Genomic DNA, 57671 nt, shown 5'->3' with positions numbered 1-57671 from the left:
CGCGCACCATGTTGTGCACGGCGATGGCGATGCCGGAATTGGGGATGTCGACGACGGCGTCGACCTTGCCGTTGTCGAACCAGCCGCGGACGATCTGAACGCCGACATCGGTCTTCATCTGGTGGTCGGCGCTGATGATCTCGATCGGCTTGCCGAGCACGGTCGGCCCGAATTCCTCCACGGCCATCTTGGCAGCCTCGACCGAGCCCGGCCCAGAGTTGTCGCGGCCCCAGCTCGACAAATCCGTCAGCACGCCGATCCGCACCGCGTCGTCGGACACTTGCGCGCTGGCACCTGTGGTCATGGCAGCCGAAGTCATGGCCGCGAGCACGGCGCAGGCCAGAAGCCCTCTCATTATCGTTTCCTCTCTTTTTGGCCGCTTGGTGCGGCAGGGTCGTTGTGGAGGGAAATTAGATAATGGCGAATTAGTTTGTCAATGGCGAATAACGGCTGTCGGGCCGGTTCCACGATGGCCGGATGATGCCCCTTAAGGAGCGCTCCTGCCTCAACACCCGTCATTGCGAGCCACCGGGTCCGCGCGAAGCGCGGCCCGATGACAGGCTCCGCGAAGCAATCCAGAGTCTTTCCGCGGAGGCGGTCTGGATTGCTTCGTCGCAAGGGCTCCTCGCAATGACGGGTGGTGCGCGACCTGCGCACAAATCCCGCGCCGTAATCCTGTGGGAGGCAACACCTCCACAGATTGCAGCCGTCACAAGGCTTGGCCATGATGCCGTCCGGAATCCTTTGGGGCAGGGCATGACGACAGCAACGGGGGTCTCCGCTTCCGCGGAAAGATCGACGACGGCGCATGTGGTGTGGGCGAGTGCGCTCGGCACCGCGATCGAGTGGTACGATTTCCTGATCTACGGCACGGCGGCGGCGCTGGTCTTCAACAAGCTGTTCTTCCCGAGCTTCGATCCCTTTGTCGGCACGCTGGCGGCATTCTCGACCTATGCGGTCGGCTTCGTCGCGCGGCCGATCGGCGGTGCCATCATCGGCCATTACGGCGACCGGCTCGGCCGCAAGACCATGCTGGTTGCGACCATGATCGCGATGGGGTTCGGCACCTTCCTGATCGGCTGCCTGCCGACCTACGATCAGATCGGCGTCTGGGCCCCGATCCTGCTCGTGATCCTCCGTTTCGTTCAGGGCATCGGGCTCGGGGGCGAGTGGAGCGGCGCGGTCGTGATGGTGATCGAGCACGCCGGCAATCGCCGCGGCTTCTACGGCAGCCTGGTGCAGGTCGGCTTCCCCGTCGGCGTCGCCGCCTCCACCGGCATCTTCGCCCTGATGACGAAGCTGCCCGAGGCGGACTTCCTCAGCTGGGGCTGGCGCGTGCCGTTCCTGATCAGCATTCTGCTGGTCGGCGTCGGCTTCATCGTGCGGCTCAAGCTCGCCGAGACGCCTCACTTCAAGGAGATCGTCGAGCGCAAGGAGGTGCTGGCGCAGCCGGCCCTCGAAGTGCTGCGCCGCGACTGGCGCAGCTTTCTGCTCGCGATCGGCATCACGGTATCGGAGGTCGGGCTCGCTTATCTCCTCACCGTGTTCACGGTGGTTTACGCGACGACCAGGCTCGGCCTGCCCCGGCAGGTGATCCTGGATGCCGTGGTCTATGCCGCGATCGTCGAGTTCGCGACGCTGCCGCTGGCCGGCTGGCTGTCCGACATCTTCGGACGCAAGGCGCTGTATCTGGCCGGCGGCGTCTTCTCGGTGGGCCTGGCGTTTCCGCTGTTCTGGTTCCTCGACACCAGGGAGCCGGCGCTGATCACGCTTGCGCTCGTCGTCACGATGACGCTCACCCATGCGCTGCTGTTCGGGCCGAAGGCCGCGTTCATGCCGGAGCTGTTCCGCACCCAGGTGCGCTACAGCGGCGCCTCGCTCGGCGCCAACGTCGCGGCGGCGCTCAGCGGCGGCTTCTCGCCGCTGATCGCGGCGGCGCTGCTGGCCTGGGCCGGATCGTACTGGGCGGTGTCGGTCTACATCGTCGCGCTGTCGGTCATCACGATCGTCGCGACGCTGCTGGCGCCGGAGACGGCGCGGGGCCCGCTAAGATCCTGAGCGTCGGGACAAGCAAGCCGGACTTGCAGCGTTCGGAAACACCAGGAAGGTGATGGTCGTCGGCGCAAGCCTGACTGCTCCCGGCGGTGCTGCGCGTGCCTCGAGCCGGGGCAGCTGGCCCTCAGGGGTCAGCGTGAGCCTCTTGCCGTTCAACTGCACAATCGTACCCTGCAACTGCGCTGCGTGCAGCGTGTACCGCTTGGCGGAATCCGGCAGCGATAGCGTGCGCGATGTGCCGCGCGAGGTGTTGATTGCGAGCAGCGACACCGCGCCTGTCGTGGCTGGGTGGCAATGCGCGTAAAGATGGAGATCGCGCGCAGCAGGTTTGCCTGCGTCGAGCACGATCGTTCCCATCAGCCGGCGCCAGAGCAGCGCGGCCCAATAGCTCGGCCGCGGCCGGAACGTTGTTTCGTCGAGCAGGCCGTAATCGCTGGCAGCCAGCGTGTTGTGCATCACCACCTGGACGCCGGCCCTCGCCAGGCGTCCGAGCTGGTCGAGGTAGCGGAACGTGTCCAGAAAAGTCCGGTCCCATAAGCCGCCGCCGCAGGCGGCATCAGCCGTCTCGGTCAGCCAGATCGACTTGCCCGGCTCGAATGCGTCGCGCAGCGCCTGGTAGGTCCGGAGTGTCGTATCCGTGCGGCCCAGCCATTGCTCCGAGAGGGCCTGCGCCGGATCGTCGTGCCCGCCGCATCGCGGTGAGATCGTGTTGTAATGGTGATAAGAGAACCGATCGACGCCGGGACCGGATGCGGCAAGCAGGTCCCGCGTGGTGAGCCCCGCTCCGGATGGCGATGGTGCATCGCCGACCGAGCCGGGACCGAGGATCAGCGTCTCCGGTGCGGCGCGCCGCATCCACTCGCGAAAGACCTTGAAGTCGCGGCCATACGCGGCCGCGTCATAGCCCGCCGGTGCACCGCCCGTCGCTGCGAGCGTCGGCTCGTTCATGAATTCGGCGGCGGCGATGCGCCCACCCAGAGCGCGCGTGGTGTCGACCAGCTGCTGCGCCTGATCCGGCCTCCATATGCCGTGGTCATCGCGGCTGCCGGGACTGATCGCAAAGGAGGTGACGATCTCCGCATCGACCGCATGCGCGAACTCCACGACGCCGCGCCACTGCGCTCGGCTGAGCACCGTGTTGAATCCCGGCGGTGGGGCTCCCGGCGCTTCGGCAAAGAACGTCGCATTGGCCCAGGTGCCGCTCACGCGAAGATAGGCCGGCGACAACGCCGCGGCGAGCAGGCGCAGTCGCGCATTGGCAAGATCGATCGGCGGCCGCGCGCTGTAACGATCCCGTTCGTCGAAGGCACGTGCGGTTCGCGGATAAGGCTTCCAGAACCGTCCGCCGGTCACCTCCACCATCTCGATGTTGTAGGATTGAAAGCGCGCATCGATCGTTCCGAGCGTCTTTAGCCCGGCAGGCGAGATGGCAATGTCGTCGGCCTGCGCTGCAAAGGCGGTTGCGGCGGCCAGCAGGGCAATCGCGCCGGCCGTGCGACCGGCCGGAGGCGGTCGGATCCCTGGTCTGCGGTGTGCTGCCGCCTGGTTCGTCATGCGCGTTGCCCGGGGCCCGATGCGCGGAGGCAACGTGGCCTTACCCTCGACCCGCCCATTTTACCCCTATTTTACCTTGCCGTTGCCGAGAGCGTCCGGGCTCGGCGGACCATCGAGGGGGTCGAAAAAAAATCCGTTGGCCCCTCTTGAAACCGGTTTGCGGTTTTCTAAGTCGTTTTTCGCCGCGAGAGCGGTGTGTCGGATGCCAACCGGGTCCGGCACGGGCGCCGGGTTGGTCTTTCGGACCCGTCTGAAATCCCGCCTTGCGCTCCTTCGTATCCATCTTGCTCTTTGGAGGACTTGGTTATGAGGACCAGTTTCGACTTTGCGCCGCTGTGGCGCTCCACCATCGGCTTCGACCACCTGGCCGACCTCGTCGACAGCACGCTGCGCCAGGCGACCGAGGACAATTATCCCCCCTACAACATCGAGCGTTCCGGCGAAGACCACTACCGGATCAGCCTTGCGGTGGCAGGCTTCGGCGTCAGCGACATCACCGTGACGGCCGAACAGAACGCGCTCACCATCGAGGGCAGGAAGCCCGAGACCGCCGCGCGGGAATATTTGTACCAGGGCATCGCCGCGCGTCCGTTCCGGCGCGTGTTCAACCTCGCCGACTATGTCCAGGTGAAGCAGGCCTCGTTCCAGGACGGGCTCCTGATCATCGACCTCGTCCGCGAGGTTCCGGAAGCCATGAAGCCGCGCCGCATTCCGATCGCGGGCGGCGCTCCTGCGGCAACGCAGATCGAGCAGAAGAAAGCAGCCTGAGCGCTCGATCGAACAGGTAGCGGAACGCGGCGCGCGCGTGCGCGGGCCGCGCTTTCCGATGCATGAAGGAGGGTACCATGGCTTTTCGTGATCTCATTCCCTGGTCGAAAAACCAGGAGCTTGCGCCGGCGCGCGACAATTTCGATCCGTTCCTGACGCTTCACCGCGAGATGAACCGTCTGTTCGACGATGTCTTCCGCGGCTTCGGGGCGACCAGCCTGTCGCCGCTGATGGAAGGCCGTTTCGGCTGGCCGAAGGTCGAGCTCAGCGAGACCGACAAGACGCTGACCGTCTCGGCCGAACTTCCCGGCCTGACGGAGAAGGACGTTCAGGTCGAGATCGCCAATGGCGTGCTGACCGTCCGCGGCGAGAAGAAGGCGGAGCGCAACGGCGAAGGCAGGTTCTTCACCGAGTGCTATTACGGCGCCTTCGAACGGCAGATTCCGCTGGAGGGTGTCGAGGAGGACAAGGCAGAGGCGTCGTTTAGGAATGGCGTCCTGACCGTGTCGCTGCCGAAATCGGAGAAGGCACGCGAAGGCGTCAAGCGCATCGCGATCAATACGCACTAACGTCAGGTGAGACGGCGGCGATGTGGCGCCGCCGTCTCATCGTCAACAAGCCGTCCCCCTGGAAAGGAGCATGTGGGAGACCCATCGATGACCAACGTGAATACCAGTTCCGGCACTCTCAATCCGCTGTTTCATCCCGCCGCCCACTACGACTCGCCTACCGACGTCCTGAATGCCGAGGAGCTCTCGTCGCCCGAGAAGCGCGTCATCCTGTCGTCCTGGGCATCGGACATGTATGCGGTCGAATCCTGTCCCGCCTTGCGCGAGATTCCCGGCATGAGCCACACGGTCCGGCTCGTCGACATTCTAGCCGCCTTGCGCAAGCTCGACGGCGACAACGACAATGACGACCCGCCGCGCGGCGGCGGCGTGCCGATGCGGCTGCGGCGGCCATGGGCCGCCGCCGAAGGGCAGGCGGCATGATAGTCACGCCCACCGTCCTCGCCCTCGTGCTGCTCGGCCAGGCCGCGGCAGCCTGGACCGTCCCGCTTTTGGCCTTGCAGGGCTGGATCGTCGCGTCAGGCGACGAAGGCTGAAGCACCAAGGTTCCGACTATCCTCACAACACAACGTGGCAGGGTGACGATGACGAATGCTGTGCGTCTGCTGTTCCTGGCCTTACTGATGCTGACGCTCACGGCGTCGCAGCCTGCCGCCGGCCAGATTCCGGATCTGAAGACCGGCGGTCCGGTGCCGACCCTGGCGCCGCTGGTGCGCCAGGTGACGCCCGCGGTGGTCAACATCTCCGTGCATGGCCGCGTGCGCGAGGACAACCCGCTCTATCGCGATCCGCTGTTTCGCGAGTTCTTCGACGTTCCCCGGCAGATCGAGAAGGAGGTCAATGCGACCGGCTCCGGGGTGATCGTCGACGCCCAGCGCGGCTATGTGCTGACCAACAATCACGTGGTCGAGGGCACATCCGCCGTTCAGATCACGACCAAGGACGGCCGGCAGTTTTCCGCCAAGGTCATCGGCCGTGATCCGCCCACGGATGTCGCAGTGCTCCAGGTCCAGAACCCGGTCGGGCTCAAGGCGCTTGCCTTCGGCGACAGCGACGGGCTCGATGTCGGCGATTTCGTCCTCGCGATCGGCAATCCCTTCGGCCTCGGCCAGACCGTGACCTCGGGGCTCGTCAGCGCGCTGGGCCGCACCGGCCTCGGCAAGCAGGGCTATGAGGATTTCATCCAGACCGACGCGGCGATCAATCCCGGCAATTCCGGCGGCGCGCTGGTCAGCCTGCGTGGCGAGCTCGTCGGCATCAACTCGGCGATCATCTCGCCCGCCGGCGGCAACGTCGGCATCGGCTTTGCCATTCCGGTCAACATGGCGCGCAAGGTGATGGAGCAGATCATCGTGAGCGGCCGGGTCGAGCGCGGCCGCATCGGCATTTCGCTGAAGGACCTGCATCCGTCGGTCAACAAGGGATTGAATCAGGGCGCCGTCATCGCCGAGATCGCGGCGGATTCGCCCGCAGAGAAGGCCGGCCTGCGCAAGGGCGATGTCGTGACCGGCGCCGACGACCGCCCGATCCGCACTGCCGCCCAGCTCCGCAACACGATCGGCCTGGCGCGGATCGGCGAGGACGTGAAGCTCACGCTGCTGCGCAACGGTGCGCCGTTCACCGCCACGGTGAGAGTGGCGCCCGCAGCCGGCACGAGCAGCGCACTCGCAGGCCCCAACCGCCTCGTCCGCTGAAACGAATGCACAGGGACGAACCGCGGAAGCGGTTCGTCCCTGCGACGGCAGGGCTATGGCATATGACTTGTGATGGCGGTCGTTGCGCACGCCTCGTCCTTCGAGACGGCGCTTACGCGCCTCCTCAGGATGAGGCTCATCAGCGTCAGTGCCTCTTGAAACTGCAGCCACACACTCCGTCCTCATCCTGAGGAGCCCGCCTCAAGCGGGCGTCTCGAAGGATGGCCGCAGGGGAGAGCTCTCAAATGCGATAGCCCTCCCTGCGACGGTGCCGGGGAGGCGTGATCTCCCAGCTCAGGCCGCGCGGTGATCCCATTCGCCTTGCAGGTCCCGGATCAGCCGCCGCTCGCGTTCGATGCGCTGGCGATAGAGCTCGCGCTCATGCTCGCTCTTGGCGCTGGCAAGAAGCAGCTCGTAATGGCCGATGACCTTCTCGCTGCCGCGGATCAGCAGATCGCGTTGGCTGTTCATTGGGCCATCCCCAACGCGTTCGCCGGCGCTTCGGCGGCGCGGAAGCCGACGGGAAAGGTGCTGGCGGTCAGGCCATCGAGCGCCGATCGCTCTTCGGCAAGTCGCCTCTCGATGAATTGGCGCTCGAGCTGCGACAGCCTGGTCTTCAGCAGGCGCCGGTAGCGGTGGATGTTGTTGCGGTGCGCACGAATGCGGGCCAAATTCTCATCGAGCATCGTCGTCTCTCCAGACGGTCGCGTTAGATCCTTTGGTTTTGCGAGGATGAGAAGATCTCTTCTCGGCGAAAAAATATTCAGCGGCTAAGCGGTGTCAAGATGTTGGCGCGCCTGTCCGTGTCGCTGGCTCCTGGAGATCGATGGTCGGCCAATCGAGCTGTCCGGACGCCCGGGTTCCGGGCGCGATTGCCTTTTGTTGGCCGGCAAGCGAACCTCGTGTGGCCATATTTGAGCAGGAGTGATCTGTCGCGAGGGAGGCGCTCCGATGAACAAGGCACTGATCACTGCTGTCGCAATGCTGGCCTGCGTGCCCGCGGGCGCGCTCGCGCAGGAGCGCGCAGGCGACGCGGCGCTCGGCGCGGTCTCGGGTGCGGTCGTGCTTGGGCCGGTGGGTGCGGTCGCCGGCGCCTTGATCGGCTACACGGCCGGACCTTCGATCGCCCGGTCCTGGGGCCTGAGAGGCTCGCAGTCGGCCAGGCACCGGCAGCCGCCGCCGCGTCGCGCCGCCGCGACCGGTAGCCCGTCGCGCACGCGCGAGGCAATGGCCGCCAACGGCCAGATGAGAGCTGCCGGCAATCCGGCCCCGCCGGTCCAGGCTCCGCCGGTTCAAGCCGCGCCTGCCGCGCCGGCGCATTCCTCGGCACCGCCCGTTCAGGGGTTCGACTGAGGCCGGCAGCCGGCCCGGCTTGCGTCCCGCTCTAGGACTGGCCGAGAATCTTCATCGCCGCGCGAAGGTGCGGCTTGTCGATCATCTGACCGTCGAGCCGCAGCGTGCCGGAATTGGGATTGCTCGCGAACGCCGCGATCACCTTCTCCGCCCAGGCGCGCTCGGCCTCCGTCGGCGCAAAGGCCGCGTTGACGATGTCGACATGCTTGGGGTGGATCAGCGCCTTGGCCGAAAAACCGTCGCGCCGCGCGGCGCGGGTTTCGGCTTCGAGGCCGGCAAGGTTGTCGATGTCGGTGTAAACCGTGTCGATCGGCGCGACCTCGGCGGCTGCCGCCGCCATCAGGCAGAGATCCCGCGCCAGGCGATAGGGGCTGTGGAACACGCCGCCGCTCGCCTTCTCGGTAGCGCCGAGCGAGGCGGAGAGATCTTCCGCGCCCCACATCAGGCCGGCGAGGCGAGGGGAGCAGCCCTTGTAGCTGCCGAGCCAGAAGATCGAGCCGGCGGTCTCCGTCGCGACGCAGACGATGCGGGTCGCGCCGATCGCGATGCCGGAGGCGGCTTCCAAAGCTTCGAGCCAGGTCGCGACCTGACGCACGTCGTCGCCGCCTTGCGATTTCGGCAGCACGATGCCGTCAGGCCTGCCCGGCATCACCGCGGCGAGATCGGCCAGCGTCATGCCGGTGTCGAGCGCGTTGACGCGGACATAGAGCTGATGCGGGCCGGGTCGGCTCTTCAACATCGAAAGCGTCAGCTCACGCGCTTCCGCCTTCTTCTCGGTGACGACGGAATCCTCGAGATCGATGATCAGCGCGTCGGCCTTGCCTTCGCTCGCCTTCTCGAATTTGCGCGGGGAATCGCCCGGCACGAACAGCATCGAACGCATCAGACCGGCCTCTTGTGCATCATCGCCATGCGGCGGCATTTGCCGACAATCTCGTCGTTCTGGTTCAGGGCATGGTGCTCGAACTCGACGATACCGGCCTTGGGCCGCGATCTGGATTCCCGCACCGAGAGCACCTTTGTCGTGGCCCGCAACGTGTCGCCATGGAAGACCGGCTTCGGAAAGGTGACGTCGGTCATGCCGAGATTGGCGACGGTGGTGCCCAGGGTCGTATCATAGACCGTCATGCCGATCATGATGCCGAGGGTGTAAAGACTGTTGAAAATGCGCTGGCCGAACTCGGTCTTCTCGGCGAAATGCGCGTCGATGTGCAGCGGCTGCGGGTTCAGCGTCAGCAGGCTGAACATGGTGTTGTCCATCTCCGTGACGGTCCGGGTCAGCGGATGCCTGAACTCCTGGCCCACGGAAAAGTCCTCGAAATATAGTCCGGCCATCGCGGTTTCCTCCCTGCGAAATAACGGCGCGCGCGTCACGTCGCGCCGCATGACCCCATGCATGGTAGGCACACTTCGCGGGCAAATTCACGTATCTGCATGCAGTTTTTCGAGCTAAAGAACGCTTGGCGAAGGGAGATCAAGACCATGGATTTCGCGCTCACCGATCAGCAGGAAGCCATTCGCGACGCCATCGCCAAGATCTGCGAAGGCTTTCCCGACGCCTATTGGCTGAAGAAGGACCACGACGGCGGTTTCCCGCACGATTTCCACAAGGCGCTGGCGGACGCCGGCTGGCTCGGCATTTGCGTGCCGGAAGAGTATGGCGGCTCCGGGCTCGGCATCACGGAAGCCGCGATCATGATGCGCACCATCGCCGAGTCGGGCGCCGGCATGTCCGGTGCCTCGGCGGTGCACATCAACGTGTTCGGGCTCAACCCCGTCGTCGTGTTCGGCACCGAGGAGCAGCGCAGGCGCATGCTGCCGCCGATGGTCGAGGGCCGCGAGAAGGCGTGCTTCGCCGTCACCGAGCCCAACACCGGCCTCAACACCACCCAGCTCAAGACCCGTGCGGTCGCCAAGAACGACCGCTACATCGTCAATGGCCAGAAGGTGTGGATCTCGACCGCGCAGGTCGCGCACAAGATTTTGCTGCTGGCGCGCACCACGCCGCTGGAAGAGGTGCGCTCGCCCACCCACGGTCTCAGTCTGTTCTACACCGATTTCGACCGCAACAGGATCAAGGTCCACGAGATCGAAAAGATGGGCCGCAAGATCGTCGATTCCAACGAGCTGTTCTTCGAGGACTTCGAGATCCCGATGGAGGACCGCATCGGCGAGGAGGGCAAAGGCTTCGAGTACATCCTCGAAGGCATGAATCCGGAGCGTATTCTCATCGCGGCCGAGGCGGTCGGTCTCGGCAAGCTCGCGCTGTCGCGCGCGACCGAATACGCCAAGACGCGTGTCGTGTTCAATCGTCCGATCGGCAAGAATCAAGGCATCCAGCATCCGCTTGCGGTGAACTGGGTCGAGCTCGAGGCGGCCTGGCTGATGGTGATGTCGGCGGCCTGGCAATACGACAAGGGCATGCCCTGCGGCGCCGCGGCCAATGCCGCAAAATATCTGGCGGGCGAAGCGGGCTTCTCGGCCTGCGAGCAGGCGGTGATGACCCATGGCGGCTTCGGCTACGCCAAGGAATTCCATGTCGAGCGCTATTTGCGGGAGGTGCTGATCCCGCGCATCGCGCCGGTCAGCCCGCAGCTCGCCCTCAGCTTCATCGCGGAAAAGGTGCTGGGGCTCGCCAAATCGTACTGAACAAGTCGTACTGAGCGAATCTATTCGGCGGCGATCCGCTCCATTGCCATGGCGCGAAGCCTGGCCCGCTGGATCTTCACGCCATTGGCACTGTCGGTCACCGGGAAGGCCTCCACGACATAGATCCGCGCTGGCACCTTGTAGCCGGCGAGCCGCTCGCGCAGATGCGCGATCAGCGTCTCCTGGATGGGCGGCTCCGTTGTCGGGATCACGAAGGCGACGCAGCGCGCCTGCCCCTTGAGATCGATGGCGACGACCTGGGCGTCGGCGACACCGGTGCAGGATTTGAGCTCGTCCTCGATCTCACCGGGCGCGACCAGGAAGCCGCCGAGCCGCATCGCATCGCCGGCGCGGGTCTCGTAGACGAACGACCCGTCGCCGCGCAGCCGGCCGATGTCGCCGGTCCGGAAGAAGCCGCCGGCGGTGATCGCCTCGCGCGTCGCCTCCGGATTGTTGAAGTAGCCGAGGAAGCGCGAAGGCGCGCTGATCTCGATCTCGCCGGAGACGCCGCTGGCCACGTGTTCTCCGGTCTCGACATCGCGCACGCGGACTTTCGCCTCCGGCGACATCGGCCAGCCGCCGCCCTCGATCCGATCGGCAAAGGCATCACTGGGGCCGCCGATCGAGAACAGCGCCTGCACCTCGCTCGATCCGTAGAGGCCATACAGCTTCATGCCGCGCGCTTCGGCTTCCACAGCCAGCTCGCGCCAGCCGGGCTGGAACGCGGCGAAGCCGCAGACTTCGAGATGCGGAAACGGGTGTGGCGCATCGGTGAGGGCGAGGATGCGCCGGAACATCTCGTCCGAACCGAAGGAATGCGTGATGCGCTCCGTGCTGAGGATCTCCAGCGCCGGCGCTGCTTCGAAGGCATCGAGCACATGAATGGTCGCGCCGGCCGCGAGGAAGCCGAGCAGGCTCGTCATGCCGAAGGTGCCGCAGAACGGCAGCATCGCCAGGAGCGAATGACGGTGGTGATCGAGCTGGAGCGCGTCGGCGACGGAGGCGGCGTGCGTCGCCAGCGTCGCTTGCGAATGCGCGACGAGCTTCGGCCCCTTGGTCGTGCCCGACGTGGTGTAGAGCAGCACGGGCAGGTCGACATCATCCTGGCGCGGCGGAGCCAGCGGGTAGGGCGTCTCGAACGCATCGAACCGCACGCAGGGCCAGTGTGCGGGGATCGCATCCGCGCCGACCACGGCCAGCCGTTGCAGCGCGGGCACCTCGGCCTCGGCGACGTCGGCGAGGATGGTGGCAAAGTCGATCGCGCGGAATGCCGCCTCGACCACCATGAGCTTCGCGCCTGATAGTTTGAGCAGGTGCGCGACTTCTGCGCTGCGATAGCGCGTATTGACGGCGGCGATGACCGCGCCGAGCCGCGCCGCGGCGAACAGCAGCGCGAGCCATTCGACCCGGTTGACCAGCCAGACTGCGACGACGTCGCCCTTGCCGATGCCTTGCGCGGCTAGCCAGGCGGCGCTCTGCTCGATCTTCGCCGAGAATTCCGCGCGAGAGACGGCCTTGCCGTCGAATACCAGGGCAGGGTCGGCGGCGGTCTTGATCCGGAGCAGCGATTGCAGCGAAAAATCGTTGGCACTCATGGCCATCGGACTAACCCGGTCGTGCAAACCTGTCTACTTGGTGCCGAACATCCGGTCGCCGGCGTCGCCCAGGCCTGGCACGATATAGCCGTGGTCGTTGAGCCGCTCGTCGATCGCGGCGGTCCAGATCGGCACGTCGGGATGCTCGCTCTGGAACTTGGCGATGCCCTCGGGCGCGGCCAGGAGGCAGACGAAGCGGATGTCGCGGGCGCCGCGAGCCTTGAGCAGGGACGCGCCGGCGCAGGCGGAATTGCCGGTCGCCAGCATCGGATCCATCAGGATCACGGTGCGGTCGGACAGGTCCTGCGGCGCCTTGAAGTAATATTCCACGGCCTGCAACGTCTCGGGGTCGCGGTAGAGCCCGATATGGGCGATGCGCGCCGAAGGCATCAGCGCCAGCATGCCGTCGAGAAAGCCGACGCCGGCGCGCAGGATCGGCGCCAGCGTGAGCTTCTTGCCGGCGATCTTGGGTGCCTGCATCGGCGCGATCGGCGTCTCGATGTCCACCAGCTCCAGCGGCAGGTCGCGCGTCACCTCGTAGGCCAGCAGCATCCCGATCTCGTTCAGGATCTCGCGAAAGCTCTTGGTCGAGCGGTCCTTCTCCCGCATCAGGGAGAGCTTGTGCTGGACCAGGGGGTGGGCGACGACGTTGACATTGCCTGTGCTCATGAAACCGCTCTACACGGTTCCGTGAAACTGCGCCAGATCGGCCAGGTAGTTTTAGGCAACGCCTTTTCCGCGGGATAGCCGACCTCAACCGGGCAGCGCGACTGCGCTGCGCGCGCGGTTGCTTGCCTCATAGGCAGCCATGGTCAGCTCGCGGTCGATCGCCGCGCGCATGGCGTCCATGGCTCCCTGGCGCAGGCGCCGCTTTGCGGTGGCATGCGACGGCATGTGGATGGCGCGCAGGCCGGTGATGATCGTCTCGATCGTGGCGTCGACCATCTCAGGTGCAACCACGCGATCGAGAAAGCCGGCCGTCTGCGCCTCCTCGGGCTCGTACATCTCGCCAAGCGTGACGGTACGGCTGAGCCAGGCCGGATGCAGCCGGCTGCGCGCGAGCTCGATGGCAAAGCTGGGAGGCGCGATGCCGATCGCCACCTCGTTCAGCCCCATGCGGTGCGGTCCGCGCGCGCCCAGCCTGACGTCGCAGGCGAGCAGCAGGAACGTTCCCATCGGGTAAGCATGGCCCTCCATCACGCCGATGGTCGGATGCGGAAACGACATCAGCCGCAGCGCAAGCTCGGCGCCGGCCCGGACCATCTCGAGGCTCTTGGCGGCATCGCCCGAGGCGAACACTTTCAGATCGAAGCCCGCGGAAAAGATGCCTGGCCGGCCCGAGCGCAGCACCACGATCTCCGCCTCCGTCTCGGCGCGGTCGAAGGAGGCGCCGATCTCGCCCAGCATCGCGGCCGACATCACGTTGACCTTGCCGTCGTCGAGCCCGATCCGCGCCACGCCGTCGTTCAGTTCATAGGTCACTCTCTCAGGCATCTGCCTCTCTCCGTCATTGTCATGCCTTGACTGTCGGAGGCTGATGTAGACCAATCAATATAATTTCCGAGCGGAGGAGAGTGCCATGCCGGCCGTGCCGAAGCACCGTCAGCCCATCATCAATGCCGCGGTGACGCTATTCCGCCGCCAGGGATTTGCCCGCACCGGCCTCAACGACATCGTCGACGTCAGCGGCGCGCCGAAGGGGTCGCTCTATCATTACTTTCCGGACGGAAAATCCTCGATCGCGGTGGCAGCGGTGGAGGAGGCGGGCCGCCGCGTCGCGGCGACGGTCGCCGAGCTCGCGGCAGAGTGCGGCTCGACCGGCGAGCTCTTGCGCGCGCACGCCAGACTGCTGGCAGGCTGGATGCAGGGCTCCGGCTTCCGCAATGGCTGCCCGATCACGACCGTGCTGCTCGAGCTGGCGCCGCGCGAGCGCGCCGTGTCGGAGGCCGGTCGCAAGGCCTATGCGGCACGGCTATCGATCCTGCGTGACAAGCTCGTCGCCGACGGGTTTGCCAGGCCGCGGGCGGAGGCGCTGGCGGTGCTCTGCACGTCGGCGCTCCAGGGCGCGCTGATCCAGGCCCGCGTCGAGCGCAGCGGCCGGCCGATCGAGGTCACCGCGTCGGAGCTGGCGCGACTGATCGAGGCGGAGGTGAGGAGCTAGCCGCTGAGGCCGCGAAAGATCATCACGTCCGCAATGCCGGTCAGGCCTGGAGATGCCAGATATGGATTGCGGTCCTCAGCGCGATCAGCGCGGTGAGCACGCTGCCCATCGACAGCATGGCCAACCCATGCAGGGCGATACGCTCGAGTCGAGCTTTGCGCAGCTTCGATATGGGCAACTGCTGTTCAGCCCTCAGACGGGGTCGCTCAAAGCCGAGAATCGGCGTCGGCATTTCTCGTGTCCTTTCAGATGCGTCTAGCGGGAATTGTGGCAGGCGACCGGTTCGTAAAGCGGATCCAGCATAGGGCGCACCGACGGAACGCTCGGCCGCGACACTTCGATGGCCAGCGTTCGGACTTCGACGAAGGCCGACAACAGAGAGAGCGCGAGGTCGGCATGGCGCGCATCGACCGCGGAATCCAGCCAGTCCGGCAGCTCGCGCTCGCGCGACAGCGCGCAATGCCACTCGCCGTCATCGTAGGCGATGCGGCGGACCTGCCACATCGGCAGCTCGAGCTCCAGCAGCGCCAGCACGACGCGGGCTGCGCGTTCGCTCCGGCCCAGCGACGGCAAGCGTCGGCAGGCGCGACCGATGATGTCGAGCATCAGCGGCCGCGTCATTGAATGGGCCTTGCGCAGCTGCTCGGCGAGCGAGGGGAGATCGAGCGGGTGGAGAGCCGTCATATCAGGCCTCCTGGAATTGGCGTCGGTCAGTCGGCCGGCCTCGCCAAGATGGCCTGGAGGGCATTTGAAAACGAGAGAGGGTTCGGGTGAGAGATATAAGGATTCCATAAGCGGCCTCCTCAGGATGAGGCTCATCGGCGTCAGTGCCCGCTGAAACTATGGCCGCGCACTCCGCCCTCATCCTGAGGAGCCCGCCCAAGCGGGCGTCTCGAAGGATGGCTGCGGGGAAAGCTCTCAGGCGCGAGCCCTGCGCCGGGACGGGCCGGCCTTTATGAGATTCCTATAACGTCGCCATAGGTCTCATCTCGAAAACCTATGGGCGCGGTGGCACTTCAGCGCGGTGAAGTTCCCGCCCGTGCCGCGCTCGATCGCAGCAAGCGGCCCGCCGGGGATCCAGAGACGGGCTATGCCGGACATCGTCTCTCCTAAGGAGTATCGCCATGATGGACCTTTTGATGCTGGCGCTGGGCTTCTTCTTCTTTGCCCTCGCGATCGGCTACACCTATGCCTGCGAACGGCTGTGAGGGAGCGGGCCATGATCTTCGATTATGCGCTCGCCGGCGCCGTCTCGTTCGGCCTCCTGATCTATCTCACCTATGCACTGCTGCGGCCCGAGCGGTTCTGAGCCGTGTTGCTGCTCGCAAAATTGCTGCTGGCCGACGCTGCGCTCGTCGCGGGCCTGCTCGCGCTGCTCCTGCCGCTTTTGCGCCGGACCAAAAGCCTGAAGGGTTAATGCCATGACTGTGATCGGTTGGTTCCAGATCATTCTTTGTTGCGCGATCGTGGTCGCGCTGACCAAGCCGCTCGGTTGGTACATGACGCGCGTGTTCAACGGCGAGCGCACCTTCCTGTCGCCCGTCCTGCGGCCGATCGAGGCCGGCATCTATTGGATCTCCGGCATCGACGAGAAGCGCGAGCAGCACTGGCTGACCTACACGGTCGCGATGCTGCTGTTTCATGTCGGTGGCTTCCTCATCATCTACGGCCTGATGCGGCTGCAGGCCGTGCTGCCGTTCAATCCAGCCGGCCAATCCGCGGTCGCCGAGGATCTGTCCTTCAACACCGCGATCTCCTTCATCACCAATACCAACTGGCAGAACTACGGCGGCGAGAGCACGCTGTCCTATCTGACCCAGATGGTCGGCCTGACGCACCAGAATTTCCTGTCGGCGGCCACCGGCATCGTGCTCGCCGTTGCCCTGATCCGCGGCTTTGCCCGCGCGTCCATGCGCACAATCGGCAACTTCTGGGTCGATGTGACCCGCTGCACGCTTTATATCCTGCTGCCGATCTGCGTCGTGTTCACTCTGTTCCTGGTCTGGCAGGGCATCCCGCAAACGCTTGGCGACTACGTCGAAGCGACCACGCTCGAGGGCGCCAAGCAGACCATCGCGGTCGGCCCGGTCGCCTCGCAGGTCGCGATCAAGATGCTCGGGACCAATGGCGGCGGCTTCTTCAATGCCAATGCCGCTCACCCCTTCGAGAACCCGACCGCGCTGTCGAATTTCGTGCAGATGCTGTCGATCTTCGTGCTCGGCGCGGCGCTCACCAACGTGTTCGGCCGCATGGTCGGCAACCAGCGCCAGGGCTGGGCGATCCTCGCGGTGATGGGCGTGCTGTTCGTCGCAGGCGTCGCCGTTTGCTATTGGGCTGAAGCCAGCGGCACCACGACCCTGCATGCACTCGGCCTGACCGGCGGCAACATGGAGGGCAAGGAAGTCCGCTTCGGCATCGTCGCGTCCTCGCTGTTCGCGGTGATCACCACCGCCGCGTCCTGCGGTGCCGTGAACGCCATGCACGACAGCTTCACCGCGCTTGGCGGCATGGTCCCGCTGATCAACATGGAGTTAGGGGAGATCATCGTCGGCGGCGTCGGCGCCGGCCTATACGGCATGCTGCTGTTCGTCGTTCTCGCGATCTTCGTCGCAGGCCTGATGGTCGGCCGTACGCCGCAATATGTCGGCAAGAAGATCGAGGCCCGCGAGGTCAAGATGGCGATGCTCGCGATCCTGATCCTGCCGCTGATGATCCTGGGCTGGTCGGCCGTCGCGGTCGTGCTGCCCACCGGCGTTGCCTCGATGGCGAATGCGGGCCCGCACGGCTTCTCGGAAGTGCTCTACGCCTATACGTCGCAGACCGCCAACAACGGCTCCGCCTTCGCCGGCCTGACCGGCAACACCCCGTTCTACAACCTGACGGGCGCATCCGCGATGTTCGTCGGCCGCTTCTTCATGATCGTGCCGGCGATGGCGATCGCAGGCTCGCTCGCGGCCAAGAAGTCGATCCCGCCGTCGATGGGCACTTTCCCGACCACCGGAGGCCTGTTCGTCGGCCTCGTCGTCGGCGTCATCCTGATCATGGGCGGCCTGACCTTCTTCCCGGCGCTCGCACTCGGCCCCATCGTCGAGCATCTCGCAATGAACGCCGGCAACGTCTTCTGATCTCGCTTTTCGGAGTGACCTCCATGGAACCTGTCCACAAATCCAACAAGCGCATGCCGGTCTCGGCGATGCTGGATCCGAAGATCGTGATGCCAGCGATCGGCGCTGCCTTCACCAAGCTCGATCCGCGCGCCATGATCAAGAACCCTGTGATGTTCGTGGTCGAGATCGTGGCCGCGCTCACGACCGTGATCTTCCTGCGCGACCTCGTCACCGGCGGGGAGAATCTCGGCGTCACCTTCCAGATCATCCTCTGGCTGTGGTTCACCGTGCTGTTCGCCAATCTCGCCGAAGCCGTGGCCGAGGGCCGTGGCAAGGCGCAGGCCGAGACACTGCGCAAGACCCGCACCGAGAGCCAGGCCAAGCTCCTGAGCGGCGCGGGCCGGGACTACAAGCTCGTGTCAGGCACGAGCCTGAAGGTCGGCGATCTCGTGTTGGTCGAGGCCGGCGACACCATCCCCTCGGACGGCGAGGTGGTCGAGGGCGTCGCCTCCGTCAACGAGGCCGCCATCACCGGCGAGTCCGCGCCCGTGATCCGCGAATCCGGCGGCGACCGTTCGGCGGTGACGGGCGGCACGCAGGTGCTGTCGGACTGGATCCGGGTGCGCATCACCGCCGCGCAGGGATCGACCTTCATCGACCGCATGATCAAGCTGGTCGAGGGCGCCGAGCGGCAGAAGACGCCGAACGAGATCGCGCTCAACATCCTGCTCGCCGGCCTCACCATCATCTTCGTGTTCGCCACCGTGACGATCCCGAGCTACGCCGCCTATGCCGGCGGCTCGATCTCGGTGGTCGTGCTGGTGGCCCTGTTCGTGACGCTGATCCCGACCACGATCGGTGCGCTGTTGTCGGCGATCGGCATCGCCGGCATGGACCGCCTGGTGCGCTTCAATGTGCTGGCGATGTCGGGCCGCGCGGTCGAAGCCGCCGGCGACGTCGACACGCTGCTGCTCGACAAGACCGGCACCATCACCCTCGGCAACCGGCAGGCGACGGCCTTCCGTCCCGTGCGCGGCGTCACCGAGCAGGAGCTGGCGGATGCCGCTCAGCTCGCCTCGCTGGCGGACGAGACGCCGGAAGGCCGCTCCATCGTCGTGCTGGCCAAGGAGAAGTACGGCATCCGCGGCCGCGACATGGCCGAACTGGGCGCGACCTTCGTGCCGTTCACGGCGCAGACCCGCATGAGCGGCGTCGACGCCGGCGGCTCGTCGGTGCGCAAGGGCGCGGTCGATGCCATCCTCAATTATATCGCCGGCGGGGCGCCGACCGCGATCTCCTCCGGTAATGCGGCACGGGCGATGCAGCCCGCGGCCCTATCCGAGGCGGGCCGCGAGATCAGCGCCATTGCCGACGAGGTCGCCAAATCGGGCGGCACGCCGCTGGCGGTCGCCAAGGACGGCAAGCTGCTCGGCATCGTCCAGCTCAAGGACATCGTCAAGGGCGGTATCCGCGAGCGTTTTGCCGAGCTGCGCCGCATGGGCATCCGCACCATCATGATCACCGGCGATAACCCGATGACGGCGGCCGCCATCGCCGCGGAAGCCGGCGTCGACGATTTCCTGGCGCAGGCAACGCCCGAGGACAAGCTCAAGCTGATCCGTGACGAGCAGGCCAAGGGCAAGCTGGTGGCGATGTGCGGCGACGGCACCAACGACGCGCCGGCGCTCGCCCAGGCCGACGTCGGCGTCGCCATGAACACCGGCACGCAAGCCGCCCGCGAGGCCGGCAACATGGTCGATCTCGACTCCAACCCGACCAAGCTGATCGAGGTGGTCGAGATCGGCAAGCAGCTCTTGATGACGCGCGGTGCGCTGACGACGTTCTCGATCGCCAACGACGTCGCCAAGTATTTTGCGATCATCCCGGCGATGTTCCTGGCGTTCTACCCTCAGCTCAACGTGCTCAACGTCATGAACCTGTCGAGCCCGCAGAGCGCCATCCTGTCGGCGATCATCTTCAACGCGCTCGTCATCATCGCGCTGATCCCGCTCGCGCTGAAGGGCGTCGCCTATCGCGCCGTCGGTGCCGGCGCACTGCTCCGCCGCAACCTCCTGATCTACGGGCTCGGCGGCATCGTCATTCCCTTCATCGGCATCAAAGCGATCGATCTCGCGGTGACCGCCTTGCATTTGGCATAACCGCTCATTGCGAGGAGCTCTTGCGACGAAGCAATCCAAACTGCCTCCGTGGAAAGACCCTGGATTCTTCGCTTCGCTCGCAATGACGGAAGACATAGGAGACCCAGCATGCTCAGAGAAATCCGCCCCGCCATCGTCCTCTTGCTGGCGCTCACCGCCATCACGGGCCTTGCCTATCCGCTCGCCATGACCGGCATTGCCGGCGCGCTGTTTCCCGTGCAGGCGCAAGGCAGCCTGATCGAGAAAGACGGCAAGGTGATTGGCTCCGCCCTGATCGGGCAGGAGTTCAAGGACGACAAGTACTTCCACGGCCGCCCCTCGGCGACGCTGGCGCCGGACCCGAACGATTCGACCAAGACGGTGCCCGCGCCCTACAACGCCGCCAATTCGGGCGGCTCCAATCTCGGTCCGACCAGCAGGGCGCTGGCCGACCGGCTGAAGGAAGATGTGGACAAGCTCAGGCGCGAGAATCCGAACGCCTCGGTGCCGGTCGACCTGGTGACGACGTCGGCCAGCGGCCTCGACCCCGACATTTCGCCGGAAGCCGCGCAATTCCAGGTGCCGCGCGTGGCGAAGGCGCGCAATCTGCCGGACGGTCAGGTCAGGCAGCTCGTGGCCGCCAACACCGAAGGCCGTCTGCTCGGCTTCCTCGGCGAGCCCAGGGTCAACGTTCTGGCGCTGAACCTCGCGCTCGATCGGATCGCCGCGAAGTAGCCGTCTAGGCTGGCAATGTACGGATGATTATACTGGCAAGATGGTCCGAGAGCGCCGCGATCCCGAACAACGTCCGTCACCGGAGGCCCTGCTGGAAGCGGCGCGCCGGGAGGAGGGTGCGAGCGGCAGGCTGAAGATCTTCGTCGGCGCCGCTCCCGGCGTCGGCAAGACCTACGAGATGCTGCAAAGCGCCCAGGCCAAGCGCAAGGCCGGCATCGATGTCGTGGTCGGTTTCGTCGAGACCCATGGCCGTGCCGAGACCGAGGCGCTGGTGCGCGGCCTCGAAGTGGTCCCGCGCAAGAGGCTGGACTACCGCGGCCAGATCGTCGAGGAGATGGACCTCGACGCGGTGATCGCGCGGCGGCCGCAGATTGCGCTCGTCGACGAGCTCGCCCACACCAATGCGTCCGGAAGCCGCCATCCCAAGCGCTATCTCGACGTCGAGGAGCTGCTCTCGCACGGCATCGACGTCTATACCGCCGTCAACATCCAGCACATCGAGAGCCTGAACGACGTCGTTGCCCAGATCACCCATGTCCGGGTGCGCGAGACCGTGCCGGATTCGGTGTTCGACCGCGCCGACGCGATCGAGCTGATCGACCTCACGCCCGACGACCTGATCCAGCGCCTGAAGGAGGGCAAGGTCTATGTGCCCAAGCAGGCCGAGCGGGCGCTGGAGCATTATTTCTCGCCAGGCAATCTCACGGCGCTGCGCGAGCTCGCACTGCGGCGCACCGCCGAGCGGGTCGACGAGCAGCTGCTCAACCACATGCAGGCGAATGCGATTCCGGGGCCCTGGGCCGCGGGTGAGCGCATCCTGGTCTGCGTCAGCGAAGACCCGCGCGCGGCCGGCCTCGTGCGCTACACCAAGCGATTGGCCGACCGGCTGCATGCGCCGTTCACCGCGATTTCGATCGAGACGCGGCGATCGCTGCAATTGTCCGACGAGGAGCGCGATCGGCTGGCCGATACGCTGCGGCTCGCGGAATCGCTCGGCGGCGAAGCCTTGACCATTCCCGCCGTCGGCCGCCGCATCGCTGACGATCTCATCGGTTTCGCGCACGGCAACAACGTCACCCAAATCGTGATCGGCAAGTCGACGCGCTCGCGCTGGTTCGAGATGACGCGCGGCTCGGTCGTGCACGACCTGGTACGGCGTGCGGGCAATATCAGCGTTCACGTCATTCCCGGCAACGAGCTTTCCGGAGAGGCCGCGCCCAAGATGGCGGTGCAGACCGCCGCACGATCCGAGCCGTTCGATCCTTTGCCTTTTCTCAAGGCGCTTGGGATCGTGCTTGTGGGTCTCGGCGCTGCCAAGCTGATCCAGCCCTATTTCGGCATCGAGAACGTCGATCTCGTGCTGCTGACCTCGGTCGTCGCGGTTGCCGTGCGCTACGGCCTGTGGCCCTCGCTGCTGGCCACGGTGGCGGCTTCGCTCTGCTACAATTTCTTCTTCATCCCGCCGATCTACACCTTCACGATCACCGACCCGACCAATGTCGCCGCTTTCGTGCTGTTCATGGTGGTGGCGATGATCGTCTCCAATGTCGCGGCGCGGGTGCGCATCCAGGCCGACACCGCGATCGGCCGGATCAGGATGACCGAGCAGCTCTATGCCTTCAGCCGCAAGCTCGCCGGCACCGCCACGCTCGACGACGTCTTGTGGGCGAGTGCCTACCAGATCGCATTGATGCTCAAGGTCCGCGTGGTGCTGCTGTTGCCGGATGACGGCCTGCTTACGGTGAAATCAGGCTATCCGCCCGAAGACGAGCTCGACCAGGCCGACCTTGCCGCCGCCAACTGGGCCTGGAGCAACGATCGCCCCGCCGGCCGCGGCTCGGACACCTTGCCCGGCGCAAAACGGCTGTTCCTGCCGATGCGCACCGGGCGGGGCCCAATCGGTGTGATCGGCATCGACAACGATCGCACCGGCCCGCTGCTGACGCCGGACCAGCGGCGGCTACTCGATGCGCTGGTCGACCAGGGCGCGCTCGCGATCGAGCGTGTGCTGCTGGTCGAGGACATGGACCGCGTCAAGCGCACCGTCGAATCCGAGCGGCTGCGCTCGGCGCTGTTGACCTCGATCTCGCACGATCTGAAGACGCCGCTCGCCTCGGTGCTCGGCGCGGCCTCCACCATGCGCGATCTCGCCGGCGCGCTCTCGGACACCGAGAAGCGCGATTTGCTCGCCACCGTGATCGACGAATCCGAGCGGCTCAACCGCTTCATCGCCAATCTGCTCGACATGACCAAGCTCGAATCCGGCGCCATCGTGCCCAACACAGCGCTGCACGATCTCAGCGAGATCGTCGGCAGCGCGCTCCGGCGCGCCAGCAAGATCCTCAGCCGCCACAAGGTCGAGCTGGTGCTGGCCGCCGATCTGCCGATGCTCCAGCTCGACGCCGTGCTGTTCGAGCAGGTGCTGTTCAACCTGCTTGACAATGCCGCGAAATACGCGCCCCCCGAAACCACGATCTCGATCCGCGGCCGGCGCGACAGCGCTCATGTCGTGCTCGAGGTCGTCGACGAGGGCGCCGGCATTCCACCGGACGAGCTCGAGAGCGTGTTCGACAAGTTCTATCGCGTGCAGAAGGGCGATCACGTCCGTCCCGGCACCGGGCTCGGGCTTGCCATCTCGCGCGGCTTCGTCGAGGCGATGCGCGGCACGATCTCCGCCGCCAATCGCAGCGAGCGGAGCGGCGCGGTCCTCACCATTCGCCTGCCGGTTCCGGCAGAGAGCCACGCATTGGATACCGCCGCATGAGCGCTGCTCCGATCAAGGTCCTGGTCATCGACGACGAGCCGCCGATCCGCAAATTGCTGCGAATGGGGCTGACGACCCAGGGCTACGAAATCCTGGAAGCGCCGAACGGCAAGACGGCGCTGGAGAAACTTGGCGAGGAGCCGGCGCTGATCATCCTGGATCTCGGCCTGCCCGACGTTCAGGGCCATGAGCTGCTCCGCACCATCCGCGCCCGCAACGACGGCGTGCCGATCGTGGTGCTGTCGAGCCGCGGCGACGAAGCCGGCAAGGTCCAGGCGCTCGATCTCGGCGCCGACGATTATCTCACCAAGCCGTTCGGCATGGAGGAGCTGCTGGCGCGCCTGCGCGCCGCGCTGCGTCACCAGCTTCAGGTCAAGGGCGAACGCCCGGTGTTCCGCACCGGCGATCTCTCGGTCGATCTCGTCCGCCGCATCGTCAAGGTCGGGGAGCGCGAGGTGAAGCTCTCGCCGAAGGAATATGACCTGTTGCGGGTGCTGGTGCAGCACGCCGGCAAGGTGCTTACCCACCGCTTCCTGCTGAAGGAGCTGTGGGACGAATTGACCGACGCGCAATATCTACGCGTCTATGTCCGTCAGCTTCGCCAGAAGATCGAAGCCGATCCGGAGCGGCCGCAATACGTGCTGACGGAGACGGGGATCGGGTATCGGCTGAAGGCGGGGGAATAGACCCCGGCTGTCATTCCGGGACGCGCCCGTTGGCGCGGGCCGGAATCCATTTCTCTGCGTCGCGCTTGGCACGATGAATTCCGGGCTCGATGCTTCGCATCGCCCCGGAATGACGAACTAACCCGCCTTCCTGTGCCTTGCCGTCGAACGGTGCGCCTTCTTCGCACTTCGATGCCGTCCCGTCGCGCGCCGCGCATGCGACTTCGCCGCCGACTTCTTCCCGCCGCGTCCCTTCAGGCTCTGCTTCAGTGCGTCCATCAGGCTGACGACATTGCTCGGCCGTTCCTCGGGCTCGGGCAGCTCGATCTTCTTGCCGCTGGCCTTGCGCTTCACCAGGGCCTTCAACGCGTCCTCGTATTCGTCCTTGAACTTGCTGGGATCGAAATGCGCCGCCTTGGTCTGCAGGATGTGGCCGGCGAGCTCGACCATGTCCTTGGTGATCTTCGGGCTCTTGATGTCGTCGAAGAACTGGTCCTCCTCGCGCAGCTCGTACGGGAAACGCAACGTGGTGCCGAGCAGGCCTTTGCCGCGCGGCTCGATCGCCATGACGTGTTCGCGGTTGGTGAGAACGATCTTGGCGAGCGCCACGCGCTCCTGGTCCTTCATGGCGTCGCGGATCACCGCGAAGGCGTCGACCGCGGCCTTGCCGTCGGGGGCGATGTAGTAGGGGTGGTTGAGGAAGCGCTGGTCGATCTCCTCGCGCGGCACGAAGCTCTCGATGTCGATGGTGTGATTGCTCTCGATCTGGACTGCCTCGAGCTCCTCCGGTTCGATCTCGACGTATTTGCCCTTGCGCACTTCGTAGCCGCGGCCCTTCTGGTCGCTCTCGACGACGTCGCCGGTCTCGGAATCGATCATCTGCTGCTTGAGCCGGTTCCCGGTCTCGCGGTTGATCAGGTGAAACCGCGTCTTCTCGGCCGCGGTGGTCGCCGGATAGAGCACGACCGGGCAACTGACCAGCGACAGCTTCAACGTTCCCTTCCAGTAGGCGCGCGGGGCCATTCCATTCTCCAGCGTTTTCAAGGCGTTTTGGAACCCCAACCGTCCCATCGGGTTTTGGTTCCGGGCGGGACTTTCGCCGTGATAGGCTTCAAGTGCCGAACGAGAAGCGGGACTGGACGTGCTGCAGAAACTCTCCACCTACCGACAGAAGCGGGACTTCGAGAAGACGCCGGAGCCTTCGGGCAAGACCGCCGTGGCGCCATCGAAACAGCGGCGCTTCGTCATCCAGAAGCATGATGCGACCCGGCTGCACTACGACCTCCGGCTCGAATTCGACGGCGTGTTCAAGTCCTGGGCGGTGACGAAGGGGCCTTCGCTTGATCCCCACGACAAGCGGCTGGCCGTCGAAGTCGAGGACCATCCGCTCGATTACGGCGATTTCGAAGGCACGATTCCGGAAGGCCAGTACGGCGGCGGCACCGTGATGTTGTGGGACCGCGGCACCTGGGAATCGGACGATCCGGAAGCCGGCTTCAAGAAAGGCGACCTGAAGTTCACGCTCCATGGCGACAAGCTGCAGGGAAGCTGGGTCTTGGTGCGGATGCGCAACCGCGGCGGCGAGAAGCGGACCAACTGGCTCTTGATCAAGCATCGTGACGAGTATGTCCGCGAAGGCGCGGACAACGATATTCTCGAGCAGGACAAGTCCGTCGCCTCGGGCCGGGCGATGGAACAGATCGCGGAGGGAAAGGGCCGCGCGCCGAAGCCGTTCATGCTGGCGAAGGGGACCAAGGGCAAGGCCGACGCGGTCTGGCAGTCCAACCGCGCGGAAGAGACGAAAGGGCGGACGGTGAAGCCGTCGCCGCGCACCGCGTTGAAGGGCGGCAAAGCGGCGAAGAAAACTGCCGCGACCGCGACGAGGGCTAAGACGGTGTCTGAGATGCCGGATTTCGTTGCGCCGCAGCTCTGCACGCTGGTCGAGCGGCCGCCCGGAGACGAGGGCTGGTGCCACGAGATCAAATTCGACGGCTATCGCGTCCAGCTCCGGGTCGAGGACGGCGAGGCGACGCTGAAGACGCGCAAGGGACTCGACTGGACCAGCAAGTTCGCCTCCATCGCCGAGGAAGCCGCCGCGCTGCCGGACGTGATGATCGACGGCGAGATCGTCGCGCTCGACCATAACGGCGCGCCGAACTTCTCCTCGCTGCAAGCTGCGCTGTCCGATGGCAAGACCGACGACCTGATCTTCTTCGCCTTCGATCTGCTCTTCGCGGAAGGGCAGGACTACCGTCGGCTGCCGCTTGGGGAGCGCAAGGCGCAGCTCAAGAAGCTGCTGGAAGCGCGCAAGCGGAAATCGACTCAGATCCGCTATGTCGAGCATTTCGAGAGCGGCGGCGATGCCGTGCTGCAATCGGCCTGCAAGCTCGAGCTCGAAGGCGTCGTGTCGAAGAAGCTGAACGCGCCGTATCGTTCCGGGCGCACCGAGAGCTGGGTCAAGTCGAAATGCCGCGCCGGCCACGAGGTGGTGATCGGCGGCTACAAGACCACCAACGGCAAATTCCGCTCGCTGATGGCAGGCGTGCAGCGCGGCGATCATCTCGCCTTCGTCGGCATGGTCGGTACCGGCTTTGGCGCTGATAAAGTCAAGCGCATCATGCCGGCGCTGAAGGCGATTGAGAGCAAGGAAAGCCCGTTCGGCGGCAAGAACGCGCCGAAGAAGACGCGGGACGTGCATTGGCTGAAGCCCGAGCTCGTCGCCGAAATCGAGTTCGCGGGCTTCACGGCCGACGGCAATATTCGCCAGGCGGCCTTCAAGGGCTTGCGGCAGGACAAGGCGGCGGAGGAGGTCGAGGCCGAGACGCCCGTCGACACCGAGCTCGCCGAGCCCCGGGCCAGGAAGGAGGCGCGCACCAAGGCGGGCGGGCGAACGAAGCAGACCGCTCAAAATGCCGAGGTCATGGGTGTCGTCATCTCCAAGCCGGACAAGGAGCTCTGGCCGGATGACGGCGATGGTGGCGCCGTCACCAAGCTGGACCTTGCCCGCTACCTCGAAGCCGTCGGCGAATGGATGATCGTGCATCTCAAGGGCCGGCCCTGTTCGCTGATCCGCGCGCCCGACGGAATCAAGGGCGAATGCTTCTTCCAGCGCCATGCGATGCAGGGAACGTCGAACCTTCTTGAGCTCGCGCGGGTCTCCGGTGACCGCAAGCCGTATCTTCAGATCGACCGGATCGAGGGGCTCGCCGCGGTGGCGCAGATCGGCGGCGTCGAGCTGCATCCCTGGAACTGCGCGCCCTATGCCTATGATACCCCGGGCCGCCTGGTGTTCGATCTCGATCCTGCGCCTGACGTGGACTTTCCCGACGTGGTCGAGGCGGCCAAGGAGATGCGGCAGCGGCTCGCCGATATCGGCATGGACAGCTTCTGCAAGACCACCGGCGGCAAGGGCCTTCACGTCGTGGTGCCGCTCCTCCATGGCGCGCGCGACAAGGTGAGCTGGAAGGAGGCCAAGGCGTTTGCGCAAGGCGTCTGCCAGTGGATGGCCGACGACGATCCCGAGCGCTATCTGCTCAACATGTCGAAGAAGCTGCGCAGGGGAAAGATCTTCCTGGATTATCTGCGCAACGACCGCATGTCGACGGCGGTGGCCCCGTTGTCGCCGCGCGCGCGCGCCGGCGCGACCGTATCGATGCCGGTCACCTGGGCGCAGGTGAAGAGCGATCTCGATCCGAAGCGCTATACGCTGCGCACCGTGCCGGCCCTGCTGGCGCGATCAAAGGCGTGGGAGGGGTATGAGGATGCAGCCGTGTCGATCAAGGCCGCGATCAAGAAGCTGGCGGGGAAGGTGAAGTAGGCCTGCGCTGTTGCGGCGAAGGCAGGTCTCGTAGGGTGGGCAAAGCGAATCGTGCCCACCACCTTCTTTCGTTCGAGCGAAGTGGTGGGCACGGCGCGTTGCGCCTTTGCCCATCCTACGAAGTCTGCATCTAGATCCTTCCCATCAGGATCAGGATCAGCAGAATGACGATGACAAGCCCGAGGCCGCCGCCGCCGTAATAACCGGTGCCGTAGAACGGCCCGCCGCCGATGCCGCTGAAGCCGCCGAGCAGGGCGATGATCAAGATGATCAGAATGATCGTGCCGATTGACATACGAATCTCCTCCAGCCCTTCGTAAGAAGGGTCATTGCAAACCTGTCCCGTTGTGCGGGAGCAACTTGCCGTAGGTTGTAAAGTTCCGACCTTGAAACACGGCCGGGGGATCAACTTGCATGGAACCTTTGTTGGTCGACCCGGCATGATTATGTGACGTCAGTCAGAAGGGCAGGACCATGTCAGCACCGCTCGTCGTCTCGATTCCGCATCGTCTCGGCCGTGAGGAGGCGGTGCGCCGGCTCAAGACGGGGCTCGGCCGCGCCGCGGCGAGCATTCCGGTGATGCAGGTCGAAGAGGAACGCTGGAGCGGCGACACTATGGCCTTCCGCATCCGCGCGCTCGGCCAGGTCGCGACGGGGCAGGTCAATGTCGGCGACGATCAGGTCCGGGTCGAGGTGGTGCTGCCCTGGCTGCTGCAGCGCTTCGCCGAGATGGCGCAGGCCACGATCAGGAAGCGCGGCCAATTGCTGCTGACCAAGGACGGGGAGAAGTAACTTCAGGCGCGCACGCGTTGCCGCGGCGCCCTGACGGCGTTCGCCGTTCGGGCCGCGATGACCAAGGCAGGACAGTCACGGAAGGCCTGCGCGAGCGGCAAGTCGTTGCCGGCAAGGCCGGGCACGGCATAGCCCGTGATGTCGATGGTGGCGTCGATAGCTTCGGGTGCGGGCCATTCCCGGCCGGCTTGGGTGAACGGCGTGAAATGACGGCCGACGACGACGATCGCGGCGGCGCGGCCATGACGACGCGCGAAGGCGATGACATGGTCGGCATGGGCGCCCCGTACCTCAAGCGGCTGGTAGTCGCCCTGCGCGAAGACGTCGGCCAGCTCGTTGCGCAGCTTGAGCAGATGCCGCGTCCAGGCCAGCTTGAGCTTGCCGTCCGGCCAGCTCTTGATCAGGCCGCTCCAATCCGGCGCTTCCAGTGATGTCAGCGCCGCGTGGCGTGCGGCGAAGTCGACCGGGCGGCGGTTGTCGGGATCGACCAGCGACAGGTCCCAGAATTCGGTGCCTTGATAGAAGTCCGGCACGCCCGGCAGCGTCGCCTTGAGCGTGAGCTGGCTCAGCGAGTTCAGCGTGCCGAGCAGCGCGACGCGGCGCGCCAGCGTCTGCAAGGCCTGAAGGAATTCCGCGGACTGGTCGGGGTCGAGGATCTTCGCGATGAAATCGCGGATCCCGTTCTCATACGCTTCATGCGGGTTGAGCCAGCTCGTCTCTTCCTTGCCTTCGCGCGCGGCCTTGAGGGCATAGGCCTGGATGCGCTCGATGAAGCCAGCATCGGCCGGCGCTTGAACCGGCCAGACACCGAGCAGGGTCTGGTAGAGCATGTATTCGAACGTCGCCGACGGCGCGCGGAAATTGCCGTGCAGCGTGAGATGCGGCGCGTTCAGCACCTTCCAGCGCGCCACTGCGCTGGTCCATTCACCGGGAATCTCGCTGAGCGATGCGATGCGCGTGCGCGCATCCTCACCACGCTTGGTGTCGTGGGTGGCGGTTGCCGTCATGCCTTGCGGCCATTCCCTTGCGCGCGCCTGCATGGCCTGATGGAAGGCGGGAATGCTGAGGCCGGTGCTGGCGGGGTCGCCGCCGACCTCGTTCAGCGCCAGCAGCCGGTGGAATTGATAGAACGCGGTGTCCTCCAGCGACTTTGCCATCATCGGGCCGGTGAATTGCTGCACCTTCAGCGCGAAGCGGCGCACGCGCGGGGCGCTGTGCGGCGGGCGGCCCGGCTTGAGCAGGTCCATGGTCAAGGCATCGCGCAGGAAGTCGAAGATGCCTTCGTCGGCGGCGAACCAGTCGCGGCGGGCGCGCGCGATGGTGTCGTCGATCAGCTTGCGGTCCGCTGCGGTCGGGCCGCTATGCGTCAGGTAGGTACGATAGACCGGGAAATGCAGCACATAGAGCTCGAGCGCCTGCCGCAGGCTGTCGGCCGAGAAGTCGCGCGTCGAATAATGGCCGTTGGCGATGCGCGCGAGCAGGCGCGTCAGCACGGTGAACTCGCTGGTGAGCAGCGTCTCCAGCACCCGCCGCTTGGCGTCCTTGACGTAAGGCACAAGCCGCGGCGGCCGGTTGCTGATCTGCCGCCAGGTCTCGTCCAGCGCCTCCAGTCCCCTGGGATCGACCAGCACGTGGGTGATGACATTCATCCACTCGTAGCCGGTGGTGCCCTGGACGCCGGCGAAATGCGGCAGGCGTTCGTGCTCGCAGAGGATCTTCTCGATCACGGTGTAGAAGGGCTTTGCGTTGCCCTGCGCGTCGCGCACCAGGCGGCGCAATCGCTGGCAATACTGGGCCGGGTCACGCAGGCCGTCGATGTGATCGAGCCGGATTCCCTGCAATTTGCCGTCGGCGATGAGCTGCTTCACCAGCCGGTGCGTAGCGGCAAACGTGCTCGCGTCCTCGACGCGCAGGCCGGCGAGGCCGTTGACGTCGAAGAAGCGGCGATAATTGATGTCGCTGGAAGCAAGCCGCCAGTGCCCGAGCTTGTAGTGCTGGCGCTCGAGGAGATGATGCAGCGTCAACGTCTGTGCCGGGCGGTCCTTGCCGGCGCGATAGGCGGCAAGGCCGCGCTTGATGATGTCGGCGGAGCCTGCGATCTCCTTGAGCTCGGACTTGAAGCCGGGAGCTTCCTTGCGATTGGGGCGCCGCAGCCCTGTGGTGCGGGTCGCGAGCGACAGCAGGCGCTTGCCGGGCTCTGTTTCCGCCGCGTCCGCCTCCTTGACGACAATCCGCAGCATCTCGCCATAGCGCTCCGGCGCGATCGGTAAGCGGTGCTCGAAATACCAGGCGGAAAAAGTCCCTTCGTCCGGGTCGTAGCGCAGCTCGATATCGCCGCGCTCCAGCGCCTCGCCGTAGGACGCGCCGAGGATCGGCAGCAGCACGCCGCCGCGGGCGCGGTAGGCCAGCTGGTCCCAGTCGATGTCGAAGGACGCCGCGTGCGGCGAGGCCTGGCCCCATTCCAGCACGTCGAGCCACCACGGATTGTCGGCAAAATGCACGCCGACATGGTTGGGAACGAAATCGATGATGAGCCCGAGATCGTGCTGCTGAAGCACCTGGCTCAGCCGCGCAAAGCCGGCCTCGCCGCCGAGCTCGGGATTGAACTGGCCGTGATCGACGGTGTCGTAGCCATGGGTCGAGCCTTTGCGGGCCTTCATCACCGGCGAGGCGTAGAGATGCGTAATGCCCAGCGCCTTGAGATAGGGAACGACCGCGGCGGCCTTGTCGAAATCGAAATCCGCGGTGAGCTGGAGCCGGTAGGTCGCGAGCGGAATGGCGGGAGGCATTCTAACCTCCGAGGCGCCAAACCACCGACCAGGGCGTGAGCCGCTCGCCGGCTCCGCCGCCCCAGATCGGCGTGCCCGCGCTGACGCTGGAGGTGATCTCATGATCCGACAGGTTGGCGACAAGACGCAACGTGGTGCCGTCGCCCATGCGCCAATGTGCGGTGACGAGGCCGTTGTCGGCCGCTTCGGCATCACCGAAGCTTGCGCCCTTCAGCCGCGGCACGATCTGCTTGCGACGGACGCCGAGCAGCTCTCGCACCAGCGTGAGCCGCGCTTCCTGTTGCGGCGTGCGGCCGGTCCAGTCGAGCACGGCCGATTGCAGCGTTGCCGGATCGAGCGGGTCGGGCACCTCGTCGCCGTATTTCTCGTAAGCCCAGGCATATTCGCGCTTGCGGCCCTTGCGCACGGCATCGGCGAGTTCGCCCTGGAAATCGCAGAAGAACGGGAAGGGGACCGTCGAGCCCCATTCCTCGCCCTGAAACAGCATCGGCACCATCGGCGCGAGGAGGGTGACCGCGAGCGCGGCCTCGATCTGCTGTGGCGATGCCAGGCTTTCCAGCCGCTCGCCCAGCGGGCGATTGCCGATCTGGTCGTGGTTCTGCAGGAAATTGACGAAGGTCGCCGGCGGCAGCTGGCCGCTCGGCTCGCCGCGCGGCTTCTTGCCCCAGAATTCCGAGATCTCGCCCTGATAGACGAAGCCGGAGGCGAGAGCGCGTGCCAGATCCAGGCGCGGCGTCTGGTAATCGCCATAGTAGCCGGCATGCTCGCCGGTCAGCATCACGTGCCAGACGTGATGATAATCGTCGTTCCACTGCCCGCGATATTTGCCGTTCGGCGGCTCCTGCGCGGCATCGAGCAGGCTGGCGCGGTTGTCGCCGTTCTCCAGCACGAGATGGATGTGGCGTCCCGTGGCCTTGGCGAGCTCGCCGGTGGCAACGCTGAGGTCCTGCAGCATGGACTGCTCGCCCGGGACAGCCATGATGTGGTTGGCGGCGTCGAGTCTGAGGCCGTCGAAGCGGTAGTCGCCGAGCCAGGACAGCGCATTCTCGACGGCGAAGGCTCGCACCTGCGGCACGCGATAATCGATCGCGCTGCCCCACGGCGTGTGCGCATCGGTGAAGAAGGTCGGCGCGTAACGGCCGAGATAGTTTCCTTCCGGGCCGAAATGATTGTAGACGACGTCGAGGAACACCATCAGCCCGCGCAGATGCGCCTCGTCGATCAGCGTCTTCAGGTCTTCGGGCCGGCCATAGGCGCTGTCCGGCGCATACCACAGCACGCCGTCATAGCCCCAGCCGCGGCGGCCTGCGAAATCGGCGAGCGGCATCAATTCCAGCGCATTGATGCCGGTCGCGGCGAGGTGATCGAGCTTGTCGATCATGGCGCGATAGCTGCCTTCGGACGTGAAGGTGCCGACATGGGTTTCGATCAGCACCGTCTCTTCCCAGGGACGGCCGCGCCAATCGCGCGCGCGCCAGACGAAGGCATCGTGATCGATCACCTCGCTCGGGCCGAACACGTCGTCGGGCTGGAAGGCCGAAGCGGGATCCGGCACGTCGATGTCGTCGTCGATCCTGAACTTGTACTTGCTGCTAGATGACAAGCCGGCGATCTCGGCGACGAACCAGCCATCCTGCCGGCGCTGCATCGCGTGCCTGCGGTCGAGCAGGAGATCGACGCGGCGCGCGGCCGGCGCCCACAGCCGGAACGACACGCCGTCCTTGGTCGGCCTCGCCCCGAAGGATGGCCTCATAGTGCGCCTGCGAAGGCGAGCACGGAGCGCGGCGGCGCCTTGCTGTCGCTCCCGGGCAGGAAGTCGATCGTATTCAGCTTGGCATCGGTCGTGTTCAGGATCTGCTGCCAGCGCTTGTATTCGGTCATTTTGGGCAATTTGAATGCGATCTCTTCGGGAGCGGCGTTCAGTACGATAAAGATCGCAGCGCCGCCCGGTTCCATCGGGCCCATCACATAGGAGAGAAACCGCCCATCCGGGAATGTCCAGTCACTCTCCGTCATCTCGTTGCCGGCGGGCGTCAGCCACAATGCGCCGTAGGAGACGCCGTCCTTGGGGCGGCCGTCGAGCCAGCGATGGCTGCGCAACTGTGAGAAACGGCGGCGGATGTCGGCGAGATGGGCAACGAAGTCGATCATGTCGTCGCCGTCCTTGCCGAGATTGTCCCAGCCGACCCAGCCGACCTCGTTGTCCTGGCAATAGGCGTTGTTGTTGCCAGATTGCGAGTTGCCGACCTCGTCGCCGGCGAGGATCAGCGGAACGCCCTGGGCCAGCATCAGGCAGGCCAGCACGTTCTTGCGCAGCTGGCGGCGCAGGCTGATGATGCCAGGATCGTCGGTCGGGCCCTCGACGCCGCAATTGTTGCTGTGATTGTCGTTCGAGCCGTCGCGATTGTCCTCGCCGTTGGCCTCGTTGTGCTTCTCGTTGTAGCTGAAGAGGTCGGCGAGCGTGAAGCCGTCGTGGACGGTGATGTGGTTGATGCTGGCGCGCGGCCGCCGTCCGTCGTGGTTGAACAAGTCGGAGGATGCGGTCATTCGGCTGGAGATGTCGCCGATCAGGCTGCCTTCACCGCTCCAGTAGCGGCGCATGGCGCTGCGATAGCGGTCGTTCCATTCCGACCATTGCGAGGGAAAGGCTCCGACCTGGTAGCCGCCGAGGCCGAGGTCCCACGGCTCGGCGACGAGCTTGACGGCAGCCAGCACCGGATCCTGCCGGATCGCGGTGAGGAAGGAGCTGCCGCGGTCAAAACCGTTCGGCCCGCGCGCCAGCGTGGTGGCGAGGTCGAAGCGGAAGCCGTCGACATGGCAGACCTCGACCCAGTAGCGCAGGGAATCCATCACCATCTGCAGCACGCGGGGATGGGCGAGGTTCACCGACGAGCCGCATCCGGTGAAGTCGTCGTAATAGCGCGGGTTCTCGCGGTTCAGCCAATAATAGGAGGCGTTGTCGATGCCGCGATAGCACAGCGTCGGACCGAGATGATTTCCCTCGGCGGTGTGGTTGTAGACGACGTCGAGCATCACCTCGATGCCGGCATCGTGCAGCCGCGCCACCGTAGTGCGGAAGGAATCGAGTGCGTTGTCCTGGGCGTAGCGTGGCTCAGGCGCAAAGAACGACAGCGTGTTGTAGCCCCAGTAATTGGCGAGCTTCTTCTCCACCAGGATGCGGTCGTCGACGAAGCTGTGCACCGGCAGCAGCTCGACCGTGGTGACGCCGAGCTTCTTGAGGTGATCGATCATCGCAGGCGAGGACAGGCCGCCATAGGTGCCGCGCAGATTCGGCGGAACGTCCTCGCGCTTCTGGGTCAGGCCCTTGACGTGAGCCTCGTAGATGATCGTGTCTTCCCAGGGAATATTCGGCCGGATCTCGCGGCGGCCCCAGTTGAAGGTCTCGTCGACCACGACGGCCTTGGGCATGCCGCGCGCATTGTCGCGCCGGTCGAACGACAGGTCCTCGCGCGGGCTTCCGGTGCGGTAGGCGAAATGCGCATCGCTCCAGACCAGGCGCCCGGCAAGCCGCTTGGCGTAGGGGTCGAGCAGCAGCTTGTTGGCGTTGAAGCGATGGCCGTGCTCGGGCTCGTAGGGGCCGTGCACGCGATAGCCGTAAAGCTGGCCCGGCGCGACGTCGTTGAGATAGCCGTGCCAGACATCCTCGGTCTTCTCGGGCAGCTCGATGCGCTCGAGCTCGCGGCGGCCTTGGGTGTCGAACAGGCAGAGCTCGACCTTCTGCGCGTTGGCGGAGAACAGCGCGAAATTGGTGCCGCGTCCGTCCCAGCTTGCGCCGAGCCGTGCGGGCGATCCGGCAGTCAGGCGCATCGATCAGCTTTCCGGAACAAGAAAGATCGCAGCCAGCGGCGGAATGGTGAGGCGCAGCTCGCCGCCCTCGGCATGGACCTCGCCGACATTGCCGACATTGCTGCCGCCGTAATGGGCGGAATCGGAGTTGAGAACTTCCTTCCACTTGCCGCCGAAGGGCACGCGAACGCGATAGTTCTGGTAGACGTTAGGCGAGAAGTTGATGATGACGACACACCGCGCGTGCTCGTCGAATCCCTTGCGCAGCCAGGCGAAGACGTTGCGGTTGGCATCATCGGTGATCAGCCATTCGAAGCCGGCCTGCTCGCAATCCATCTGGTGCAGCGCCGGAACCGCGCGATAGAGCCGGTTGAGGTCGCGGATCAAGGCCTGGACGCCGGAATGGACCTTGTATTCGAGCAGATGCCAGTCGAGCGACTGGTCGTGATTCCATTCGCGGCTCTGCGCGATCTCGGCGCCCATGAACAAGAGCTTCTTGCCGGGGTGGCCGAACATGAAGCTGTAGTAGGCGCGCAAATTGGCAAAGCGCTGCCACTCGTCGCCGGGCATGCGGCCGAGGATCGAGCGCTTGCCGTGCACGACCTCATCATGCGACAGCGGCAGGATGAAGTTCTCCGAGAACGCATAGTGCAGGCCGAACAGGATCTCGCCGTGGTGATGCTTGCGGTGGATCGGATCCTTGCTGATGTAGTTCAGCGTGTCGTGCATCCAGCCCATGTTCCACTTGTAGCCGAAGCCGAGCCCGCCGAACTCGACCGGGCGCGAGACTTGGGGCCAGGCGGTGGACTCCTCGGCGGCGGTGGTTGCCTGCGGGAAGCGGGCGAACACTTCCGTGTTGAAGCGGCGCAGGAAGTTGATCGCCTCGATGTTCTCCCGCCCGCCATATTGGTTCGGGATCCAGGCGTCGGGCGGCCGGCTGTAGTCGAGATAGAGCATGGACGCGACCGCATCGACGCGCAGACCGTCGATGGCGTAACGCTCCATCCAGAACAGCGCATTCGACACCAGGAAGTTCGTCACTTCGGTGCGGCCGTAATTGTAGATCAGCGTGCCCCAGTCGAGGTGGCGGCCCTGGAGCGGGTTGGCGTGCTCATAGAGCGCGGTGCCGTCGAAATGGCCGAGCCCGTGGGGATCGTCGGGGAAGTGACCCGGCACCCAGTCGAGCAGCACGCCGATGCCTTCGCGGTGGCAGGCATCGATCAGCGCCGCAAAATCCTCGGGGCCGCCGAAACGGCTGGTCGGCGCATAGAGGCCGGTCGGCTGATAGCCCCAGGAGCCATCGAACGGATGCTCGTTCACGGGCAGGAATTCGAGATGGGTGAAGCCCATGTCGCGGGCATAGGCCGGCAGCTGCTCGGCCAGCTCGCGATAGGTCAGCCATTCATTGTTGTCCTTGCGCCGCCACGAGCCGAGATGCACCTCGTAGATCGACATCGGCGCCGACAATGCGTTGATGCCTTCAGGCGCCGGGCGCGGTCGCGGCAGGCGCGCTTCGTCGAACACGATCGAGGCCGTCTTCGGCCGCAGCTCGCTGGCAAATGCCATCGGATCGGATTTCAGCGGCAGCAGATGACCATGGGGTCCGACGATTTCGAACTTGTAATGATCGCCGGCCTTCGCATGCGGGATGAACAATTCCCAATAACCATTGCCGCGCACCCGCATCGGATGGCGCCGCCCGTCCCAGTAGTTGAAGTCGCCGACCACGGAGACGCGCCGCGCGTTCGGCGCGAGCACCACGAAGCCGATGCCGTCGACGCCCTCGAGCCGCATCGGATGCGCGCCGAGCTTGTCGTAGAGGCGCTGATGGGTGCCTTCGCCGAGCAAATAGAGGTCGAAATCGGTCAGGATCGGCGGAAAACGGTAGGCATCCTCGAACTCGACCACGTCGTTGCCGAACTTCGCGCGCAGCTGGTAGTGCTTCGAGCCGTTGGGCAGGGCGCCGATGAACAGGCCGGAATCGTGGACGCGATCGAGCGGCGCGACCTCGCCATGGTCGCCGACTGCCTCGACATTGGTGGCCTCGGGCAGAAACGCGCGGACAACGCTCTTTCCGCCCTCGGGATGCAGCCCGAGATAGTGGAAGGGGTCGGAGTGGCGGCCTTCGATGATCGCGTAGGCTTCTGCAGGCAGTTTAGGCATGGGCTTCGCTCTCGGCACTTGACAGAATGCGAAGCAGTCCGGTCAGCGGCGCATGGAGTCCCTCAGGCCGGCGGGACAGCTCGTACTCTACGTCGTGGAACGCTCGATCCAGGAGGAAAAATCTCAACAGGCCTTCCGCGCAGGACCGATCGTCCGGCCACAGCCTCCGATCGGTCATGGCTTCGCGGTAGGCGGACAGGAAGGTCGCGGTGGCGCGCTCGCGCCATTCGTCGAGCGCGGCCGCGAGCCGGTCCTGCTCGTCGGAAGCACCCGTGAGCGCGCGGCTCAGCGCCACGTTCACAGAAAGGTCGATGGAATGGATCAGGCCGGCGACGTCGCGCGCGGCCGGCGCCTTGCGGCGCTTGTTGGCCAGCGGCACACGCGGATCGCCGTCGAAGTCGATGATGAAGATATCGTCCTTCACGATCAGAGTTTGCCCGAGCCGGAAGTCGCCATGATGACGGATGTTCAACCCGCCGATCTCGGATGGCAAGAGCGCATTGAGGCGGTCGAACAGGTCCGCGCGTGCAGCGATGAGCCGGTCGATCAGGGGCCGGTCCATCTCCCGCAGCCCGTCGCGGCTGTCGGCAAGCAGCTCGAGAATCCGCTCGGCACGCGCCTTGAGGTCGGAGAGCGCAGCCTTGATCTGGGCGGAGTCGATCGGCTCCGGGGCGAGATCGGCGGGCTCCGCCGCGGTGAGAGCGACATGCAGCTCGGCGAGCCGCCGGCCGATCTGCGCGATGAAATGCAGATAGGGCGCCTGCTCCTGGGTTTCGCGCGGCATCTCATCGGCGGGCGCCACGCGCTGCTCGTCGATATAGCGGTCGAGATATCCGGTCGTCACGGTCCAGCCGTCGCCCTGGTTCTCGACATAGGCATGCAGCACGCCGAGCGCGCTGCGCTGGTTGCCGTCGACCAGCTCGACGCTGCCGAGCAGTGCCGGCGTGTTGGCAAAGCGGGCGACCTCGGTGAGATAGTAGCCGATCTCGATCTCGGGGCTGATGCCGCTCTCCAGCCGCCGATAGATCTTGGCAACGTACTTGTTGTCGACCAGCGCGGTGCTGTTCGACTGTTCGATGGCGCGGATGCGTTCGGGCTCCTTGATGGTGTAGTCGGCGAAACGGCTGGTCGCCTTGAACTCGAGCCGCAGATTGTTCTCGTCCACGACCAGGTTTTGCGACAGCCCTCGTAAGAACAGACCGATGAAGATCTGCTCGGTCGCGACGTCGAGGAGCGTGCCTTCGCGTGCGCCCTGGCGGACGGCGGCGAGCGCCTTCGGGTTGAAGCGCTCGCGGTCGAAACGCACCCATTCGATCTGCATGGGCATCACGTACCGCGTCGTCACCTCGTCCCGCGTCGTCTCGAAGAACGCGATCCAGGGTCTGTTGTCGCCGATGTCGCTGAACGGTACCGCGGAGGTCAGCGTGGTCCGGATGTGCTTGGGATTGTTCTCGGGATACCAGCGCGTCCGTGACAGGAAGCCCGGCAGCACGTCGCGCTCGAACACGCCGCGCTCGCGGGCGAGCGAGACCCAGTTCGAGTTCACCGGCACGACCAGCGTCTCGAATTCCGGCACCGCGCGCGGCACAACCGGCTCGGACTTGTCGCGCTCCTGAAGCTGGAACCAGTAGAAGCCGTAGGGCCCCAGCGTGATCATGTAGGGCAATTCGCCGATCGCGGGAAAGCGCGTGCGGCCGAGCATCTCCTGCGGGATGCGGTCCTTCCACGGCGACAGGTCGAGCTCGGTCGCCTGCGCGGCGCGCGACAGATTGGCGACGCAGAGGATCACCTCGTCGCGGTATTGGCGGACATAGGCGAGCACGGCGCGATTGGCCGGGCGGATGAAGGTCATGCTGCCGCGGCCGAAGGCGAGCGTCGACTTCCGCACCGAGATCAGCCGCTTGGTGGCGCTGAGCAGCGAGGACAGGCTGCGCGACTGCGCCTCCACGTTGACGGATTCATAGCCGTAAACGGGATCCATGATCAGCGGCGCGTAGAGGCGGGCGGGGTCGCAGCGCGAGAAGCCGCCGTTGCGGTCCGGGCTCCACTGCATCGGCGTGCGGACGCCGTTGCGGTCGCCGAGATAGATGTTGTCGCCCATCCCGATCTCGTCGCCGTAATAGATGATCGGCGTGCCCGGGAACGACAGCAGCAGCGAGTTCATCAGCTCGATCTTGCGCCGGTCGTTGTCCATCAGCGGCGCAAGGCGCCGGCGGATGCCGACATTGATGCGCGCGCGGGGATCGTTGGCGTAGGTGGTCCAGAGATAGTCGCGCTCGACGTCGGTGACCATCTCCAGCGTGAGCTCGTCGTGATTGCGCAGGAACAGCGCCCATTGGCAGCTCGCCGGGATATCCGGCGTCTGGCGCAGGATGTCGGTGATCGGGAAGCGGTCTTCCTGGGCGATCGCCATGTAGATGCGCGGCATCAGCGGGAAGTGATAGGCCATGTGGCACTCGTCGCCACGGCCGAAATATTCCTGCACGTCCTCCGGCCATTGATTGGCCTCGGCCAGCAGCAGCTTGCCCTTGGAATACGCGTCCAGCTCCTGGCGCAGGCGCTTGATGATCGCATGCGTCTCGGGCAGGTTTTCGTTCGAGGTGCCCTCGCGCTCGCACAGATAGGGAATCGCATCTAACCGGAAGCCGTCGACGCCGGCATCGAGCCAGCGCTTCATCACTTGGATGATGGCGCTGACCACGCGCGGATTGTCGAAATTGAGATCGGGCTGGTGCGAGAAGAAGCGGTGCCAGTAGAACGCCCCGGCTTCTGGATCCCAGGTCCAGTTCGACTTCTCCGTGTCGGTGAAGATGATGCGCGTGCCCTGGTACTTCTGGTCCGTGTCGCTCCAGACGTACCAGTTGCGCGCGCTCGAGCCCGGATGGCTGCGGCGCGCGCGCTTGAACCATTTGTGCTGGTCCGAGGTGTGGTTGACGACGAGCTCGGTGATGACGCGCAGGCCCCGCTTCTGCGCTTCCTGGATGAAGCGCTTGAAATCCTTCATCGTCCCGAAATCGGGATTGACCGCGCCGTAATCGGCGATGTCGTAGCCGTCGTCGCGGCCGGGCGACGGGTAGAACGGCAGCAGCCACAGCGCGGTGACGCCGAGCTCCTGCAGATAGGGCAGCCGCTCGGTCAGGCCGGCGAAGTCGCCGATGCCGTCATTGTTGCTGTCGGCGAAGGCCTTGACGTGGAGCTGGTAGATGATGGCGTCCTTGTACCAGAGCTCATCCACGATCTCGGCAGCCTCAGCCTTCTTGGTGTCGACGGAAGACAGAACATTCATGGCGTGACCCCTTACGCCAGGCAGCGGAACAGAAGTGCCGGATCGCGGTCGGGATCGATACGCAACTTGATGCCGCCCCATTCGATGCGGGACTGTTCGCCGGTGAGGAGGTTTTCGAGTGCCGTCACATGGTGACGCCGCCCGCCGGCGTCAACGGTGAGATCGCCGAGCGCCAGCCAGCATTCCCGCACGTGGCGCGAGAGCGCGATCACGACGACGACAATGTTGGCCGGATCGGCCGCCTCCTTGGCGAAGGCGATCGTCTCACCGTCCTCGATGGCGAGGAAGCGCAAATTCGCGGTCTGCTGGAGCGCCGCGTTCTCGTTGCGTATGCGGTTGAGCGCGGCGATGTAGGGTTTGATGTTGCCCGATCTGTCCCAGTCGCGCTGCCTGATCTGGTACTTCTCGGAATCCAGATATTCTTCGCGGCCGGGAATGGCGTCGTGCTCCAGCAGCTCGAATCCGCTGTAGATGCCGTAATTGCCCGAGAGCGTTGCAGCCAGTGCGATCCGCGACTTGAAGGCCCAGGCCTCTCCGCTCTGCAGGTGAAAGGGCAACAGGTCAGGCGTGTTGACGAACATGTTCGGACGGTAGAAATCGCGTTCGGGATAGCGCGTCAGCTCGCCGAGATATTGCTCCAGCTCCCATTTTTCCGTGCGCCAGGGGAAATAGGTGAAGGACTGCGCGAAGCCGAGCTTGGCGAGGCCCTTCATCAGCTTTGGCCGTGCATAGGTCTTGGAGAACAGGATCACGTCGGTATGACGGCGGCTTATATCGCGGATCAGCCACTCCCAGAACGCGAGCGGCGCGGTGTCGTGATTGTCGATGGCGAAGATGGTTACACCCTTGTCGATCCAGAACAGCATGGCGTCGCGAAACGCATTCCACAGCCCGACGCGATCGACCGAATTGAAGTCGGGGATAACGATGTCGGAATAGGGGCCGTCCGCCGTCTTCACCGAGCGGTCGGGCCGCCATTTGAACCATTCCGGATGCTGCGTCAGCCAGGGATGATCCGGCGAGCACTGCACCGCGAAGTCCAGCGCAAGCTCGAGCCCGTATTCAAGACATGTGGCGACCAACGCGCGGAAGTCCTCGATCGTGCCGAGCTCCGGATGCAGCGCATCGTGGCCGCCCTCGGCCGAGCCGATCGCATAGGGCGAGCCGGGATCGCCTTCACGGGCCACCGGCGCATTGTTGCGGCCCTTGCGGCTGGTCTTGCCGATCGGGTGGATCGGCGTGAAGTAGAGCACGTCGAAGCCCATCGCGGCGATGTCAGGCACGCGCGCGATGCAGTCGCGCAGCGTGCCATGCCGGCCTGGCAATGCGCTCTGGCTGCGCGGCATCATCTGATACCAGGTGCTGAAGCGCGCCTTGTCGCGGTCGGCAGTCAGCGGGAAGAATGGCGAACGCGTCAGGTCCGGCCGCGACTGGCTCTCGGCCATGGCTTCGCCGAGCTCGGTCGCGAGCAGCGAGGTGATGTCGCCGTTCCTCAGGTAATCTTCGCACTGTCTGATGATGATCGCTGCGGCGTCCTGCCGCGCGCCATGCGCCTTGGTCAAAAGCCCGGCGCCCTCGATCGCATCGAGGCTGACATCGGCCCCGGTGCGCCGCTTTCGCGCGGCGGCGTGCGACCATGTAGCGAACTCGTCGGTCCAGGCTTCGATCGCGTAGACATATTGGCCGGGCTCGGGGGGCGTGAACGCGCCGGACCAGCGGTCATTGCCGTGATGGGTCATCGGCTCGCTCCGCCATTCGCGCTCCTGCTCTCCTCGCCAGATCAGCGCGGCTGAGATCACGGCCTCGCCATCGCGGTAGATGTCGGCCCAGACCTCGACCGGCTCGCCCGCGATCCGCTTCACGGCGAAACGGCCGCCGTCGATAGCGGGATAGACGTCCTCGATCAGGAAAGCGCTGCCGGCCGCGGCACTCTCGACAGTTTGAATTGTCTTGTTCACGGTGATGCCATTGACAAGAAAGCAGGAGCCCGTTTCCCTTGTCGGGAACCCACGCTTGGTACCATGATAGAAAGCCGCTTGTGTGTCATTGGTTCCCTTGGGAACGGCAAGCGCAGTTTGCGAGTTACCCCTGACTAACCTCTTCCGCGATCTCGTTATTCTCGATGCCCCTGGCCAATTAATGGCCTGCAAGCTGCGTGCCGAATGGATCTTTTAGCTCAAGCCCGGATCAAGGGCGTTCAATCCGAATTCATCGATGCCCTCGGCAAGCTGCGGGTCACCGCGCCCGAGGCCCTCAAATCCATCCTCGATGCCCTGCCGGAGAAGCGGGTCTATCGCTTCGTCAGCGGGCCGGTCGTGGTCCGTGCGCTCGGACGCCCGCGCACGGAATTGGCGTCGGTTGGCGCGCCGCCGCTGCAATGGAAAATCGCCGGCAACGGTAATGTGATCGCGGCAGGCGAGACGCGGGAGCCCGTGATCGCCTGGCCCGCGGGCCTGGCGCTCGGGTATCACCGCCTGACGCTGACCGATGCCGAAGGTGCGAGCGAAGACGTGCCGATGATCGTGGCGCCCGAGCGCTGTTTCGGCGGCGATTTCGACCGCGGCTGGCTGCTCGCCGTGCAGCTCTACAGCGTCCGCTCCGACCGCAATTGGGGCATCGGCGATTTCACCGATCTCGCGGGCCTGGTCCGGCTCGCCAAGCAGCTCGGGGCCGACGGCGTCGGGCTCAATCCGCTGCATGTCCTGTTCGACGATCACCCGGCCGATTGCAGCCCCTATTCGCCGAACAGCCGGCTTTTCCTCAACCCGCTCTATATCGACGTCGAGGCGATCCCTGAATTCTCGGCCGACCTCGTGCCCGACGCGGCCGCAACGGCCGCCCGTCTGCGCGAGGGCGACCGCGTCCCTTATACCGACATGGCGGCGCTGAAATGGCTGGGCCTGCGCGCCGCCTTTAACAGCTTCGTGACAAGCGCGAGCGAGGCGCGTCGCAACGCGTTTGACGCCTTCCGTGCGGAGCGCGCGCCGCTGTTGTCCCGCTTTGCCTGTTTCGAGGTGCTGCGGCATCGTTTCACCGGACCCTGGTGGGAATGGCCGCAAGAATGGCAGCAGCCGGACGAGGCGAAATTCGCCGAGCTGCGCAACTGCCCCGACAAGCGCGAGGTCGAGTTCGTCGAATTTGTGCAATGGACGGCCGACAGCCAGCTGCATGCGGCCAAGGAGCTGGCCAGCCAGCTCGGCATGCGGGTCGGGCTCTATCTCGACGTCGCCGTCGGCGTGCAGTCCAACGGCTTCGATGCCTGGAACGAGCAGACGGCGATCTCGCGTCATCTCGCGGTCGGCGCGCCGCCCGACGTGCTCAACACGATCGGCCAGGATTGGGGCCTTGCCGGCTTCAATGCCGGCGGGCTGGAAGCGCAATCCTTCGTCCCGTTCGCCGACATGCTCGCGGCGTCGATGCGCCATGCCGGCGCCATCCGGCTCGATCACGTGCTCGGCCTGAAACGGCTTTATCTGGTGCCGCGCGGCTTCAAGCCCGACAACGGCGCCTATGTGCAGATGCCGTTCGAGGCGCTGCTGGCGGCCGTAGCGCGCGAGAGCGCGGCCCATGAATGCATCGTGATCGGCGAGGACCTCGGCACCGTGCCGGAAGGTTTCCGCGAGATGATGCAGGATTTCGGCATCTGGTCCTATCTCGTCATGATGTTCGAGCGCGACGATGCCGGGCATTTCCGCAATGTCGACCATTACCGGCCCAATGCGCTGGTGACGCTGAACACGCATGACCTGTCGACCTATGCCGGCTGGCGCTCCTTCAGCGATCTCAAGATGAAGCGCTCGCTCGGGCTCGATCCCGGCGAGAACGACCAGGCGCGCTGGGATGCGCTCGGCGGGCTCGACGAGATCCTGCGCCAGAACGGCATCAGCGCCAATGATCTCTACTCTGTGCTGGCCTTCCTGTCGCGCACGCCGTCACGGCTGCTCGCGGTGTCGATGGAGGATCTGCTCGGCGTGATCGACCAGCCCAACATTCCCGGCACGATCGACGAGCATCCGAACTGGCGCCAGCGCCTTCCGGTCGCGCTCGACAAGATCGCGTCCAAGATCGATCTCGCAGCTTTGAAGGCTGCGACGCGGGAACGTTCATTGCCCGGCGGGAATTGAACCGCCGGGACTTGCCAGGCTCGCACGACATTGGCTCAAAGGATCGAGGACTATGCGCTGATCGGCGATTGCGAGACCGCGGCGCTGGTCGGGCGCAACGGCTCGATCGACTGGCTGTGCTGGCCGGCCTTCGATTCCGACGCCTGCTTCGCCGCCATCCTCGGTACCCACAAAAACGGCCGCTGGCTGGTCGCGCCGAGCGAGGCCGCAACCTCCATCTCGCGGCGCTATCTCGGCAACACCCTCATCCTCGAAACGCGGTTCGAGACGAAGAAAGGCACCGTCGCGCTGATCGATTTCATGCCGCTACGCGGCAAGGCGTCCGACATCGTGCGGCTGGTCCGCGGCATCCGTGGCACCGTGAAGATGCGGATGGAGCTCGTCATCCGCTTCGGCTTCGGCGCGGATATTCCCTGGGTGCGGCGGATCGACCATTCCTTGATGGCCATCGCCGGCCAGGACATGACGGTGCTGCGCACTCCGGTCGAGACCCGCGGCGAGGATCTGACCACCGTCTCGGATTTCGAGGTGAAGGAAGGCGAGACCGTGCCATTCGTGCTGACTTACGGTCCCTCGCATCTCGCCCCGCCTGCGCCGATCGATGCGGAGCTGGCGCTTCAGGAGACCGAAAAATTCTGGGAGGACTGGTGCGGCCATTGCACCCGTGACGGCGACTATCAGGAGCTGGTCCTGCGTTCGCTGATCACGCTGAAGGCGCTGACCTTCGCGCCGACCGGCGGCATCGTCGCGGCACCCACCACCTCCTTGCCGGAGAAGCTCGGAGGCAGCAGGAACTGGGACTATCGCTTCTGCTGGCTGCGCGATGCCACCTTCACGCTGCTGGCGCTGATGAACTCGGGCTACACCGAGGAAGCCCTGGCCTGGCACAATTGGCTGCTGCGCGCCGCGGCCGGCTCGCCCGCGAACATGCAGATCATGTACGGCATCTGGGGCCAGCGGCGCCTCCTGGAATGGGAGGCGGGCTGGCTCGGCGGCTACGAGGGGGCGCAGCCGGTGCGCGTCGGCAATGCCGCCCACGCGCAGCTCCAGCTCGATGTTTACGGCGAATTGATCGACGCCTTCCACCAGTCGCGCACGGCGAGGCTCAAGCTCGACGACGAGACGACCTGGGCGCTGGAATGCGCCGTGCTCAATCATCTGGCCGAAGTCTGGGACCGGCCCGACCACGGCATCTGGGAGCGGCGCGGCCAGCCCAAGCACTATGTCTTCTCCAAGGTGATGACCTGGGTCGCCTTCGACCGCGGCATCAAGAGCGCCGAGACCTTCGGCTTCAAGGCGCCGCTGCTGCACTGGCGTGCGCTACGCGAAGCCATTCATCGAGATGTCTGCAACAGGGGATTCGATGCGGAGGAGAATGCGTTCGTCGAATCCTACGGCTCGAAGATGCTCGACGCCAGCGTGCTGCTGCTGCCCGCCGTCGGCTTCCTGCCGGCGGACGACCCGCGCATCCGCGGCACCATCGCCGCGGCCGAAAAATGCCTGATGCGCGACGGTTTCGTGCTGCGGCACGACCCGCGCGAGCTGCCCCCGGACCAGCCGCCGCTCGAAGGCGCCTTCCTGGCCTGTACCCTATGGCTCGCCGATGCCTATGTGCTGTCGGGCGATCTCGACAAGGCGCAAGTTCTGCTTGACCGCGTGGTCGGCATCGCCAACGACGTCGGGCTGCTGGCCGAAGAATACGATTCCGTGGCCCGCCGCCAGACCGGCAATTTCCCGCAGGCGCTGACCCACATCGCGCTGATCAACACGGCGCACAATTTATCTGCGGCAAGGCAGGGCAGCGAGAAGCCGGCAGTGCAGCGGTCGAAGTAGTAGGAAGCGCCGTCAGGCGCTTTTGCCTCCACGAGCACGGTGCACTCCCTCTCCCGCTTGCGGGAGAGGGTTGGGGAGAGGGTGTCTCCGCAATGGGATAGCCCCCTAGAGGAGAAAGCCCTCACCCGCGCCTTCGGCGCGACCTCTCCCGCAAGCGGGAGAGGTTGCACCGAGCCCGTGGCAATCGAGTCAATCTAAGCCATTCCGCTTTAGCCCACCCCATTCCGCGTCAAGATCATCTCCATCGCCTCGGCAAAGCCGTCCTGCTCGTTGGTCGCAGTGACATGCGTCGCCTCGTCCTTGACGTTGTCGGCGGCGTTGCCCATGGCGATCGAGGTGCCGCTGACGCGGAACATGGCGAGGTCGTTCTGCATGTCGCCGATGGTGGCGACCGCGTCGGTGGAGATGCCGAGGCGCCTGGCCATCGCTTGCACGAATGTGCCCTTGTTGAAGCCCGGCGGGGTGATGTCGAGATAATAGGTCTGCGAGCGCACCGCGGTCGCCGCGCTGCCGAGGGCTTCCTGCATCACCTTCTCGCACGCCTCGAGCCGGGCCGCGTCGGCGCTGGCGCCGACGATCTTGCAGGCGCTGGCAAGGTAGGGCGTGAAGTCAGTCACGATCGTCGGATCGGAGCGGATCGTGTGCCGCTCGTGCGCGACGTAGCTGCCGCTGGGATTGTCGATCAGCCATTTGTCGGTGGTGAACAGCCAGACGTCGGCGCCGTAGTCGCGGAGGATCTGCAAGGTGCGCTCGGCCGCGCGCGCTGGAATCAGGTGCTGCTCGACCGGCCGCATCTCGGGATCGACGATCGAGGAGCCGTTGAACGGCCCAACCGGCAGCCACAGCGCCAGCGGCTCGATCAAGAAGCGCATGCCGATCGCCGGACGGCTGGAGGTGATGGTGAAACCGATGCCAGCCTGGTGCAGCCGCTGCACGGCGTTCTTCGCGCGCTCCGTCAGCGTCTTGTCCTTGGTCAGCAGCGTGCCGTCGACGTCGGAGACCACGAGTGAGATTTGGGTCATGGCAGAACCTTGGGTGTTGCGCCGCCCAGTTTGAGCTGCCGCACGATGCCGTCTACGATCGCCTCGACGGTCTCGTCGATCGAGACGGTGATGGCGTGCTCGCCCGGCTCCGGCGGCTCCAGCGTCTCGAACTGGCTGGCGAGCAGTCCGGGCGGCATGAAGTGCCCTTTGCGCTGCGCGAGCCGTTCGGCGATCAGCTCCTTGGTGCCCTTCAGGAACACGAAGCGGACGTCATCGCGTCCGCGCAGCAGCACGTCTCGATAGGCGTGCTTCAGCGCCGAGCAGGCGATGATGACGTGCTCGCCGCGGCCGCAGACCCGCGCGATTTCGTCGGCGATGGCATTCAGCCAGGGCCAGCGGTCTTCGTCGGTGAGGGGATGTCCGGCCCGCATCTTCTCGACATTGCTGGCGGGATGGAAGCTGTCGCCGTCCTCGAACCGCCAGCCGAGGCGCTCGCCGAGCGCCTTCGCGACCGTGCTCTTGCCCGAGCCCGACACGCCCATCACGATCAATGCACAGGGTGCTTCAGCGCGGCCCACGAATGTCCTCCGGAAGCGCGGCCTTGTCGACCAGCCAGACGGTCTCGCCGTTCGAGCGCGCGCGCAAGGCCGGCAGATTCTCGCCATTGCAGAGGCGCGTCAAGATCGGCCGCTTGTCGTGCCCGGCAATCTCGAACAGCATCTCGCGGCAGGAGGCCAAAGCGGGCAGGGTGAGCGAGACCCGCGGCACGAACGGCGCAACGTTCGCCTTGGGAACGCCGACGACCCAGCGTCGGGTCTCCTCGATCTCGGGGTAACCGGGAAACAGCGAGGCGGTGTGGCCGTCCGGTCCTGCGCCCATCAGGACGAGATCGAACAGCGGACGTGCGGGATCGAGCTGGTCTCCGCCATAGAAGGCCTGCAGCTCACGCGCGTAGGCTTCCGCAGCGGCATCGGGATTGTCGGCTGTGGTCGGGATCGGGTGAATATGGCCGGCGGGCGCGTGGCGATCGAGAAAGGTCGCGCGGGCGACCGCCATGTTGTTGAGGGGATCGCTGTCGGGCACGAAACGCTCGTCGCCGATGAACCAATGCACGCGCTCCCACGGAATCCTGCCGCGCCCGGCCTCGCTGCCGAGCAACTGATACAGCGTCCTCGGGCTGGAGCCGCCGGTGAGGCAGATCGCAATCCGGCCCGGATTGGCCGCGATCCGCGCCAGCACGCGTTCGGCCGCGGCGCGGGCGAGAGCTTCGGCATCGGCCTCGACGATCAGCTTCGGCTGCTCGGCCTGAGCCATCACGAGAACTTCCGCCAGCTTCGCCCGTCGCGCCGGAGCAGCTCGTCGGCGCAGGCAGGGCCGTCGCTGCCGGCTTCATAGGTTTCGATGCCGTTGCTGCCCGCGCCCTTCCAGGCATCCAGGAACGGCTGCACGGCCTGCCAGCCGGCCTCGATGCCGTCGGCGCGCTGGAACAGGATGTTGTCGCCGATCATGCAGTCGTAGATCAGCGTCTCATAGCCGGTCGAGGGATCGGCGCGGAAATAGTCGCCATAGCGGAACTTCATCTCGACGCCGTCGATGGTGATGCTCGGCCCCGGGATCTTGGCGTTGAACTGCAGCTCGATGGTCTCAGTCGGCGCGATGCCGATGGTGAGGAAGTTCTGCGACAGCCGGTCGACGTCCGTCCCTGAGAACATCGACAGCGGCGCCTGCTTGAACTTGATCGCGACTTCGGTGCGCTTGTGGCCGAGCGCCTTGCCGGTGCGCAAGTAGAACGGTACGCCGGCCCAGCGCCAATTGTCGATCATCAGCTTGAGCGCGACAAAGGTCTCGGTGGTGCTGTCGGGCTTGACGTCCGCGGTCTTGCGATAGTCCGTGATCTCGTCGTCGCCGCTGCGGCCCGCGAGATATTGCGCGCGCACCGAATTCTTCAGTGCGTCCTCCCGGCTGGGCAGCTGGATCGATGTCAGCACGTCCGCCTTCTCGGAGCGTACGGAATGTGCGTCGAAGCGGGCGGGAGGCTCCATCGCGACCAGCGACATCAGCTGGAACAGGTGGTTCGGCACCATGTCGCGCAGCGCGCCGGTGGCATCATAGAAGCCGCCGCGGTGGCCGACCCCGAGCTTCTCTTCCACGGTGATCTGGATGTGGTCGATGTGGTTGCGATTCCAGATGGGCTCGAACATGCCGTTGGCAAAGCGCAGCACCAGGATGTTCTGCACCGTTTCCTTGCCGAGATAATGATCGATCCGGTAGATCTGGTGCTCGTCCATGATCTTCAAGAGCTCGGCATTCAGCGCGCGGGCCGAGGCCAGATCGGTGCCGAACGGCTTTTCGATCACGAGCCGCCGCCAGGCGCCGTTCTCCCTCATCATGCCGGTGCGGCCGAGCTCCCGCGCGGTCGGCGCGAACGCGGCCGGCGGCGTTGCCAGATAGAACAGCCGGTTGCCGCCGGTGTCCTGCGCGCATTCCAGCGAATCCAGATGCTGGCGCAGGCGGTCGAAGGAGGGCGGATCCTTTGCGTCGGCCTCGACGAAGGTCACGCATTCCAAAAGCCTCGTCGCGATGTCGTCGTCCACCGGGCGCGTCGCGAATTGCCGCAAGCCCTTCAGCAGGCTGTCGCGCAGCTCCTCATCCGACTGGCCCCTGCGGGCGACGCCGACGACGCAGAATTTCTCCGGCAGAAGATGCTCGGCGGCCAGGTTGTAGAGCGAGGGCATCACCAGGCGATGGGTGAGATCGCCGGTGACGCCGAAGATGACGAAGGCGCAATTTTCCGGCTTGCGCTTTGGCTGCGGGTCTTTTGTCACGAATGGTCGGCCTTCGCTTGGTTTACTCGTTACTTCGGCTTCGCCGCGCCCGGCTGCTTCGGCTCCTTGTGTCCGCCGAACCCTGCGCGCATCGCCGAAAGAATTTTTTCGGCGAAGGTGTGTTCTTTGCGGGACCGGAAACGTGTGTAGAGCGCCGCGGTCAAAACCTCGGCCGGCACGGCCTCGTCGACCGCCGCATTCACGGTCCAGCGGCCTTCGCCGGAATCCTCCACGAAGCCGGAATATTCGGCGAGCTGCGGACTGTCAGCGAGTGCCGTCGAGGTGAGGTCGAGCAGCCAGGACGGAATCACGCTGCCACGCCGCCACACTTCAGCGATGTCGGCGAGATCGAAATCGTAGCGATGATCCGCCGGCAAAGCCTCGATATTGGCATTCCTGAGGATGTCGAAACCTTCGGCATAGGCCTGCATCAGGCCGTACTCGATGCCGTTGTGGATCATCTTGACGAAATGGCCTGCGCCGACGGGCCCGGCGTGGATGTAGCCTTGCTCGACGCGGGGATCGCGGCCCTCGCGCCCCGGCGTCCGCGGAAGGTCGCCGGCGCCCGGCGCGAGCGCCGCAAAGATCGGATCGAGTCGGTCGACCACCTGCTTCTCGCCGCCGATCATCATGCAGTAGCCGCGGTCGAGCCCCCACACGCCCCCGGAAGTGCCGACATCGACATAATGGATGCCGCGCGCCTTCAGCGCCTTGCCGCGGCGGACGTCGTCCTGCCAGAAGGTGTTGCCGCCGTCGATGATGACGTCGCCTTCCTGCATCACGGCGGCGATCGTCTCGATCGTGGTCTCGGTGATGCGTCCTGCCGGCAGCATCACCCAGGCCGTGCGCGGCCGCTCCAGCTTGGCGACGAACTCTTCCAGCGTCGCCGAGCCGACCGCGCCGTCGGCGGCAAGGCCGGCGACGGCCTTGGCGTCCTTGTCGTAGACCACCGTCGAATGCCCGTGGCGCATCAGGCGGCGAACGATGTTGCCGCCCATTCGGCCGAGGCCGATCATGCCGAGTTGCATCTGCATTATTCCTTTAGTTCAGCGCGTCGTTGAGCGCTGCATTGAGCGCGGCAAGGCCTGTCTTGAGCCCACCCTTCAGGTGCACCCGCAGCGCACGCCGGCCGCGTTCCGTCAGCACGTCGAAATCGCCGCGCGCCTGCGCCGCCTTGATCACGCCGAAGCTCGCCTTCTGGCCCGGCACAGGCAGGTCCTTGGCGTCATCGGCGGTGATCTGGAGGAAGACGCCGCTGTCGGGCCCGCCCTTGTAGGCCTGTCCCGTCGAGTGCAGGAAGCGCGGGCCGAACTCGGCGCAGGTCGCGACATGCCGCTTCTCGCGCACCTCGAGGCGCATGGCCCGAAGCGCGTCGATCGTGGCCTTGTCGCGCGCGATGTAGCCGAGCAGGGCGACGTAGTCTCCGTCGCTGGATCGCGACAGATGCGCCTTCAGCCAGGAGCCGAGATCGCCATTGGCGCCGGCGGCGCGTAGCGCCGTGGCGTTGGCCTCGTCGGTGTAGAGATCGGCTTCCTTGGTGCTGACCACCGGCTCTTCCGCCGGCAGCTTGCCGGTCTTCTCGAACGCGGCGGTGAGCTCGCGGGTCTTGATCTTGGCCGCTTCGACGTCCGGCTGGTCGAACGGGTTGATGCCGAGAATGCTGCCGGCCACGGCGGTTGCCATCTCGAAGCGGAAGAATTCCTGGCCGAGATGCTCGATCGACTTCATGACGATGCGCACCACGGGGTGACCCGCCGCCTCGATCGCGGCAAGCTGGGAATCGTGTGCGGCGTCCGCTTCGCCTTCGACGCGGATGTCGATGAAGAAGCGGTCGTTGCCGTAGACGGAGGGATCGCCCAGCGGCTCGCCCTCGATCGGGATCAGGCCCTTGCCCTCCTTGCCGGTCGATTCCGCGATCAGCTGCTCGGCCCAGGCGCCGAAATCGGCGATCTTCTTCGACGCCAGGATCGTCACCTTGTCGCGGCCTTCGAGCCCGGCGAGACCCATGGCAAGGCCGAGCTGCACGCCCGGGTTTTCGGACGGCGGCACATCGGGGCCACAGGAGCGGGCCATCGCCAGCGCATGCTTGACGAAGCTCTTGACGTCGATGCCCGCGGTTGCCGCCGGCACCAAGCCGAAGGGCGAGAGCACCGAATAGCGTCCGCCGATCGAGGGCTCGCCGTGGAAGATGCGGGCGTAATGAAGGCTCTTCGCCGCCTTCTCCAGCGACGAGCCGGGATCGGTCACCGCGATGAAGCGATGCCCGGTCTTCACCTTTGCACCCACCGCCTTGGCAACCTGCTCGTGGAAATAGTCCTTCATCGCGTTCGGCTCGGTGGTGCCGCCGGACTTGCTGGAGACGATGAAGACGGTGTTGGCGATGTCGATCTTCGCCTCCATCGCCCGCACCTGTGCCGGATCGGTGGAGTCGAGCACATGCAGCTTGGGGAAGCCGGGCTTCTTGCCGAAGGTCTCCGCCAGCACCTCGGGGCCGAGGCTGGAGCCGCCCATGCCGAGCACGACGGCGTCGGAGAATTTCTGGCTCTTCACGCGGCCCGCATAGTCCTCGTAATCGGCAATGTCGGCCTTGGCTGGACTGTCGAGCCAGCCGAGCCATTTGTCCTCGTCCGCACCGGTCCAGACCGACTTGTCGCGCTGCCACAGCCTGCGGATCTTGGCCGACGCCCGCCATTCCTCCGTGGTCTTGGCCAGCGCCTTGCCGAGCCCGTCGCCCAGCGAGAGCTGCTGGCGGTCGAGTGCGGGGCCGAGCACGACGGCGCGCTTGTGGGCGACGGCGCCGTAAAGCTTGTCGGCGGCATCCGCAAACAGCTTGACGCCGTCCTTGACCAGCTCCTCGGCGATCGCATCGAGCGAGATGCCGGAGCGCTCCAGCTCGTCCAGCACGCGCTTCGCGTCCTCGACGTTCTCCTCCAGGCTGTCGCGCGGCTTGCCGTGGTCGCGGAACGCATCCAGCGTTGCAGGCGGCACGGTGTTGATGGTGTCTGGGCCGATCAGCTCCTCGACATAGAGGACGTCGCTGTAATCCTTGTTCTTGGTGCCGGTGGAGGCCCACAGCATGCGCTGCGGCTTGGCGCCCTTGGCGGCGAGCTTCTCCCAGCGCGGGCCTGCGAACAGGCGCTTGTAGTCCTGGTAGGCGAGCTTGGCGTTGGCGATCGCCACCTTGCCCTTGAGCGCGGCGAGACGTTCCTTCTCGGACGGATCGTTGGCGCGGGCGATCTTCTCGTCCAGCTGCTTGTCGACCACCGAATCGATCCGGCTGACGAAGAAGCTGGCGACGCTGGCCACATGCGACGGATCGCCGCCGCCGGCGACGTAGGTCTCGAGACCGGCGATGTAGGCCTCGGCCACCTCGAGATAGACGGCCTTGGAGAACAGTAGCGTGATGTTGATGCTGATGCCCTCGCTGATCAGCTGCTCGATCGCCGGCAGGCCCTCCGGCGTCGCCGGCACCTTCACCATCAGGTTCTTGCGACCGACGTCCTTCCAGAGCCGCCGCGCCTCCGCGATCGTGCCCGATGTGTCCATGGCGAGATAGGGCGAGACCTCCAGGCTGACATAGCCGTCGCCGCCCTTGAGGCGGTCGTAGACCGGGCGCAGCACGTCGGCTGCGTTCTGGATGTCCTCGATCGCGACGGCCTCGAACAGGTCGGCCACGGTGCGGTCGCCGCGCTTCAGCGCCTTGCCGATCGGGGCGTCATATTCGTCCGAGCTGCCGATCGCCTTTTCGAAAATCGACGGGTTGGAGGTGACGCCCTTGACGCCGTCGGTGTCGATCAGCCGCTTCAGGTCGCCCTTGGCGATGAAGCCGCGGGCCAGGAAGTCGAGCCAGACCGCCTGTCCGTGCTTTTCCAGTTCTTTGACGGGATTCATGATGCTTATTATCTCCAAGCCTGCGGACGAGGGGTTTTCGCGAAGGTCTGACGCGCTATCCTCTAGCCTACATGCACCCGGGAGGGAACCAATCAAGGGTGCGGGAGTCATACCCTCCAGTGTAACTCCGTCGCGATCATGGCGATCCAGACGGGCAGCTTACTGTTGCGTAAAGGTCGTCACCATCCGGCCGATCTTAGCGCCTCGCTGCCCAGCGGGCATGTCGTCGTCATCCACTCCTTCGCATCCGCGCTCTCCGTATCGACAATGAATTTCTGCCACGGGGTTCGATAGCGGAGATCTTGCTCGAAGATTGCCCCGGTCACGAAATGATCGTGCTGAGGCCGACGCCGGACATGCGAAGAGCTCCGCAGCATCCCAAGCTGGCCGTTACGCACAGAACGATCGCGTTGTCATCCGTCGGGGTGGGCCTGGCCTGGCAGCGACTGTGACACGGTGCTGCGCGTTGCCGCGACGTACAGGCCGCCAGCACACCGCATTGCAGCAGGAAGATGAACGGGGACCGCAAGGCTTCGCCGTACAAGCGTCATAAGATCGCCGCTCCCGGCCCGCTATGCTGCATTGCCGGATGGGGCCATCCCCGGGAACGCCCGGATGTGGCGACCGAGTGACATTTTCTGGAAATGAGCCAGAATAGACAGAGATTCGCACAAATTACAGGCAGGTGCCTGTTCGTAACTCATGGAGTGCCTACGTTGTGCGTTGCGTCGAGTCGGCACCCGGGTGTCCAATGACTGTCATGTGCTCACGCTGATTCGAAACGGCCTGAGGAACGGTCCGGTAACTGCTTTCGTTTCAGCTTGTAGCGGAACTCACGCGGAGAGGGATCATGTACAACGATTCTCTATTCAACGCTTTCGCTCGGTCGTTCGAGGCGAGAAGCCAGCACGACATGTCGATGGCGGAATATCTGGAATCGTGTCGAAGCGATCCCATGAAATACGCGAACGCGGCTGAACGACTGCTAGCGGCGATCGGTGAGCCTCAGACGATTGACACGGCCAAGGACCCACGCCTTGGCCGTATTTTTTTGAACCGCACCATCCGCACCTATCCAGCCTTCGCCGGCTTCTACGGCATGGAAGAAACCATCGAGCGCATCGTCGGTTTCTTCCGCCATGCGGCGCAAGGTCTCGAAGAGCGCAAGCAGATCCTCTATTTGCTCGGCCCGGTCGGCGGCGGCAAGTCCTCGCTCGCCGAGCGGCTCAAGTCGCTGATGGAAGTGCAGCCGATCTACGTGCTCAAGGCCGGCGACGAGCTCTCGCCCGTGTTCGAGAGCCCGCTCAGCCTGTTCGATCCCGATCAGCTCGGTCCGATGCTGGAGGAGAAGTACGGCATTCCGCGCCGTCGCCTCACCGGCCTGATGAGCCCGTGGTGCTACAAGCGGCTGGAAGCGTTCGGCGGCGACATCTCGCAATTCCGGGTCGCCAAGATCCAGCCGTCGCGGCTGCGCCAGATCGCGATCGCCAAGACCGAGCCCGGTGACGAGAACAACCAGGACATCTCCTCGCTGGTCGGCAAGGTCGACATCCGCAAGCTCGAGACCTACGCCCAGAACGATCCCGACGCCTACAGCTATTCCGGCGGCCTCAACCGCGCCAATCAGGGCGTGCTCGAGTTCGTCGAGATGTTCAAGGCGCCGATCAAGATGCTGCACCCGTTGCTGACCGCAACCCAGGAAGGCAATTATATCGGCACCGAGAATATCGGCGCGATCCCATTCACCGGCATCATCCTGGCGCACTCGAACGAAGCCGAGTGGGCGAGCTTCAAGGCCAACAAGAACAACGAAGCCTTCATCGACCGCATCTGCGTCATCAAGGTGCCCTACTGCCTCAGGGTCACCGAGGAGCAGAAGATCTACGAGAAGCTGATCCAGGGCTCCGAGCTCGCCTCGGCTCCTTGCGCGCCGTCGACGCTGGAGACGTTGGCGCGGTTCTCGGTGATGTCGCGCCTGCGCAAGCACGAGAACTCCACCCTGTTCGCCAAGATGCGGGTCTACGACGGCGAGAGCCTGAAGGAATCCGATCCGAAGGCGCGCAGCGTCCAGGAATATCGCGACGCCGCCGGTGTCGACGAGGGCATGGATGGCGCCTCGACCCGATTCGCCTTCAAGATCCTGGCTGCGACGTTCAACCACGATCCGCAGGAGGTGGCTGCCGACGCCGTGCATCTGATGTACGCGCTGGAGCAGGCGATCCGCCGCGAGCAGCTGCCTGAGGAGACCGAGAAACGCTATCTCGAGTTCATCAAGGCCGAGCTCGCGCCGCGCTACGCCGAGTTCATCGGCAACGAGATCCAGAAGGCTTATCTCGAATCCTACTCGGATTATGGGCAGAACCTGTTCGATCGCTACGTCGACTATGCCGACGCCTGGATCGAGGACCAGGACTTCAAGGATCCCGATACCGGCCAGTTGCTCGATCGCGAGCTTTTGAACCAGGAGCTGACGAAAATCGAGAAGCCGGCGGGCATCGCCAACCCCAAGGATTTCCGCAACGAGGTCGTCAAATTCTCGTTACGCTCCCGGGCCCAGAACGGCGGCAAAAACCCGACCTGGACCTCCTACGAGAAGATTCGCGATGTGATCGAAAAGCGGATATTCTCCCAGGTCGAGGACCTGCTTCCGGTCATCTCCTTCGGGTCGAAGAAGGACGGCGAGACGGAGAAGAAGCACGGCGAGTTCGTCGCACGCATGGTGGAGCGCGGCTATACCGAACGTCAGGTTCGCCGGCTCGTCGAATGGTACATGCGCGTGAAGCAGGCCGGTTGAGGCGGATGGGAGGCGAATGGTAAAGTGCCCATTCACATTATTGACAGGCGCCTGAATCCAGGCGGCAAGAGTCTTGAGAACCGCCAGCGGTTCTTGCGTCGGGCCAAATCCCTGGTGCAGGGCGCCGTCAAGAAGACCTCGCAGGAACGCGACATCAAGGACGTCCTGGAGGGTGGTGAGGTCACGATTCCACTCGACGGCATGCACGAGCCGCGTTTCCGCCGTGAAGGCGGGACGCGCGACATGGTCCTGCCCGGCAACAAGAAGTTCATCGAAGGCGACTATCTCCAGCGCTCCGGGCAGGGCAGCGCCAAGGATTCCGGTCCCGGCGAAGGCGACAGCGAGGATGCCTTCCGTTTCGTGTTGAGCCGTGACGAGTTCGTCGATCTGTTCCTCGACGACCTCGAGCTTCCGGATCTCGCCAAGCGCAAGATCGCGCAGACCGAGAGCGAAGGCATCCAGCGCGCCGGCTACACCATGACCGGCTCGCCCGCCAACATCTCGGTGAGCCGGACGGTGAAGCTCGCGCTGGCCCGCCGCATCGCGCTCAAGCGTCCGCGCAAGGACGAGATCGAGGAGCTGGAAGCCGCGATCGAAGCCTGCACCGACGAGGACGAGCGTGCGGCTCTCGTGGCCCGGCTCGAAACCTTGAAGGCGAAGTCCAAGCGCATCCCCTTCATCGATCCGCTCGACATCCGCTACCGGCGCTTCGAGACGGTGCCCAAGCCCGTCGCGCAGGCCGTGATGTTCTGCCTGATGG

General features: G+C 65.3%; 45 protein-coding genes (2 of these 45 only partly in view). 20 read left to right on the top strand and 25 right to left on the bottom strand.

Features of this window, described 5'->3' with window-relative positions; genetic code table 11:
* On the bottom strand, window positions 1-355 hold the 5' portion of the coding sequence (locus I6F21_RS02035; RefSeq protein WP_225182740.1) for an ABC transporter substrate-binding protein. 860 nt of this gene lie to the left of the window's left edge; only the first 355 of its 1215 coding nucleotides appear in the window; the start codon lies at window positions 353-355; the stop codon falls past the left edge of the window.
* A gap of 401 nt (window positions 356-756) precedes the next feature.
* On the opposite strand from I6F21_RS02035, the gene I6F21_RS02030 reads away from it, so the two are divergent.
* Window positions 757-2058 carry an MFS transporter gene (locus tag I6F21_RS02030; protein ID WP_225112088.1) on the top strand — a complete coding sequence of 434 codons (1302 nt, stop codon included), beginning with the start codon at window positions 757-759 and terminating at the stop codon, window positions 2056-2058.
* On the opposite strand, the gene I6F21_RS02025 is transcribed toward I6F21_RS02030, so the two are convergent.
* Window positions 2047-3609, bottom strand: coding sequence for a hypothetical protein (locus I6F21_RS02025; RefSeq protein WP_225182739.1), 1563 nt, complete (start codon window positions 3607-3609; stop codon window positions 2047-2049). The two genes, I6F21_RS02030 and I6F21_RS02025, sit on opposite strands and share 12 nt — an antisense overlap.
* Window positions 3610-3915: 306 nt before the next feature.
* On the opposite strand from I6F21_RS02025, the gene I6F21_RS02020 reads away from it, so the two are divergent.
* From I6F21_RS02020 to I6F21_RS02005, 4 genes are all read left to right on the top strand, one after another.
* Complete coding sequence (locus I6F21_RS02020; RefSeq protein WP_225112090.1) at window positions 3916-4377, top strand: Hsp20 family protein; 462 nt, start codon at window positions 3916-3918, stop codon at window positions 4375-4377.
* A gap of 77 nt (window positions 4378-4454) precedes the next feature.
* On the top strand, window positions 4455-4946 hold the full coding sequence (locus tag I6F21_RS02015) for an Hsp20/alpha crystallin family protein (RefSeq protein ID WP_036007189.1): 492 nt from the start codon (window positions 4455-4457) through the stop codon (window positions 4944-4946).
* A gap of 87 nt (window positions 4947-5033) precedes the next feature.
* Window positions 5034-5369, top strand: coding sequence for a hypothetical protein (locus I6F21_RS02010; RefSeq protein WP_225182738.1), 336 nt, complete (start codon window positions 5034-5036; stop codon window positions 5367-5369).
* 200 nt (window positions 5370-5569) lie between these two features.
* Window positions 5570-6640, top strand: coding sequence for a trypsin-like peptidase domain-containing protein (locus I6F21_RS02005; protein WP_225182800.1), 1071 nt, complete (start codon window positions 5570-5572; stop codon window positions 6638-6640).
* Between the two features lie 294 nt (window positions 6641-6934).
* Here the strand turns inward: I6F21_RS02005 and I6F21_RS02000 are convergent, their stop codons facing one another.
* On the bottom strand, window positions 6935-7111 hold the full coding sequence (locus I6F21_RS02000) for a hypothetical protein (RefSeq protein WP_172786903.1): 177 nt from the start codon (window positions 7109-7111) through the stop codon (window positions 6935-6937).
* Entirely contained in the window at window positions 7108-7326 is a 219-nt protein-coding gene (locus I6F21_RS01995; RefSeq protein ID WP_036007194.1) for a hypothetical protein, read from the bottom strand. The genes I6F21_RS02000 and I6F21_RS01995 overlap by 4 nt, the downstream gene beginning before the upstream one ends.
* 265 nt (window positions 7327-7591) lie before the next feature.
* Here I6F21_RS01995 and I6F21_RS01990 point away from each other — a divergent pair, with 265 nt between their 5' ends.
* Window positions 7592-7993 (top strand): hypothetical protein, encoded by a 402-nt coding sequence (locus I6F21_RS01990; protein WP_192893299.1) that lies wholly within the window; start codon window positions 7592-7594, stop codon window positions 7991-7993.
* A 31-nt stretch (window positions 7994-8024) separates the two neighbouring features.
* Here the strand turns inward: I6F21_RS01990 and I6F21_RS01985 are convergent, their stop codons facing one another.
* Both I6F21_RS01985 and I6F21_RS01980 read right to left on the bottom strand, forming a co-directional pair.
* Window positions 8025-8876 carry a CoA ester lyase gene (locus tag I6F21_RS01985; RefSeq protein ID WP_225139166.1) on the bottom strand — a complete coding sequence of 284 codons (852 nt, stop codon included), beginning with the start codon at window positions 8874-8876 and terminating at the stop codon, window positions 8025-8027.
* Window positions 8876-9379 (bottom strand): MaoC family dehydratase, encoded by a 504-nt coding sequence (locus I6F21_RS01980; protein ID WP_341850358.1) that lies wholly within the window; start codon window positions 9377-9379, stop codon window positions 8876-8878. The genes I6F21_RS01985 and I6F21_RS01980 overlap by 1 nt, the downstream gene beginning before the upstream one ends.
* Window positions 9380-9475: 96 nt before the next feature.
* Here I6F21_RS01980 and I6F21_RS01975 point away from each other — a divergent pair, with 96 nt between their 5' ends.
* Entirely contained in the window at window positions 9476-10642 is a 1167-nt protein-coding gene (locus I6F21_RS01975; RefSeq protein ID WP_060735112.1) for an acyl-CoA dehydrogenase family protein, read from the top strand.
* 20 nt (window positions 10643-10662) lie between these two features.
* Here I6F21_RS01975 and I6F21_RS01970 read toward each other — a convergent pair whose 3' ends face one another.
* The 3 genes from I6F21_RS01970 to I6F21_RS01960 form a co-directional block, all read right to left on the bottom strand.
* A complete protein-coding gene (locus I6F21_RS01970) occupies window positions 10663-12237 on the bottom strand; it encodes an AMP-binding protein (RefSeq protein WP_225182799.1) in 1575 nt (524 codons plus the stop codon).
* A 33-nt stretch (window positions 12238-12270) separates the two neighbouring features.
* Window positions 12271-12906 carry a uracil phosphoribosyltransferase gene (gene upp, locus I6F21_RS01965; RefSeq protein WP_036007202.1) on the bottom strand — a complete coding sequence of 212 codons (636 nt, stop codon included), beginning with the start codon at window positions 12904-12906 and terminating at the stop codon, window positions 12271-12273.
* A gap of 84 nt (window positions 12907-12990) precedes the next feature.
* Window positions 12991-13731 (bottom strand): crotonase/enoyl-CoA hydratase family protein, encoded by a 741-nt coding sequence (locus tag I6F21_RS01960; RefSeq protein WP_225182737.1) that lies wholly within the window; start codon window positions 13729-13731, stop codon window positions 12991-12993.
* 85 nt (window positions 13732-13816) lie between these two features.
* On the opposite strand from I6F21_RS01960, the gene I6F21_RS01955 reads away from it, so the two are divergent.
* Window positions 13817-14398, top strand: coding sequence for a TetR/AcrR family transcriptional regulator (locus I6F21_RS01955; RefSeq protein ID WP_036007209.1), 582 nt, complete (start codon window positions 13817-13819; stop codon window positions 14396-14398).
* A gap of 40 nt (window positions 14399-14438) precedes the next feature.
* On the opposite strand, the gene I6F21_RS01950 is transcribed toward I6F21_RS01955, so the two are convergent.
* Window positions 14439-14630 (bottom strand): hypothetical protein, encoded by a 192-nt coding sequence (locus tag I6F21_RS01950; RefSeq protein ID WP_036007210.1) that lies wholly within the window; start codon window positions 14628-14630, stop codon window positions 14439-14441.
* Between the two features lie 23 nt (window positions 14631-14653).
* A complete protein-coding gene (locus I6F21_RS01945; protein WP_225182736.1) occupies window positions 14654-15082 on the bottom strand; it encodes a hypothetical protein in 429 nt (142 codons plus the stop codon).
* Between the two features lie 535 nt (window positions 15083-15617).
* On the opposite strand from I6F21_RS01945, the gene I6F21_RS01940 reads away from it, so the two are divergent.
* The 6 genes from I6F21_RS01940 to I6F21_RS01915 all read left to right on the top strand — a co-directional run bounded on the left by I6F21_RS01940 (window position 15618) and on the right by I6F21_RS01915 (window position 23828).
* Complete coding sequence (locus tag I6F21_RS01940; protein WP_035698142.1) at window positions 15618-15707, top strand: K(+)-transporting ATPase subunit F; 90 nt, start codon at window positions 15618-15620, stop codon at window positions 15705-15707.
* Window positions 15708-15819: 112 nt separating this feature from the next.
* Window positions 15820-17523, top strand: a complete 1704-nt coding sequence (kdpA, locus tag I6F21_RS01935; RefSeq protein WP_225182735.1) for a potassium-transporting ATPase subunit KdpA — start codon at window positions 15820-15822, stop codon at window positions 17521-17523.
* Window positions 17524-17546: 23 nt separating this feature from the next.
* The gene (gene kdpB / locus I6F21_RS01930) at window positions 17547-19664 is read left to right on the top strand and encodes a potassium-transporting ATPase subunit KdpB (RefSeq protein WP_225182734.1); all 2118 of its coding nucleotides are present in this window, start codon (window positions 17547-17549) and stop codon (window positions 19662-19664) included.
* A gap of 108 nt (window positions 19665-19772) precedes the next feature.
* Window positions 19773-20378, top strand: a complete 606-nt coding sequence (locus I6F21_RS01925; protein WP_225112100.1) for a K(+)-transporting ATPase subunit C — start codon at window positions 19773-19775, stop codon at window positions 20376-20378.
* 40 nt (window positions 20379-20418) lie between these two features.
* The gene (locus tag I6F21_RS01920) at window positions 20419-23142 is read left to right on the top strand and encodes a sensor histidine kinase KdpD (protein ID WP_225182733.1); all 2724 of its coding nucleotides are present in this window, start codon (window positions 20419-20421) and stop codon (window positions 23140-23142) included.
* Window positions 23139-23828 (top strand): response regulator transcription factor, encoded by a 690-nt coding sequence (locus I6F21_RS01915; protein ID WP_109144771.1) that lies wholly within the window; start codon window positions 23139-23141, stop codon window positions 23826-23828. Before I6F21_RS01920 ends, I6F21_RS01915 begins: the two co-directional genes overlap by 4 nt.
* Window positions 23829-23945: 117 nt before the next feature.
* Here I6F21_RS01915 and I6F21_RS01910 read toward each other — a convergent pair whose 3' ends face one another.
* Window positions 23946-24830 (bottom strand): Ku protein, encoded by an 885-nt coding sequence (locus I6F21_RS01910; RefSeq protein ID WP_036027319.1) that lies wholly within the window; start codon window positions 24828-24830, stop codon window positions 23946-23948.
* Between the two features lie 118 nt (window positions 24831-24948).
* Here I6F21_RS01910 and ligD point away from each other — a divergent pair, with 118 nt between their 5' ends.
* Entirely contained in the window at window positions 24949-27624 is a 2676-nt protein-coding gene (gene ligD / locus I6F21_RS01905; protein WP_225182732.1) for a DNA ligase D, read from the top strand.
* A gap of 130 nt (window positions 27625-27754) precedes the next feature.
* Here the strand turns inward: ligD and I6F21_RS01900 are convergent, their stop codons facing one another.
* Entirely contained in the window at window positions 27755-27919 is a 165-nt protein-coding gene (locus I6F21_RS01900) for a DUF3309 family protein (protein ID WP_009798696.1), read from the bottom strand.
* 179 nt (window positions 27920-28098) lie between these two features.
* Here I6F21_RS01900 and I6F21_RS01895 point away from each other — a divergent pair, with 179 nt between their 5' ends.
* Window positions 28099-28416 (top strand): polyhydroxyalkanoic acid system family protein, encoded by a 318-nt coding sequence (locus I6F21_RS01895; protein ID WP_225182731.1) that lies wholly within the window; start codon window positions 28099-28101, stop codon window positions 28414-28416.
* 2 nt (window positions 28417-28418) lie between these two features.
* On the opposite strand, the gene treY is transcribed toward I6F21_RS01895, so the two are convergent.
* From treY to I6F21_RS01865, 6 genes are read right to left on the bottom strand one after another with little or no spacing between them, the layout of a single operon-like run.
* On the bottom strand, window positions 28419-31205 hold the full coding sequence (gene treY, locus I6F21_RS01890) for a malto-oligosyltrehalose synthase (protein WP_225182730.1): 2787 nt from the start codon (window positions 31203-31205) through the stop codon (window positions 28419-28421).
* 1 nt (window position 31206) lies between these two features.
* Window positions 31207-32958 (bottom strand): malto-oligosyltrehalose trehalohydrolase, encoded by a 1752-nt coding sequence (treZ, locus tag I6F21_RS01885; RefSeq protein WP_225182729.1) that lies wholly within the window; start codon window positions 32956-32958, stop codon window positions 31207-31209.
* A complete protein-coding gene (gene glgX, locus I6F21_RS01880; protein ID WP_225182728.1) occupies window positions 32955-35033 on the bottom strand; it encodes a glycogen debranching protein GlgX in 2079 nt (692 codons plus the stop codon). Before glgX ends, treZ begins: the two co-directional genes overlap by 4 nt.
* Window positions 35034-35036: 3 nt before the next feature.
* Window positions 35037-37175, bottom strand: coding sequence for a 1,4-alpha-glucan branching protein GlgB (gene glgB / locus I6F21_RS01875; RefSeq protein WP_036027305.1), 2139 nt, complete (start codon window positions 37173-37175; stop codon window positions 35037-35039).
* Window positions 37168-40461, bottom strand: a complete 3294-nt coding sequence (gene treS / locus I6F21_RS01870) for a maltose alpha-D-glucosyltransferase (protein WP_225142202.1) — start codon at window positions 40459-40461, stop codon at window positions 37168-37170. Before treS ends, glgB begins: the two co-directional genes overlap by 8 nt.
* An 11-nt stretch (window positions 40462-40472) precedes the next feature.
* A complete protein-coding gene (locus I6F21_RS01865; RefSeq protein WP_225182727.1) occupies window positions 40473-42419 on the bottom strand; it encodes a maltotransferase domain-containing protein in 1947 nt (648 codons plus the stop codon).
* Window positions 42420-42623: 204 nt separating this feature from the next.
* Here I6F21_RS01865 and malQ point away from each other — a divergent pair, with 204 nt between their 5' ends.
* Window positions 42624-44585, top strand: coding sequence for a 4-alpha-glucanotransferase (gene malQ, locus I6F21_RS01860; RefSeq protein WP_225182726.1), 1962 nt, complete (start codon window positions 42624-42626; stop codon window positions 44583-44585).
* Window positions 44586-44615: 30 nt separating this feature from the next.
* Window positions 44616-46418, top strand: a complete 1803-nt coding sequence (locus tag I6F21_RS01855) for a glycoside hydrolase family 15 protein (protein ID WP_225182725.1) — start codon at window positions 44616-44618, stop codon at window positions 46416-46418.
* Window positions 46419-46627: 209 nt separating this feature from the next.
* On the opposite strand, the gene I6F21_RS01850 is transcribed toward I6F21_RS01855, so the two are convergent.
* The 6 genes from I6F21_RS01850 to I6F21_RS01825 are packed head-to-tail and all read right to left on the bottom strand — an operon-like array spanning window position 46628 to window position 54117.
* On the bottom strand, window positions 46628-47440 hold the full coding sequence (locus I6F21_RS01850) for an HAD family hydrolase (protein ID WP_225112109.1): 813 nt from the start codon (window positions 47438-47440) through the stop codon (window positions 46628-46630).
* Window positions 47437-47979: a gluconokinase gene (locus I6F21_RS01845; protein ID WP_225182724.1), complete on the bottom strand. Its 543-nt coding sequence runs from the start codon at window positions 47977-47979 to the stop codon at window positions 47437-47439. The genes I6F21_RS01850 and I6F21_RS01845 overlap by 4 nt, the downstream gene beginning before the upstream one ends.
* Window positions 47966-48715 (bottom strand): 6-phosphogluconolactonase, encoded by a 750-nt coding sequence (gene pgl, locus I6F21_RS01840; protein ID WP_225112110.1) that lies wholly within the window; start codon window positions 48713-48715, stop codon window positions 47966-47968. Before pgl ends, I6F21_RS01845 begins: the two co-directional genes overlap by 14 nt.
* Window positions 48715-50226 (bottom strand): glucose-6-phosphate dehydrogenase, encoded by a 1512-nt coding sequence (zwf, locus tag I6F21_RS01835; protein WP_036007281.1) that lies wholly within the window; start codon window positions 50224-50226, stop codon window positions 48715-48717. Before zwf ends, pgl begins: the two co-directional genes overlap by 1 nt.
* A 29-nt stretch (window positions 50227-50255) precedes the next feature.
* Entirely contained in the window at window positions 50256-51254 is a 999-nt protein-coding gene (gene gnd / locus I6F21_RS01830) for a phosphogluconate dehydrogenase (NAD(+)-dependent, decarboxylating) (RefSeq protein WP_225182723.1), read from the bottom strand.
* 13 nt (window positions 51255-51267) lie between these two features.
* Window positions 51268-54117 carry a bifunctional transaldolase/phosoglucose isomerase gene (locus tag I6F21_RS01825; RefSeq protein ID WP_225182722.1) on the bottom strand — a complete coding sequence of 950 codons (2850 nt, stop codon included), beginning with the start codon at window positions 54115-54117 and terminating at the stop codon, window positions 51268-51270.
* Between the two features lie 850 nt (window positions 54118-54967).
* Here I6F21_RS01825 and I6F21_RS01820 point away from each other — a divergent pair.
* Both I6F21_RS01820 and I6F21_RS01815 read left to right on the top strand, forming a co-directional pair.
* On the top strand, window positions 54968-56911 hold the full coding sequence (locus tag I6F21_RS01820) for a PrkA family serine protein kinase (RefSeq protein ID WP_036007284.1): 1944 nt from the start codon (window positions 54968-54970) through the stop codon (window positions 56909-56911).
* 30 nt (window positions 56912-56941) lie between these two features.
* A protein-coding gene (locus tag I6F21_RS01815) for a YeaH/YhbH family protein (protein WP_193374965.1) crosses the window boundary here: on the top strand, window positions 56942-57671 show its 5' portion. 548 nt of this gene lie beyond the right edge of the window; 730 of the gene's 1278 nt are visible here — the first part of the coding sequence; the start codon lies at window positions 56942-56944; its stop codon lies off the right edge, out of view.

Origin of the sequence: Bradyrhizobium sp. NBAIM03, from assembly GCF_020194055.1 — a bacterium.
Taxonomy (GTDB): domain Bacteria; phylum Pseudomonadota; class Alphaproteobacteria; order Rhizobiales; family Xanthobacteraceae; genus Bradyrhizobium; species Bradyrhizobium yuanmingense.
This window is presented reverse-complemented; position numbering and strand designations above follow the sequence as displayed.

Bases quoted from the DNA above. Each gene is read 5' to 3' on its own strand.
- I6F21_RS02030 (WP_225112088.1), top strand. From the start codon at position 757: ATGACGACAGCAACGGGGGTCTCCGCTTCCGCGGAAAGATCGACGACG.
- I6F21_RS02025 (WP_225182739.1), bottom strand. From the start codon at position 3,609: ATGACGAACCAGGCGGCAGCACACCGCAGACCAGGGATCCGACCGCCT.
- I6F21_RS02020 (WP_225112090.1), top strand. From the start codon at position 3,916: ATGAGGACCAGTTTCGACTTTGCGCCGCTGTGGCGCTCCACCATCGGC.
- I6F21_RS02015 (WP_036007189.1), top strand. From the start codon at position 4,455: ATGGCTTTTCGTGATCTCATTCCCTGGTCGAAAAACCAGGAGCTTGCG.
- I6F21_RS02010 (WP_225182738.1), top strand. From the start codon at position 5,034: ATGACCAACGTGAATACCAGTTCCGGCACTCTCAATCCGCTGTTTCAT.
- I6F21_RS02005 (WP_225182800.1), top strand. From the start codon at position 5,570: ATGCTGACGCTCACGGCGTCGCAGCCTGCCGCCGGCCAGATTCCGGAT.
- I6F21_RS02000 (WP_172786903.1), bottom strand. From the start codon at position 7,111: ATGAACAGCCAACGCGATCTGCTGATCCGCGGCAGCGAGAAGGTCATC.
- I6F21_RS01995 (WP_036007194.1), bottom strand. From the start codon at position 7,326: ATGCTCGATGAGAATTTGGCCCGCATTCGTGCGCACCGCAACAACATC.
- I6F21_RS01990 (WP_192893299.1), top strand. From the start codon at position 7,592: ATGAACAAGGCACTGATCACTGCTGTCGCAATGCTGGCCTGCGTGCCC.
- I6F21_RS01985 (WP_225139166.1), bottom strand. From the start codon at position 8,876: ATGCGTTCGATGCTGTTCGTGCCGGGCGATTCCCCGCGCAAATTCGAG.
- I6F21_RS01980 (WP_341850358.1), bottom strand. From the start codon at position 9,379: ATGCGGCGCGACGTGACGCGCGCGCCGTTATTTCGCAGGGAGGAAACC.
- I6F21_RS01975 (WP_060735112.1), top strand. From the start codon at position 9,476: ATGGATTTCGCGCTCACCGATCAGCAGGAAGCCATTCGCGACGCCATC.
- I6F21_RS01970 (WP_225182799.1), bottom strand. From the start codon at position 12,237: ATGAGTGCCAACGATTTTTCGCTGCAATCGCTGCTCCGGATCAAGACC.
- upp (WP_036007202.1), bottom strand. From the start codon at position 12,906: ATGAGCACAGGCAATGTCAACGTCGTCGCCCACCCCCTGGTCCAGCAC.
- I6F21_RS01960 (WP_225182737.1), bottom strand. From the start codon at position 13,731: ATGCCTGAGAGAGTGACCTATGAACTGAACGACGGCGTGGCGCGGATC.
- I6F21_RS01955 (WP_036007209.1), top strand. From the start codon at position 13,817: ATGCCGGCCGTGCCGAAGCACCGTCAGCCCATCATCAATGCCGCGGTG.
- I6F21_RS01950 (WP_036007210.1), bottom strand. From the start codon at position 14,630: ATGCCGACGCCGATTCTCGGCTTTGAGCGACCCCGTCTGAGGGCTGAA.
- I6F21_RS01945 (WP_225182736.1), bottom strand. From the start codon at position 15,082: ATGACGGCTCTCCACCCGCTCGATCTCCCCTCGCTCGCCGAGCAGCTG.
- I6F21_RS01940 (WP_035698142.1), top strand. From the start codon at position 15,618: ATGATCTTCGATTATGCGCTCGCCGGCGCCGTCTCGTTCGGCCTCCTG.
- kdpA (WP_225182735.1), top strand. From the start codon at position 15,820: ATGACTGTGATCGGTTGGTTCCAGATCATTCTTTGTTGCGCGATCGTG.
- kdpB (WP_225182734.1), top strand. From the start codon at position 17,547: ATGGAACCTGTCCACAAATCCAACAAGCGCATGCCGGTCTCGGCGATG.
- I6F21_RS01925 (WP_225112100.1), top strand. From the start codon at position 19,773: ATGCTCAGAGAAATCCGCCCCGCCATCGTCCTCTTGCTGGCGCTCACC.
- I6F21_RS01920 (WP_225182733.1), top strand. From the start codon at position 20,419: ATGGTCCGAGAGCGCCGCGATCCCGAACAACGTCCGTCACCGGAGGCC.
- I6F21_RS01915 (WP_109144771.1), top strand. From the start codon at position 23,139: ATGAGCGCTGCTCCGATCAAGGTCCTGGTCATCGACGACGAGCCGCCG.
- I6F21_RS01910 (WP_036027319.1), bottom strand. From the start codon at position 24,830: ATGGCCCCGCGCGCCTACTGGAAGGGAACGTTGAAGCTGTCGCTGGTC.
- I6F21_RS01900 (WP_009798696.1), bottom strand. From the start codon at position 27,919: ATGTCAATCGGCACGATCATTCTGATCATCTTGATCATCGCCCTGCTC.
- I6F21_RS01895 (WP_225182731.1), top strand. From the start codon at position 28,099: ATGTCAGCACCGCTCGTCGTCTCGATTCCGCATCGTCTCGGCCGTGAG.
- treY (WP_225182730.1), bottom strand. From the start codon at position 31,205: ATGCCTCCCGCCATTCCGCTCGCGACCTACCGGCTCCAGCTCACCGCG.
- treZ (WP_225182729.1), bottom strand. From the start codon at position 32,958: ATGAGGCCATCCTTCGGGGCGAGGCCGACCAAGGACGGCGTGTCGTTC.
- glgX (WP_225182728.1), bottom strand. From the start codon at position 35,033: ATGCGCCTGACTGCCGGATCGCCCGCACGGCTCGGCGCAAGCTGGGAC.
- glgB (WP_036027305.1), bottom strand. From the start codon at position 37,175: ATGCCTAAACTGCCTGCAGAAGCCTACGCGATCATCGAAGGCCGCCAC.
- treS (WP_225142202.1), bottom strand. From the start codon at position 40,461: ATGAATGTTCTGTCTTCCGTCGACACCAAGAAGGCTGAGGCTGCCGAG.
- malQ (WP_225182726.1), top strand. From the start codon at position 42,624: ATGGATCTTTTAGCTCAAGCCCGGATCAAGGGCGTTCAATCCGAATTC.
- I6F21_RS01850 (WP_225112109.1), bottom strand. From the start codon at position 47,440: ATGACCCAAATCTCACTCGTGGTCTCCGACGTCGACGGCACGCTGCTG.
- pgl (WP_225112110.1), bottom strand. From the start codon at position 48,715: ATGGCTCAGGCCGAGCAGCCGAAGCTGATCGTCGAGGCCGATGCCGAA.
- gnd (WP_225182723.1), bottom strand. From the start codon at position 51,254: ATGCAACTCGGCATGATCGGCCTCGGCCGAATGGGCGGCAACATCGTT.
- I6F21_RS01825 (WP_225182722.1), bottom strand. From the start codon at position 54,117: ATGAATCCCGTCAAAGAACTGGAAAAGCACGGACAGGCGGTCTGGCTC.
- I6F21_RS01820 (WP_036007284.1), top strand. From the start codon at position 54,968: ATGTACAACGATTCTCTATTCAACGCTTTCGCTCGGTCGTTCGAGGCG.